This is a genomic window from Paenibacillus cellulosilyticus (genome assembly GCF_003182255.1).
Taxonomy (GTDB): Bacteria; Bacillota; Bacilli; order Paenibacillales; family Paenibacillaceae; genus Paenibacillus_T; species Paenibacillus_T cellulosilyticus.
On sequence record NZ_QGTQ01000006.1, the window covers coordinates 142,325 to 199,995 of the forward strand.

The following is a 57,671-nucleotide window of genomic DNA, read 5'->3' on the forward strand; positions in this document are numbered from 1 at the left end:
CACTGGCGCTGATGGGGCACCGGGAGCTACGGGTGCGACCGGCGCTGAAGGTGCGACAGGAGCTGCCGGAGCGACTGGGGCCACTGGCGCTGATGGGGCGCCGGGGGTTGCCGGAGCTACGGGCGCGACCGGTGCTGATGGGGCGCCGGGGGCTGCTGGAGCGACGGGCGCGACTGGCGCTGATGGGGCGACAGGAGCTGCCGGAGCTACCGGGGCCACTGGCGCTGATGGGGCGCCGGGGGCTGATGGGGCGACGGGCGCGACCGGCGCTGATGGCGCTACGGGGGCTGATGGGGCGACGGGCGCGACCGGCGCTGATGGTGCGCCGGGGGCTGCTGGAGCGACGGGCGCGACCGGCGCTGATGGTGCGCCGGGGGCTGCTGGAGCGACGGGCGCGACCGGCGCTGATGGCGCGCCGGGGGTTGCTGGAGCGACGGGCGCGACCGGCGCTGATGGTGCGCCGGGAGCTGCTGGAGCGACTGGGGCCAGTGGCGCAGATGGTGCGCCGGGGGCTGCCGGAGCGACTGGAGCCACTGGCGCTGATGGTGCGCCGGGGGCTGCTGGAGCTACGGGCGCGACTGGCGCTGATGGTGCGCCGGGTACGGCTGGAGCGACTGGCGCAACAGGTACCACGGGTGTGACTGGTGCTACAGGCACCACAGGTGTAACCGGCACAACGGGGGCGACCGGAGCTACAGGCAGCGCTTTCACCGATGTGCATGCCTTTGCCGCTAATACATCTGGCTCTGCGATCTCCGTCGTGCTTGGCGGTACAAATGTACCTCTTCCGAATGCACAGGTTTTCAATGGCGGTTTCACAATCAATGGTGCTAATGATACGATTACGGTTCCAACCACTGGCACCTATATGATTTCATTCCAGATTAATACGACAGCTTCGCTATTGGTTTCCGCACGCTTACTCGTCAACGGAACTGCAGTTCCTGCTGGCACGATATCGAATGCCGTGTCGGTCACTCAGTTCAACAACGTCGTCGTCCTCAATTTGACCGCAGGCAATACCGTCACGATTCAGCTATTCGGTTTACTTGGAACTGCAACACTCATTACAGGAGCAGGCGCGGCAGTCACTATCGTCTTGTTGTCTTAATCTTATATGAAACGAAACAAGCACGAACTGGATTCCATATGGAATCTCGTTCGTGCTGTTTTTCTATCTATTCAATTTGATCTCGCCCTATCAACCTTCAACCCATCCATAATGAACTGGATTGCTGTTTGTTTGATCTGCTCGATCTCTTCTTGCGATCTTACTGGTGCGCTCGTGTTCATCTTTAGATCGATTTTGGCAGAAAGGCTGATTCCTCGAATGATGAGCAATGTATTCGCTAATGACTCAAAATGAAATACGCCCTGTTCCTTTCCACGCTGTAAGAGCTCCTCGAGTTTCGCCCACACGGGCTGCACATACGACATTACAATCTCGCTGCGCGAAGAGTGCATGAGCAGCTCTTGGTCTATCATCAAGCTTAGATGGAAGTCATCGAAGCTCATAGACATCACTTGATCCATCAGGAATTGCAGTCCGGTGAACGGATCCCGAAACATTGCTTCTGCCTGATCGAGCTTTGTGCCCGGGAAGTACGTCTCGAAGATATGCTGGAACACCTTCTCCTTCCCGCCAAAATAATAGGACACAAGCGAAATATTCGCATTTGCTTTATCGCATATTTGCCGAATCGTCGTTCCGTCAAACCCTTGTACCGCGAACAGTTCCTTAGCCGCTAGTAAAATGCGCTGCTTGACATCCTGCTCCATTCGTTACACGACTCCCTCTGCCTGATTTTATATATGGAAAAGTCTATCATGCTGTAATCTGTTGATCAAACGTTTGTTTTACTTCGGATACTAGTTGGCAACTACTTCATTAGATGCAGGCTGTTGAGATCCCACAGAAGCTGGCTGCTTCTTCACCCTCACCTGCAAGAGCACGAATCCAAGTCCTGAGCTAATCGCAACAATGAGGAACAGAATGCCCACATCATGCCCCGTCTGAATACCGCCAAAGCCGAGATTGAACAATCCATCTACTGCATACGTTGCAGGCAAGAAATGTCCCAACGACTTGAAGAAGCCGCTCAGCACCTCGCGTGGAACGATCGTTCCCGATGTAACCAGCTGCAGCGACAGCATCATCATGTTGACGAACATGCCTGCCATTCCAAGCAGAAGCAGGAACAGCTGCGAGAAGAACATGAATGTGATCAACGTAAGCATCGTGAACAGCCAGAACAAGAGGAATCCACTTTCCATCTGTCCACCAAGCGCATAGATGAGCGTTGATCCAACAATCGAGATGATGAATGCAGCCGCGATATTAAGAATGACTCTTACACCAAAATGCTGTCGCGCCGACAATGCCGAGCCTATTGCCATCGTTACTTGCTGCAGATTCATTGCCATCAGCATCGAGCCAACGAAGCATCCGAGCACGAGCATCATCGGAAGCATTTGATTCTGCATGCCTTGAATCGGGTTGATCGTCTCAGTCTCCGCCTCCACTTTCGAGAGCAGCGCTTGTGCTGTCTGGCCCGCTTGTTCCTCAGGCATATTCAACTGCTCCAACACCGCTTGCGTTCCTTGCAAAATTGTATTGTCTTTCATCTGCTGTGTAATGCGTGCAACCACACTATCCATTACACTCCGCGTCATCTGAGGATTGGATTGATTGACCGTAAAATGAATCGTCGCTTTCGAATTCGGCGACGTTAAGCTGCTGCCGAACTCGCTTGGAATCGTCATGATGAGATGCACCTTGCGGCGCTCGAGCTCCGTACGTGCATCTTCTGCGCTAGGCGTTGTGATCTCGAATGGCAGGTTTCCCTTAAGCTGCTCGATCAGTTGACTGCCGAACTCCCCATCTTCATTCACAACGGCAATCTTCAATTGGTCCGTCCGGTTATTGACCCCATCATAAGCAGTCATCCAGCATACGACGAAAATCGTTAGCGCCATCAACGCGACAACCAGCGCGATAATCGTCTGGCTTTTGGACAAATAAGCTTTCAATGCATGTTTCATTTTGAACCCTCCCGTTTCAATCATTCGTTTTAAACAATTGTTTTAAATTGTTGTTTGATTGATAATTTACCACCCATTCCCTTCCAAGTCAACACTTAAAAAATGAAGAGGCATTCCTGTCATCAGTCAGTCACTGTTGCTGCACCCTGGCCGCCTTAGTTACAAAAAAAAAAGAAAAAGAGGCTGACCCAAAAGTAGGTCAGCTCATTGATAAGCTAGATCAATTATCTACTGCTCCCTTCTTGAGCAAATTATGGGCAAGCGAAAGCCACCCGACCTCAAGGCTTACTTTTTGCAAGCCTCGAAGCAGAAACCGCCGGAATCCCCGGTTATTCTTTATTTGTCCAAACACACTCTCCGGTTCGATCATTCGCCTTACTGATAATGCGTAGCCTTCAGTGCTTTATCTTTCGGCCGTTCTTGAAGCTTTGCTTCCAGACGCTCAATGGCTTCGTCGAGTTTCTCACTTGTGACGGAAGAGGCGTCGCCGCCTAGTTCAGGAAGCGCTTTTCCTTGATATTCTTGTTCTTCGGCAATCTCCGCTGCTTCGATGGCAGCAAACAATGTCTGTACTTTCTCTTGCAGTTTGGCTTTTTGCTTCACGACGGCTTTACCCCAAACGAAGGTGTACCGATTCGCATTGGCTTCGATCTCTGTACCATCGACGAAGTAATGTTCTAGCTTTATGTGAACATTTTGGGATGATAACTGTCTCGGCCACCGCCAGGATAAGCACTGGCGAAGATCTTGTCGTCCAGCCGATTTACGGCAGCCTTGACGACACGAACGAGGTGATTCGAGGGAATGTCCTCTTCGAGGTCCATTGGCAAGCAGAGTTGGTCCAGGGTATATTGGATGTACAAGAGAAACAGCTCATTTGGAATGGTTGGTGGTACTTCCATTTTACCAAAAGACTGTTTCTTTTTGTCTGTCTAAAACCAAGCCAGCAGCGGAGCAGACGAATGATTCTGAAGAAGCGTCAGAGGACGCCTTTGTCAACGGATTGCTACCTTGCAGCGATCTTGATCTTACCCATTCAAAGCAATCCGGTGACAACAGCGATCGTAAGAACATTCGCTCCGCGCAGCTGCCTTTGCAGCTCATTGAAACACAAGGGGCCGTCCCAAAGTCTAATGACTTTTGAGACAGCCCCTTTACTGTGCAATCGCTTCTCCCTGTTAAGATTTGATCATCTCTAAGAACCTTTCGGATAAATGGTCGGTCAGCAGCCTAATGCTCGAATATTGTTGGATGTCGAGCATATGAACAGGAAACCCGATATCATTAAGCTTCGCCTCCATTTGAACGGCAAGTAAGGAGTGACCGCCAAGATCAAAGAAATCATCCTCGAGAGATATCTCTGATAGGCCGAGCACCTCTTTCCATATGATGCACAACGTCTCTTCAAGCTGTTCACGACTGGTCAGAGGTTCTTCACTGCCGATTGCGTTCAATTTGCGCTGCCGTTCGCCAAGCAAATCTGTCCTAATCCTATCATCAACTCCGCTATCCGGAAGTTCGAACCAGCAGGAATACGGTTGGAACGGATAAGTTGGGAGCGGTGTCCTGCTCCGATTCTCTCCTTCATACAGCTGCTCCCAAGGAATCGTCGCTCCGTCAGCGTAGCAGGCTGCAAGCCGCTCCAATAGCTGCCGTTCCTTACGTTCGGATTTGCGCCAACTGTTGATGAGTCCGGTTACGGTGACAAATAATTCAACCGGCTTAATGCTGTCGATGATTTCTCCGTAAGCGACCCCGTCGATTTCCGCCACTTGTGCTCCCAGCGACAGCGCCGCCGCGGCGCGCTCCAGCTTCGCGATCATCTCTTCACGGCTGGAAGCGGTAATAGCTAGACGATAGTTGTAAAGACCCCTCCCGATATTGGCCGAATAGCATACATCCGCCATCGCAATATGAGGCTTGGCAACGATATAATCCAGCATATTGTTTACATATTGGGAAAGCGCATGCTTCTCCTGTGCGGACATCGTCAACAGCATCGGCTCATCCGCAGACTCAGCGGATCTATGCTTGGTAGGCGCTTCCTCCAGCACGACATGACAGTTCGTGCCGCTGAAGCCAAACGAGCTGACCCCGCATCTTAGCGGGATATCAACCGCAAGACGCTCCCAGCCGCGCAGCTCGTCGTTGACATAAAGCGGCGAATCCTCGAAACGAATGCTTCGATTCGGTCTGGAGAACGAGAGCGTTGGCGGCAGCTGCTTGTTCGTCAGGCAAAGCGCCGTTTTTATCAGGCTCGCTATACCGGAAGCGCCGTCGAGATGTCCGATGACACTTTTGACCGACCCGATGCCGCAGAACTGCTTGCGGCTCGTATAACGGCGAAAAGCGCGCGTGATTCCGTCAATTTCAATTGGGTCGCCCAGCCTCGTGCCCGTGCCGTGCGCCTCCATATATGTGATCGTCTCGGGATCTACGCCTGCACGTTCCCAAGCATCGACAAGCAGCCGCTCCTGCGCAAGTGCGTTAGGCGCGGTCAAGCCGATGGAGCTGCCGTCATGATTGATGGCGCTCCCTTTAATAACCGCATAGATATGGTCGCCGTCACGCATCGCCTGCTCCAGCGGTTTAAGCAGGATCGCCGCCGAGCCTTCACCCCAAAGCGTGCCGTCGGCTGCATCATCGAACGTTCGCGTTATCCCACTGCCGGATTCAATGCCGATTTTGAAATCCTTGTTCACTGGAAGGATATTGAGTTTTATACCGCCAGCAAGCGCGGCGTCGCATTCGCCGTTCAACAAGCTCTGACAGGCGGTATGCAGCGCAACCAACGAGGAAGAACAGGACGTATCGATAGCCATGCTTGGGCCGCGCAAGTCAAGCAGATGATTCAGCCTGCTGGCGATAATTGGCGCGATATTGCCCGGCAACGCAACCGACATCGCTTCCGGATATAACCTTGATAGGATGGTGCCATAGGTCGGCCAGGCATTGTAGCCGATAAATACGCCGGTCCGGCTGCCGGACAGCTTCTTTCCGCCATAACCCGCATTTTCCAGGGCCGACCAAGCGGTCTGCAGAAAAATCCGCTGCGCCGGATCCAGCAGCCTGGCCTCGCCTAGCGACATGCGGAAGAATGGATAGTCGAAGCCGTCGATCTCGCTTAAATAACCGGCTTTATCGTAATGACCGCCCTTTCCAAGCAATTGGTCAGCCATCTGCCTGCGTCTCTCTGGCAGCTCACGGATGCAGGATGTACGTGATATAAGATGGTTCCAGAACATGTCGTAATGATCGGCCATCGGCAGCTTCAGCGACATGCCGATAATCGCGATGCTGTCTCCCGAGCGGCGTGCGTCAGCTTTCGGCTCCGCTGTCTGTGCGCGCAGCCGCTTGACCAGTTGTATGCCGATCTTCGTATCGATGGTGCCGCTGGCGATTTGCTCTAGCACGAATTTCAGCGTATCACTCATTGCCCTCACCTGCCCCGCTGCCGTTTAACGTAGACATCAATCCAGATACAGACAATTCGCCTTTAGCCAGCTGTTCGATCAGCAGCTCGATATCCTCGTATTCTTCATCAGCTGATTTGGGTTCTCCCGATGCGTTCTCTTCCGTTGTTGCTGCAGCGTAACCGACTTGATGATGCCCTTGCGTCTGCATATCGATATATTCCGCCAGCTTCGCAATAGTAGGGAATGCAAACAAATCTGGCAGCTGAACGATGCCCGGCCGCTCTTTATCGATGTACGCATGTATCTTGAGAATCATAATCGAGTTGCCGCCAATATCGAAGAAATTATCGTCCATACGGAATGCCGCATAACCAAGCACCTCCGACCAGGCCGTGCCGACAAGCAGCTCTGTCTCCGTAGCGCTGCCTCCCTTTCCTATCAGCTGGATCGCCGACTTGGAAGCTTCCGCGCTCTTCTGCGCTGCTGCTTTCGGCTGCTTAAACGCCTCTGCATCCTGATCGTGATCCGCATAATAATCCAACATGCTTAACCGACCGGCAACGAGTTCTGAGAATTGCTCTGCAGTCCGCTTAGGCTGGCCAATGATCGCCTGTGTCAATTCCGAACGAAGGACCTTCACGAGCGCCTCCATCGCTTCACCGTTGGAAACCGATTGCAGGACGCCACCATTCAAATCCGCTCCGTATGCTACCGCCATCCCCGTCTCGAACCAGCTCGGCCAATTCACGCACTTTGTTCCCGAACGTCTCGTGCTTCTTTCTTCACAGAGCGCGTCGAGAAGCGAATTCCCTAGGCTGTAATCAAGTTCGCCAGGAATGCCGACAAACGCGGAAATGCTGGAGCTGCACAGGAAGAAATCAAGCGGGTCTTCATTTGTCAGTTCATCCAACAGCAGCGCACCGATTGCTTTCCCTTCCAGCTGATTCATAATGACGCTGCGCTCCTTCCGAAGCAGCGTACCTTGCGCCGCAAGAGAGCCGGCGCAATGAACGATGCCGCGTATCGCGCCATAATCGCCGCGAATGCTAGCAAGCGCATCACGAAGGCTGTCTCTGCATGCAACGTCCGCATAATGAACGGAAACGGTTGATCCGCAGCTGCGAATATCCGCCAATGTATGTTCATCTGGCGGCGTAGTCCGCGTAATGATCGCCACATGCAGAGGTTTCACATCCGCTATAAATTTGGCGATCTCCTGCCCGATGCCACCGCCTCCACCGCTGATGACATAGACACCGCCTGCACGCAGCGGAAGCTCATTTTCGCGCAAAATATCGTTTGGTTCACCCGAGAATAAAGGTCCGTTCTTAACCGAAGCAATTCGGCATACGCGTGCATATTTGTTCCCGCCTCGCAACGCCGAGACTTTGACGCTATTTCGGCTGATAGCCGGATTCGGAAGGCTATTAGTTCCTGCCGAATTCTCCGCTGTGGATTGATCGTGTTTGCTGCTACAGCAGCAGATCTCCGCAGCCACGCGTTCAGCCGACGTCGCTGAATCGATATCGATCGACCGAATCCGAAGATTCGGCGATTCGAGAGGAAGCGTTTCGCACAGTGAATGGAGTAGTCTGCTATCCGGCGATAGACCGACTTCCGTCCCCATAACGGAATAAGCATCGGTGGTGACAATAACGAGCTCTGGCTGTCGGCTAATCTTGTTAGTGAGCGCTTTGCACAGTTCGATCAGACGGAAGAATCCTTCGTCAAGCCCTTTTCGGAGCTGCGCTTCGTCCAATGTGCAGTTTTCTCCCGACGAGGCAGCCGTGTAGATAAACACAATCCGTTCAAGTCGGCTTGGATCATGAATCTCGAACAAACGCTCATAATCGGAATCGTTGTCATGAAGCAGCTCGATTATTTCATGATTTTGCGAGCCGGCTTCCCCGCTCAAATCATCAATCAGAGATCTGCCGACATGTTTAGCTTCTTGCAGCGCGTTAACAATTTCCACAGCCCGCACATCTCCGCTATGAAGAATAAGCGTGCGTCTACTAAGCTTGCCATCGACAATATTAGCCGTATGCATGCTGTTCTGCGAACTCGCTTGCGTACTTGCGATCGAGCTGCCATGTTCGCTAACTCCCGTCATTACGCCGTCTTCTTCAACCGAAACCTCCCATCCCATCTCCCATAACGGAATCGGCTGCGAATCAGGGCAATCCATCCAGCAGCGCACCGGTTCAAACGGATACAAAGGCAAGCGCACCTGACGATGCTTATGAACAGGATAAACGATGGACCAATCTGTATGCTCCCCCTTAACGAAAGCAGCCGCTAGATCCTTTAAAACCCCTTCGCCCTCAAGCATCGTACCTACGATAAGGCCCGCTCCAAGCGTAATTTGGTTATAGTCAGCATCTTCGACCGCCGAGAGCCGCGCAGCAAGCTCCTCCGCATTGGCACCTACAACAAGCAAACGATACGGGAAAGCGCTTCGCTCCACATTGGCGGTATAGCAAATATCTTCCATTCGCTCTGTGCTTTGCGAGAGCCACTCGGCAAGCCGATCCGCTTTCTGACGAAGCGACCACACACTGTGAGCCGATATAGCAAGAGCATAGAGCGGAGTCGTCATCGCGCCGCCTCCTTCGGCTACGCCTGTCATGTCACAAACAGGCGCCTCCTCTAGCACGATATGGCAGTTCGTGCCGCTGAAACCGAATGAACTGACGCCGCATCTTCGCGGCTGATCGTCCGACAGCCACGGCTTTGCCGTATCGTTCACATAAACAGCAGATTGAATGAACGAGATATTCCGGTTCGGCCGGGCAAAATGTAACGTAGGCGGCAATGTCTTCCGATTCATCGCCATAACCGCACGAACGAACCCGGCTAGGCCGGCCGCTCCGATCAGATGCCCGATATTCGGCTTTGCCGAACTAATGGCGCAGAACTGCTTGCGCTCCGTAAACCTCGCGAACGCCTTGTTGACCGCATCGATTTCAATCGGATCGCCCAGCTTCGTACCGGTGCCATGCGCTTCCAAATAACCGATCGTGTCGGGTGAAATTTCCGCATCTCGCCATGCCGATACGAGCACTTCCTCCTGCGCGAGTGCATTCGGCGCGGTAAGCCCGATCGAATGTCCGTCTTGATTGGTGGCGCTGCCTTTGACGACCGCATAAATCGGGTCATTATCCTTTAAGGCTTGGCGAAGCGGCTTCAGCATGACGGCACATACCCCTTCGCCGGTTACCGTGCCGTCCGCCTTATCATCGAACGTTCTCGTCTTGCCATGCGCCGATTCGATGCCGACTTTGCCGATCAGATCAATCGGCAGAACGTCGAGACGTATGCCCCCTGCCAGGGCGGCATCGCATTCGCCGCTTCGAATCGCTCGAACCGCCGTATGAATGGCGACAAGCGAGGACGAACATGAAGTGTTGACGAGCATGCACGGCCCCTTCAAGTCAAAATAGTACGAAACCCGCCCAGGAATCATCGACACAAGGTTGCCGACATGCGCCTCTTTATAGGAGGACGGGTCAACCTCCAGCACCCGTCCCGTATAATTGTACGCCTCATGGTCGTAGCCGATGAATACGCCTGTCCGGCTCCCTTTCAGCTTATCGAAGGTGTATCCCGCATCCTCGAAGGTATGCCAAGCCGTCTGCATAAACAACCGCTGATGAGGGTCCGTCAGCTCTGCCTCGCGGGGAGACATGCCGAAGAACCGATGATCGAAGCGATCGATTCTGTTCAAATAGCCTTGTCGGATGAAGCTCCAGTCGGATCGCTTCATCCCTTTGAACCGGGTATAGCGGTCCGCCTCTATTTTACGTGAATAGGGAAGCTCTCTGGTTGCACATTCGCCTTCGGAAGCTTGCGTCCAATACGCATTCGCATCACTCGCAAGCGGGAAATCGAGTCCGATGCCGATCACAGCGATCTCCTTGCCCGTTTCCGCTCTTGAGGCGTTCTCAGACGACAGCTTCATGATGTCCAGCAATCTTTGGGCCATAAGCGGAGCCTCCTTCCATTATCGTTGTTCCGCCAAAATATGAAGCAAGCGACCATAGTTCGCGAGCAGCATTTGTGCGGCTTCGACGCTGTCGTCGTTCTCTTGCTGTCTGTACATGACATGGATCTGCTTGTCGTCCGAAATATAGATTGTCGCAACAGCATCGACCCCGGTACCGGCATCCATGCTAGCAACCGCCGCATCGAAATCCAGAGCGAAGGCAAGCGGGCGGCGGCCCATACGTCCATAAGGCGCTTCGGCAGCGATATACGAAGACGCATCCAAGCGTTTGTACTGAAGCTCTGCAATAAATTGCGATACGCTTGTAATTTGGTCTAGTTGAAGCGATTGAGCTTGCACCAGACCGCTTCGATCCGCTGCTGCAAGCGAAATTTCAGATTCGCCCACAGCGTCAGCAATCAGATAGACGAACGCGAGTGAACATACAGCGTATGTCTCCACTCCGCTTCGCTCAGCAAGCAGCGAAAGCGCCAGCGCCGTTGCTTCATTAAGGAATGAACTTGTCCGGACGTACTCCACTGGCTGCAGCCTGCGCTCCATCAGCCCTGCGAAACTTTCCACTGTCGGATAAGCGAATAAATCTGTGATGCTCGCTTTGCCCGGATAGTGCGCTTCAAGCTGCGCGTGCACGTTCATCAGACGGATCGAATCGCCGCCGATATCAAAGAAATGCTCTTTCGTCCCAACGTCGTCCCTATCCAGCGCCAGGTTCCACATACCGAGAACGAGATGTTCCATCTCAGACTTCGCCTTACCATGTGTGTCTGCAGAACGAATCTCTTCTTGCGGTTCAGGCAGCGCCTTCCGATCCAGCTTGCCGTTTGGCGACAGCGGAATCCGATCCATGAATGTGTAGCGCGACGGAATCATATACGAAGGCAATTGCTCCTCGAGATACGCAATCAGTGCTTCCTTATTAAGTGTCTCTCCGCCCGCTTCAGCAACAACATAGGCCGCCAGATAGGTTTGGCCAGCTTTGTCCTTGAAATTGACGACCACAGCTTCCTTGACCGCATTCCAGCGCAGCAGGCAGTTTTCGATTTCACCTAGCTCGACGCGGTAGCCGCGAATCTTGATTTGCGTATCGCGCCTGCCGAGAAACTCGATGAAGCCGTCTCTTCGCATCACACCGAAATCGCCCGTCCGGTAAAGTCTGCCGAACGTCGGATGCTGAACAAAGGCTTGAGCCGTCTTCTTCTCGTCCTTCCAATAGCAAGAGGCTAGACCCACTCCGCCGATATGAAGCTCACCTGCTACACCGACCGGACAAAGATTCGCCGATTCATCAAGGACATACCAGCTTTGATTGGCAAGCGGCATGCCGTAAGGCACGGATTTCCATTCCTCATGAACGGAGGCAACCGGATAATAAATCGACCAGATAGCCGCTTCCGTCGCGCCCCCTAGGCTCATGAATGAAGCGTCAGGGAATCTGGACAACACGCTGCGTGCCAGCGGCAGCGGTATCCAGTCGCCGCTTAACATAATGATGCGCAGCGGCGGGAGAACGGCTCCTTGCAGCGTGGAGTGCTCAAGCAACGCGCCCATCAGCGCCGGCACCGTGTTCCACACCGTTACGCCGCAGCTTGACGACGTTCTCAATACAGCGGGCATATCGCGCGGATCGTCGATGATGATGACGGCTGCTCCTGCAGCCCATGCGCCGAACCAGTCGTAGACCGACAAATCGAAGCATAGTGAGGATACAGCAGCAATGCGATCGTGTTCGCTAATGCCAAACTTGGCATTGATATCGGCGATCGTGTTCGCTGCGGCTTTATGGGTAACCGCGACCCCCTTAGGCGTCCCCGTGCTTCCCGATGTATAGATCACATAGGCCAAATCATCCGGTCTGCTTGCCGGCTCTGCCGGTTGGTGGATGACGCGTGCAGCAGACGGGAATGCTTCGTCTTCCTGCAGAACATGCGCATCGAGCAGCATTGTGCAGCCGCTGTGCCTGATGATGTAACTTCGCCGCTCTTCCGGATAATCCGGATCGATCGGTACATAGGCGGCTCCGACGGATAACACAGCAAGAAGGAGAGCTCCCGTCTCTACAGAACGGTTACCCATGACGCCGATCAGATCGCCACGCGCCACACCATGGTCAAGAAGAAAGGCAGCGTAGCGCTGCGACAGCTCCAGCACACCTCCGTAATCGATTTGTCGGTCGCCTGCGACTGCTGCTATCCGGCTTGGATTGAGATGGGCTTGCCGCGCAAACATCCGATCCAACGTCATTTCTCCATCCATTGGTATCGCAGTAGCATTGAATGACGCATAAAGCAGCTGCTCCTGTTCAGGCAGAGGAAGTTGTCCTGGCTCCACTTCTTCCGTCAGTCTTGCGACCGAACGAAGAAAAGCATCAAACATGCTTCGAATCATGTCCTCTTCGAACAGCTCCGTCACATAGTCCCAGCTGATCTCCGGCACTCCGCCGCGCTCGGTAAGCTGGAAATCGAGATAAGCCTGCGACGTTTGGCTTATGCGCATCTTGACATCGCCGGGCGGCTGCTCGATTTGCGCCGTGCCTTGAAAGTCCTGCGACAGCAGGCTGGTGAAGACGTAAGGCATCACGGCTGCATTTTGTTTTTGACGCGATCTGGCGATTTCACGAATCATCTCGACACCGTCAAAATGGCGATGCTCCAGTGCCTCGGCAATCGTCCGATTGACGAGCCTCGTTTTGTTCCAGAACGCATCTGTACTCTTGAAGTCGAGTCCGAGAAGCATGAGCGAGGTGAAATCGCCAACCAGCTCAGGGATGTCCGGATGGAACGGATAACGGTTAAATACGGTTAGGTTGACCGCAAGCTGCCGTTGATTGGACCAGCGTGACAAAATATCCGCGTAGATCGTGCAAAATACGGCGGATGGCGTGACCCGATTGTGCGCGGCAAGGCGCTTGACGGTCTGCCACTCTGCGGTCGTGAGCGATTCGGTTAATCTATTAAACGTAGGCTTTGCGACTCGTCTCGGATCGCAGCGCAGCGGTATGGACGGAGGCTCCGGGAACGAATCTAGCTTGCCGAGCCAATACGATTTACTCTCTTCATACACCTCTGAATGACGGAAAGACTCATAGGCTTGCATATAATCGCGGAATGAACAGTCAAGCGGCGGCAGCTCGTCTTCTGGATGATGATATGCATGCATGACATCGCGTTCGATAATTTGCATGCTGAGACCATCTGCAATCAACACATCAAAGCCGATGCATAAGTAATGCGTATCGTCGGTCATTCGAAACGCTTTAATTTCGAATAGCGGCCAGCGGTCCGTGCGGAATACGTCATGCGACATCCGCTTTCTCTCCCGCTCAATTCGCTCTTGTCTAGCAGCTTCGTCTTGTCTACGAATATCCGTAGTTTCGATGCGATATTCAGGCGTACGCTCCAAGATCCTCTGCTTGCCGTCTGGCATAATGACGCATCGGAGCATCGGATGCCGACGGATCACCACATTAAGTGCCGCGGACAGTCTCTCCATATCGAGCTTCGTCTCAAGCTCCGAATACGCATGAGTCGAAACGCCGCCAAGCTCAAAATAATCGTTGCGGCCGATAAAGTAGGCGCGCTGAACCTCCGTCAGTCCGAACGGCTCGCCCAGCTTGTCCGGTTCTGGGACTGCTTGTGGGAATATAGGTGCCTGACTGCCTGGCTTTGCGTCCTGCTGGCGCTCGTCCAGCCAGCCGGCCAGCGACTCGATTGTGAGCCGCTCCATAAATTCCGTCGGCTTGATATCATAGCTGAATTGCTGGCTAATACCGGAGATCACTTTCATCATCGAAATCGAATCTCCGCCAAGCTCATAGAAGTTATCCTTCACGTTCAACTGCCGGTAGCCGAGTACGCTGCTCCATATTCCGCCAATACGCCGTTCGGTGGACGTATAGCTGTTCGGTTCGGCGCGTCCCGTCAATTCCGACTCAACTGCTTCGGTCGCGGTTGAAGCCGCAGCAGCCAATCCGTACAAGGCCGCACCGGGATCGGGCACAATGCGGCTATTCATGAGCTGTTCGAGCGTATGCGGATCGAACCGGAAGGCGAATGTGTCCAGCAGTTGAAAAATAGCTCCGTCCTTGTTCGCCTGTCCTACAATCAGTCGCGAACGGTTCGAGGCTAACGCCTCGGCCAAATAAGCGGCAGCATGCTCGTTCGTCATGACTTTGAAGAGCGTATACTGCCCGTAATTTCTTACATATTCCGGGTTATCAAGCGATACGACGCTGGCGTAGAACGTCTCCTCCCACGTAGACCAATTGATGGCAACGGTTCGTTTCCCCCTCGCACTCCTCTCCTCTGCAAAAGAATCAAGAAATGCGTTGGCGGCGACATATCCGCCGACATTGCTTCCACCGGTTAATGTCATAACCGACGAGCAGAGCAGGAAGAAATCGATAGGATCATCCTCCGTCAATCGGTCCAGCAGCAGCGTCCCGTCCATCTTCGGCCGCAAATCTTCGCACAGCTCCTCGAAAGTCGGCGCCTTCTGCACCTCTTCGAAGCCTCGCATAACGCCGGCCGCATGCACAATGCCATGGATCTGGCCGTACTGTCCGCGGATAGAAGCCAGCGCTTCACTCAGAGAGGCCTCGTCCGCTATGTCCGCCTGCATGCAGACCACTTCCGAGCCTGCTGCAATAATCTGTTCCATGAGAACGATCCGCTTGTACAACAGCTCATTCTCCCGATTCATTTCGTAGTTGTAGCGGATACGCTTCCATTCATGGCGGGCAGGAAAAGCGCTCCGGTTCAGCAGCACAATTGTGACATTAGCCTTGCTTGCCAGTTCGAGCGAAAGCTGAAGTCCAACGATCCCGACTCCGCCTGTTACGATGTAGGTTCCACCGGAGAGGATGCTCACTCCCTCGTCTGTCCGCTTCTCACTCCGTCTGGAGATGCGTTCCAGGTAACGAGCTTCGCCCCGCAGCGCGATCACATATTCGTTAGTCGTTCTGCCAAGCTCTTCAAAGAGCTGCTGCTCCGAGGCAGTGCCGTTCCAGTCTATACATCGGCATTGGGAACCCGGCAGCTCGTATTGAATCACTTTGCCGTAGCCGAACATAGCCGCATGCTCCGGCCGAACCTCCGATTGGTCTTCCGTAACGCGGTATGCATTCGGAGCGACAATCTTCACTTGGAGCGGACTTTTCCAACCGTTCAGGCGAAGAGCAGTTACGAATCGGAATAAACTGTATATGCCGCCGCCGCTATGTCGGTTCTCTTTATGCTGATCGCCTTCGAAGCAGCTTGTATCTGCACCCGCACCGCAAGCTGCAGAACCAGCTGCATCAATAGAAGCAAAATGAACGATATCCGTGATGCCGAGCTGCCTGATCGCCTCAACTAGCTGTGCATAGTCGGCAGCGGAAGGACCAACTTCAAACGTACGGTCATCAATTTGAGCGAAACGTTCGCCAATAGCAACAATAACCGCGCTCTCGCCGATGGATTCTTTCGATTGAGCGTAACGCTTCGCGACGCCGCCACGATCCGTAAACAGAAGCGTACACGCCTGCTCCTGAAGCGATACTTTCAGCTTCGTTGCTTCCAATTCTGGATCCGCTTCTACCCGCTTCCATTCCGGCACATAAAGCTCTGCCTCCGTAGAGAAATACGGACGGTACAGCTCTCTGTCTGCTACATCTAGCCAGCAGCGCTTGCGCTGGAACGGATAGACAGGAAGTCTCGCTTTATTCCGCCTAGCAGAAGGATACATCGCATCCCACTCAATCTCTCCGCCTGCTGCATAACGCACGGCAGTAAGACGAGCTTCACTAGCGCCCTTCGCTCTGAATTCAGACTCGGCCATACTTGCTGCTTCATCGGCAGACCGGTCGCCTGGAACCTTTCCCGCATGGCATTCTGTCGAATTGTCTGCCAATGTTCGGCTGCCTGCCGCAATCTCTGCCAACAGGTCAGCGCCAACGAATACATCCTGCGCAGCCAAGGCTGTTTGCATGGTCTGCACGTTCCATCGAACGTCTCTGTCGCCGATAAGCTCGCCATGAAGCGTTGACTTCGCAAGACGCAACCGTTCTATCAACTCTGTCATCCGCCCCGCTGCAATGGCGAGACGGAACTTGTAATGTCCCCGACCCACGCATGACGTGCGGCAGTAGTCTGCAAATTCGGCATCCGCCACTTCGCCAAGCCATTCGAGATGGCGATCTACCAGCTTGAGCAGAGAATGAACGGACTTTGCCGATACCGTAAACAATCTCAGCTCATCGGTCGTTTCCGCTTGGGCTCCGCGGTCTGCCTCGACAGGATGAACGGTATTCATCGGCGACTCTTCGAGCACGACATGAGCGTTCGTGCCGCTAATGCCGAATGAACTGACGCCGCAGCGGCGAGGAGTTCTGGCAGTGTCCCAACGGCGAAGTTTGGCATTCACATAAAACGGAGACAAATGAAACCGGATCTTCCGGTTCGGCCGATGGAAATAAATGCTCGGCGGCAGCTCGCGATGACTAAGCGCAAGCGCCGCCTTGATCAAGCCAGCCATACCCGCAGCACTGTCCAGATGGCCAAGGTTTGATTTGGCCGAACCGATTGCGCAGAACTGCTTTTTGTTCGTATAGCGGCTGAATGCCTTCATCAAGCCTTCCATTTCTACCGGATCGCCAAGCTTCGTTCCCGTTCCATGCGCTTCAATATAGGAGATCGTCTCCGGATGAACGCCTGCAGCCTTCCACGCTTTCTCGATCACGGCTGCATGTGCGTCCGGGTTCGGAGCCGTAATCCCGTTGGAGCGTCCGTCCTGATTGACGGCCGAGCCTTTAACGACCGCATACACGGTGTCGCCATCCTTGAGCGCGCTGGACAACGGCTTGATGACGACGGCGCCGACGCCTTCGCTCAGTGTCGAGCCGTCCGAATATTCATCGAATGTGCGCGTTCGGCCGTCCGACGATTCAATGCCAAGCTTTTCTTTTCTGCGAACCGGTACGAGGCTCAATCGGATACCACCGACAATGGCCATCGAGCAATCTCCGCTGCGGATCGACTTGCAAGCTTCGTGCAGCGCAACGAGCGAAGACGAACACGCCGTATCAATCATCATGCTCGGACCGTTAAGATCCATCCAATACGCGACGCGGCTAGCCATCATCGAAATAATATTGCCCGCAGCTGCGAGGTTCGCAGCATCCGGCTCCAGCTCCCCAATCAGCCTTTTATAGTCGTATAGATCGCTGGCTGAATAGCCGAGGAATACGCCCGTATCCGTGCCGGACAGACGCCCATCTCCGAAGCCTGCATCCTCTACCGCCTGCCAAGCGCATTGCAGGAACAGCTTGTGACCGGGGTCCATTAAGCTGGCTTCCTTCGGAGACAGACCAAAAAACTCATAATCGAACGTATCGATCTCGTCCAAATAGCCGATTTCCTCATATTGCGCATCAAGAAAATCCTGCCTTAAGCAGCGCTGTACGTACGCTTGCGCATCGCGTTTGCGGCTGCTCGGCATTGTAGTAACGCTATCGCGTCCAGCTTTTAAATTGTTCCAATACTGACGCACATCGCTTGCCGTCGGAAATTTGAGCGCCATTCCGATAATGGCCATCTCATTCGTATTGACCTCTGTAACCTCGATCTTGGCTTCAACATGTTCGAGCAGTTCGTTCAAACTCAGGTTCCGCATCCAAGACCTCCTTGAAAAGGGATGAAGTCCGCGTCATATCGAACAGCTCCCTATAATAATCGCTGCATTCGTCCTGCGGAACGCACTTCGTGTTCATCAAGAGCATAAGCAGCTCCATCGCTTCACTCATCTGCTCTCCGGTCGGAATTCCACCCTCCGAATCTACCAAGTCAGCAAGCTGTTCAAGACGTTCATAGGCCGGAACGACGATCCCTTCATACTGCCCTAGATCCGGATTCGCATTGCGCGTCCCAACTGCGATGCCCAAGCACAGCTCGATAAAATGATAAGGTTTACCCTCTACCATGCAGCGTCCAACCGATTCCTGCTCTGTCCGGCCAAGCAGTTCGCTGACAAGCTTGCGGTCTTCCGCCGCGCCGAACGAGAAGCCGCGATACGACTTGCCGTTATCTTTCACCAGCGCGCACAGAACGGATTGTGGACCCATCTCGATCACTGCATCGATTTCTCTACTGTCAGCGTAATCCAGCACGTTTCGCCACTGGATTGGTCGAACAAGCTGTTCGCTCAGCCCTTTGGCAATGTCGCGCTCGGAGGCATACGGCTGCGCTGTCACGCCTGACAGCACCGGAAACTGGAACGGCTTGACACGTCGCAGCAACAGCTCCGCCTCTAGAATCTTCGCCGCCTCCGCCATAAGCGGAGAATGAAATGGAGCGCTGCTCAGCAGCGGAGTCGTAACGATATCCCGCTTCCATAGTTCGTCTTCCAATCTAGCCAGTGCCTGTGGCGTCCCCGACACTACGGTTTGCACGCGAGAATTGAAGCAGGCGGGGACGACAACGTCCTCGCTCGTCGAGCATTCCGCGCAAAGCCTTAGCAGCTGCTCTTGTCCGGCATTTTGCACGACCATCATATAACCGGCTTCCTGTTCAGACAGCTTCAGCGACAACTCGCCTCGCAGCTTGACTACCTGTAGCGCATCACTGAACGAAAGAGCGCCGGAGCACACAAGCGCACTGTATTCTCCAAGGCTATGACCAGCTGCAAAATCCGGCAGTTGACCGAATTGCTCCATATAGACGGCGAACGCCGCCCGACTGACCGTAAGCAGCGCAAGCTGCATGTTGTCGACGCGGGCAAGCTGCCTTAACGGACCCGAGAAGCAAAGCGTCTGCATATCGATCGACAGCGTATCCGACGCTTCCTCGAAAACGGCCCGCGCAGCTGCCGACAACTCATAGAGTGAGCGGCCCATTCCAATATGCTGCGAACCCTGTCCCGGGAACAAAAATGCGATTTTCCGCCCCGTTGTACCCGTACTTGCTCCTGTTCCTAGACTGTATGCCTTCGTATTTGCATCGTCGGCCGCAATCGTTATTCGGCTCAAGCAGACACCTCCCGCACGTCCACCTGCACATAGGACGGTTGAGTCGGTGCTTTATCCAACGCGTAGTCGAACAGAACAAAATCGCCGTCTCTTGATTTCTCTATGAAACCTGCAAACTTGAAGGTCATATACATCATTCTGTTCCGGTCCGTCGACTTGAATTCGGCTTGCAAAGCCGCATTCCGATCCATCGCGGATTGAATGATTTGCTGGAGCAGTACGCCGCCAACGCCACGCGACATAACCCGGCATGACATCAGCAGCAGCATGAGCGTCCAGACTTCGGCGTTTACCTCGACGAGCGCCAAACCGATTTTTCCATATGTACCGTAGATGTCGGTTAATTCCGCAACAAGCAGCAGATGATTCTCGGAGCGCGACAGCTGCGCAAGCTCTTCATACGAATAGGTGTATCCGGTTGAGTTGAGCTGATGCGTACGAACCGTAAGCTCCTCCGCTCGCTGCAAATCTTCTTCTTTCGCACGATGTATGGTCAACTGGAGCTGAAGCGATGACAGAAACTGCTCCTGCGGGCCTTGGAACGATTCCTCTGCGATTTTGCGCCGTTCATCTGCTTTCATCATCGACCGCCGATTTCGGGAGTCTTGCGTAATGAACCGCGGCTTCATTTGCGGCAGCTCAAGAATGGTGTCTATATTGCTTGCATCGATACAAAGCACATCGGGCATCACCGAAGCGACCTCATCGCGCTCAAAAGGCTGATCATCTACAAATGCCAGCGAATCGGTGCCGATATTGAGCTCCTTCGCAATCGTTTGAACCGACGAAGATTTGGCTCCCCAGTTGATTTGAGGATAGAGAAAATAATGATCAATACCGAAATCACGCAGCATTTGCATAGCATGACCATTATCGTTTCTGCTCGCAATCGACTGGAGAATGCCGCGCTGATCCAGTTGATCGAAAACCTCCAGAATGCCCGGTCGCAGCTGGACCGATTCATTTTCAAGCAATATGCCGTTCCATACCGTTTCATCCAGATCCCAAATGACGCATTTCACCGTTTTGTTCATGCCGGTTACTCCTGCTTCACGCTGCAAGCCGATTTCTTCGCAATAAAGCTGCAAATCGCATCAACCGATTTGAAGTTGTCGATCTCCAGGTCTTCATTGTCCACTTCAATCTCGTATGCCTTCTCCAAATGAGTGACCAGTTGCATCGCAAATAAAGAATTAACGAGGCCTCGCTCGAACAAATGGTCCTGATCCTCGAATTGCTGCCTGATATATTTTCCAAGAAACGCCCTTATTTTTATTTTCATTTCGTCCAAGGCAATCGCTCCTAATCGTTATAGTTGTAAAAGCCTTCGCCGCTCTTCATCCCATGCAATCCGGCGTCTACCATTTTCTTAAGCAGCGGACATGGACGGTACTTGCTGTCTCCGAATTCCTGATACAGGTTGTCGATGGAATAATAAATCGTATCAAGCCCGATCAAATCCGCCGTTTCCAGCGGACCCATCGTATGTCCGAAGCATTCTCTGAACAGCCTGTCGATATCGGCGGCAGTCGAGACCTGCTCCATCAGCAGAAAAATGGCTTCATTAATCGTAAGCATCAATACACGGTTCGATACGAAGCCCGGCGAATCTTGAACAAGCACATACGACTTGCCCATACTTCGCAGCATCTCGTCCGTCCGCTGAATCGTCTCTTCCGAAGTATGATAGCCACGAATGACCTCGACGGTCGGCTTTAGCGGAACCGGATTCATAAAATGAATGCCGATCACCCGGTCGGCGCGTTTCGTAACCGAAGCAGCCTTCGTAATCGGGATAACGGAAGTATTGACCGCGAATATACAGCTGTCCTTGCAAATCGAGTCTATCACCTCGTAGACAGGCTTCTTGATTTCCCACCTCTCCGTGACATTCTCAATCAAATAGTCCACCTCGGCGAGCGCCGCATAATCGGAAACGAAACGAATTCGCTCTATCGCATCCAGTGCGGCCGTTCCGCCGCTTTGTCCTTTGCGGTGGAACGAACCAAGCTTGCGCGCACGCTCAATTTTCTTCCGAGCGCTATCAAGTGCTTTTACTGAATGATCCATCAATATCACGTCATGCGAGCAGGACGCCAAATTTTGCGCAACATCCGACCCCATAACGCCAGCACCAACAACCCCAACGATCATCCTTGCACCTCCTACAAGCTTTGCGAAGCAAGCTGCTCAGCGATGAATGCAGTCAGCTTCGAGTGAGCACCGACCCACTGCTTCACCAGATCGCGAGGGAATGCGCTGTGCTCCAGCCTCCACGAAAGTACAGCAGAGTCGTTGCCTTGCTCATGCCATTCCACATGCAGATTGAACAGATTGGACAACTCTGGTGAAACCTTGCGGTCATCGCTCCGCACGGACATGACGGGCCGAATCGCTTCAGTTCCTGTCTCATTCGTCGGCAGCAGGAACGCCCCCGACTCAAGCCATTGCTCCTTGTCTGTCGCCAACGTCGCTGCTAGCTCTGGAATGCCGTCAATGAACTCAAAATTATAATGAATTGGCTTGATCCTGCCGTCTTCCGGTCGATACGCGTATACGTTTACTTCGTTTTGTCCCGAAATCTTGTTTAGCAGCAACCCGAGTGCGGCAAACGCCGCCTCACTCGCCTGAATAGCCTTCGCCTTGTCCACCTTCATTAAAGACTTCCAAACTTCAGAAGGGACCTGCACTTCGAAGGTAAGCGTATCCCCGTGTGCGGTTGAAGCGGATAACTCGGCGCTTTCAGGTAGTCTCACGGACCGGACAGCTATGGAAGAAGCCAGCTCCTTCGCTGTCAGCATTCGAATACGCTCCGCTTGCTTGCGGATCGTCGCATGCGTGAACAGCTCCGCGACTGTCAGTTGGACACCGAATCTAGCGTTCAATTGTGCCGTAAGCTGCAAGATTAGTAGAGAATTGCCGCCTGCATCAAAGAAAGTATCGCTGATGTTCAGCCTGTCCTTGCGCAGCACATCCTGCCAGATCGCCGAAATTTGACGCTCAATCTCACTTGCGGGCGCAGCCTCTGCGTTGCCGATCGGCAGCGAATCCGCTTCGATTGATCGCAGCGCACCCCGGTTGATTTTGCCGTTGGGCATAAGCGGCATCGCTTCCAACTGCACGAGCTGTTCGGGCATCATGTAAGAAGGAAGCAAATCTTGAAGGAACAACCGAATCTCCTTAACCGTAAGCGGCCTATCCGCCGTAAAAAATGCCCATAGCGCTTCTTCCTCTCGCTGGTTGGATCTGAGAATAACGGCAACCTCGCGGATTGCATTCATCCGGGCGATACCATTCTCTATCTCGCTCAGCTCGATTCGGTTTCCGCGAATTTTCACCTGATGATCGACACGTCCCAAATAGCGGATGGTTCCGTCGGGCAGCCACGTGGCCAAATCGCCGGTTCGGTACATCACCGTCCCGGGTTCAAGCGGATGCTCGATAAACTTCTCTTCGTTCAACTCCGGACGGTTCCAATAGCCGCTGGATACGCCCGCACCTGCGACGATCAGCTCGCCAACCATTCCCATGGGCTGCAGGGCGCCATTGAAGTCGACGATGTACGGACGCGTATTCAATACGGGACGACCAATCGGGACCCGCTCCGTCCACGTCGACATTGGAATCCGGTAATGCAGCGTATCGTCGCAGCATTCCGTCTGGCCATAAGCATTCACAAGTTGAATGTTGTAGCGGTTATAGAACCGGTTCACAAGACCCGGCTTCGTCTCCTCGCTGGTTAACGCAATTACCTTCAGACTGTTGAGCGGGATCGATGGATGACCGGATTCCAGCAGCCGGACATAGGCATTAAGAACCGAAGGTATGACCTCGATAACCGATACACCGTCCGCTTCGATAAGCTTAAACTGCTCAAGCGGATCTCTTTCAACTTCCGCGGAATAGACGATCAGCTCCGCACCGGCGAATAAAGGCGCTAGTATTTGCCAGATCGATGCGACGACGTTGATACTGAAGCTGTTACCGACCTTATCGTTGCTATCAATGCCCAAATCGTTTATTTTGGCAAAGGCATGGTTAACGATACCCCGGTGGTGCAGCATTGCTCCCTTCGGCTTTCCAGTCGAGCCCGATGTATAAATCATGCAGGCAACCGTTGACGAATCCGCTTTCCGGCGTTCGCCGGCATCAGATGCAGACTTGGCAGCCGAACCTGCCGATGACAGCTTTTCTTTAGGGATGGTCACAATCAACCCTTCAAAGCCAGCTGCAGCTGTTGCATCCTCGACGATCATGGCGGCCGCTCCGCAATCTTCCACGATCGCTTGGGTCCGTTCCGCAGGATGCGAGGGGTCCAGCGGCACACAGATGCAGTCCGCCTCAAGAATACCGAGAAAGGCTGCAACCATCATCGCGGAGCGCGGAACCGAAAGCGCCACTCTCGCCGTCGGTTCAATGCCATTCCTCTTCAGCAGCTCCGCGATTCTAACGGCTTCCTGCTTTAGCCCAGCATACGTAAGCGATTGCTCCTCGAATCGCACAGCCGTTTGATCTGGCAGCTTGACAGCCTGCTCCCAGATAAGATCCTCAATCCGGTCGTTGGTAATTTCGGCAGCTGTCGCGTGGAATAGCCTGCCCAGCTCTTCCCGCTCAGTCGGTGTGACTAACTGCAGCTCTGCAAGCGGACGGTTTCCAAGCTCGATGAGAGCTGCGACCGTCAGCCGATATCGTGCGGCTAGCTGTTCAATCGTCGAACGATCGTAAATTTCCGTATTATAATGAAAATCGATTGCAATTCCGTCATGTACCGTAACTTGCAGCGTCAAATCGAAATTGGTTTCTTCATTTCCATATGATTTCTTGAAGCGCAGCCCTTCCGCATCGAAGGATAAACCTTGATCGAGCGGATAATTTTTGATGACCATGACCGTATCGAACGGCAGGACGCCTTCTCCTGTATCCGTAAACGACGAGAACTCCCTCACAGGAAGCGCAGCATTAGCCTCTTTGCCTGATAGATCGGCTGCCGTGCGCAGCACAAAGTCCAGCGCAGCTTGTCCTGGCGAAGAAGTCATCCGAAGCGGAACGGTCTGAATGAACAGTCCGGTCATATGCTCAATGCCAGGAATCTCCGGCGGCCTGCCGGAAACGGTAACGCCAAAGCAAACGTCGTTCGAATTGTTGTATTTTTGCAGCAGTACGCCCCATGCCCCGTACAGCAGGCTTGCGATGGATATGCCCTTGCCGAGGCTGTATTGCTTGGCGCGATCGACCAGCGTATCCTCAAAAACACATCTGACGACAGCAGGATCGATGACTGCGCCAAGCTGCGGACGGTCGCCTGGAATAAGGGTGCGCTGGCGCAAGCCGGATAAATACTTTCGCCAATAGGCCTCTTGTGCGGGTCTATCCTGCTCTTTCAACCATTGAATATAACTGCTGTAGGACGTTTTCCGCTGCAGTTGTATCGTTGTGCCGCGAACCATCGCCCCATAGCTCGTAACGAATTCCTGCAATAAGACGCCGAGGCTCCAACCGTCCAAGATCATATGATGGAAATCGATCAACAGCTCGAACTTCGCTTCGGACAGCTTGCAGAGCATCATTCGGAATGGCGCTTCACGAACGTCAATCCGGTCGGCGAGACGGCTCTCTCGCAGCTCCTGCATCTTCTCTGCGAGCTGCTCGGGTGCAACATAAGTCAAATCCGTCTCGATGATCGGAATCTCATGCCTGCGCTTAATGATTTGAACAGCCTTATGCTGCTCGTTCCAACGGATCACGGCCCGCAGCGGTTCATTCGCAGCTGTTACGGCCCGCCAGGCGGAGATAAAGGCATCAATATTGATATCACCCTCAATCTCAATACCGATCTGCTCGCAATAAAGAAGTGATTGCTCACTGCTCAAATAATGAAACAGCATGCTTTCCTGCATCGGAGTCAGCATTAGAATATCTTCAACCAGCTCTTTAGCAATCGGGGCGGCAATCGCCATCTCGATCCCCTCCCTTATTCAACAATTTCGATTAATCCGAGATTCATGTCATACACGAAAGCGACGTTTCGTCCGTCGATCGCAGGCGCCGGACTTTTACCGCTTACAACAAGACAGCCTCTGGACGTCATCTTCCCGATCTCCGCATCGATATCCTCGACCTGCATACAAATGTGATAGACGGTCGCTCCCGATCTTCCGAGCAAATCAGCAACCGGCGATTGCCCGGAATCAGGCTGGATCAGCTCGAACGCGCATGATCCTTCGCTTGTAAGAAAACAGACAAACACCTGCCGTATGCGGTCATGCACAATTTCGCCGACCGTATAATTCGGCCCGAGCAGTTCAAGTGCGGAAGGAATGGCCGCTTTGATATCCTTTACTACCCAACCTACATGATGTACGCCTCGCATGCAGCCTTCCCCCTCGTGATGTGATTTGGATTAACGATTACGCTTGAAAGAACGACACAAGCCTGTCGATGCCTGCCTTATATTTCTTACTGGAAAATGAAAGCCTTAGCGTTGTCGGCAGTCCGAAGTCAGAGCCCGGCACGGTAGCCACATAAGTCGCTTCCATTAATCGCTCCGCCAGCTCCAGACTCGTCTCGATGCCTTTCGCCTTCATATATGCCGCACATTCCAGAACGATATAGAAACCGCCCTTGGAATACAGCGCCTCGACAAGCGGAACCTCCTCGAACATCTCCATCGTGTAATCACGATGAACGCGGAACATATCCTCCAGCTCCTTCACATCCTCCTGATGGCGAAGCGCCTCGATCGCTCCGAATTGTACGACCGGATCAAGCGTCAACAAGGTATGATGCTGAATGACCGTTAGCGGTGTAACGAGCTCATCTGGAACGATGCAGTAGCCGACGCGTCTGCTGTACATCCGGTAACCTTTCGAGAACGCATTCGTTGTAATAAAAGTTGACTTCGTGTTCTCAAGCTGCATGACAGATTCGCCAGGCTCGTCAAAGCAAATGTTGGCATAGATTTCATCATTGATGACGACCGCTCGTCCGCCGACGATCTCATCGACTTTGTATAATTCCTCCCGTGTCAGTATATTGCCGAGCGGATTGCCAGGAGAATTGATAACGACCACCTTCGTCCGGTCTGAGAAATTGCGCTTGAAGGAATCGATATCCAGCCCCATGTTGTTCGTGTCAATGTTGTAATATTTGATCGTTGCGCCTACGAGCAGCGCACAGAAGTGATAGAGCGAATAATAAGGGAAGGGCAGCAGCACCTCGTCTCCTTCTTTAAGAAGTACATGGAACAGATTACGGAACAAGGTGCTTGTACCAACGCTGATTACAAAATTGTTCGGGGAAATTTGCAGGTTGTACCGTTCCTCATAATGCTTGGAGAGCTCTTCCTTCAGCTCGGGAAGTCCTCCTGGGAAAACAAGCGCGCTCTTGGAGAAGTCCCGCAGCGCATCCGCCATCGATTCCGTTATTTCCTCTCGGACAGGCAGCTCCGATTTGCCAAGCGTCATCCGTACGACATCCTTGCCTTCACGCTCGTACTCATTGGCTACTTGATCCATAACGAACATCAGGAAACGCTCATCGTGATACTGGATATTGTCTTTCACTTGCAACATCATCTATCAGCCCCTTGTCATAAAATAACGATTCTGTGCCTGTTTCCTTCATCAGTTGTTCATAGCGCCGACGCTGCTCCGCCGGAGGCGTCCGCTTCGTCTCGAACACGGATACCAGCATCTCAAGTGCTCTCGCCATCTCTTCGTCTGTCGGCGCGCGTCCTTCCTCATCCAGCTTCAACTGCAGCTGGTGGATATCTTTATACGGCTTGGCTGCGCCTTCCTCATACTCAGAAGCATTCCAATTCGTGTTAGGCGTACACACCGCGATAGCCAAACATCTGGATACAAACGCGAGCGTCGAAGGAGCAGCGGGCCGCATATGCCTGAATAGCCGATGGACCCTATCCTGTTCCACTGTCTTGTCATATGCGAACAGCTTCATGGTCGGGCTTGTTGATCGCATCAAGTTGAGAGCGATGGAGGATGGCCCCGTGTCAATGCAAATCGCCATTTTGTGCTGCGCGATATAGGCCGCCGTTTGCGCCCACATGACAGGTGCTGTTAACTGCCTCGTCAGCAGCTCGGCAATGCCAGATTCGTTATGATGCGGCAATGCCGTCACATTGGAGATGACCTGATAGCGCAGCGGCTTGTAATCCAGCTTCAGAAGCTCTTCTCTTAGCGATTCGGAAGCTTCCTCCATCAGCGGACTATGAAACGGTGCGCTTACATTGAGCTTTACCGTCTTCGCCCCCTCTTCCTGAAGCAATTCCCCGCATCGCTCTACCGCATCGGAATGGCCGGAAATGACTGTCTGCTCCGGGGAGTTGTAATTCGAGATAACGACAACGCTGCCGGGCATCGTCGCTTCCGCACACGCGCATTCGACTCGTTCTGCGCTAGGGCCGATAATCGACATCATGGCACCGATTCCCGGGGCAACTGCCTGCTGCATAAGTTGACCGCGGTACCTTACGATTCGCACTGCGTCATAGAACGATAAGCCGCCTGCGCAGGCAAGCGCTGTATATTCGCCCAAGCTATGACCTGCAAGCATCGTGGGCTCAAGTCCGGTTTCTTGCTGCAGCGCTTCGAATGCAATATAGCTGGCTGCCAGTACCGCCGGCTGCGCGTTTGCCGTCAGGGTCAACCGATCAAGCGGCCCCTCTGCGCATAACTTAAGCAGATCGATTCCCGCCGCATCGGAGGCTTCGGCGAATCTTGTCCTGGCAAATGCATATTTGTCTGTCAATTCCTTGGCCATACCGACATACTGCGCCCCCTGCCCGGGGAAAATGACTGCTGCTCTCATCATCAATATCCACTCCTCCTGCAAACGTTATTTCAGTCGTGAGACCATCGTCCTGGTCAAACTCGCTTCTTCGTCATGAATGAAGAAATGGCCTCCAGCATAAGCCTCAATCTGGAAATTCATGCTTGTATATAGGCTCCAGCCCCCCATATCGCCTTCCGTGAGCGGATCCTGCCTGCCATAGAAAACCGTCATATCGCAAGGAACAGGGCCAGCTTGAGTCCGAAACGTGTGCTCGTCATTATGAGCCTGCAGATCGGAACGAATGATGGGCAGCATCAGCTTCAGCAGCTCCGGATGATCAAGAACCTCGGAGGTCAGCCCTCCCAATCGCTGAAGCTCATTCTTCAGCTCGATGTCCGGAAGCGTGTGGTCGATCATGTATGGTCTTGTTGCATGCGGGGGAAGTACGCCTGAAATAAATAAATGCCTAGGTGCAGGCAAACCTGCTTGCCCGATTCTCTCAACCAGCCTGTAAGCGAGCATGCCGCCGAGGCTGTGTCCGAACAATCCGTATGGTTCGCCGGATTCGAGTCTTCCCTTCAACTCCTCGAATACATGCTCGATCATTTGTTCCATGCTGTTCAAACGCATTTTCCCAAACTTGCGTCCTCTTCCAGGCAATTCAATCGACTGGATTCGCAGCTCGCCTCCCAACGGCTTCTCCCACTTCTTGTAAACCGCCGAACTTGCTCCTGCATAGGGCAAACAATATAAGTCCATGTGTCTCTCCTTTTATAGAGCTAGTTGCTCGGTGCGAACGACTTGTCCGAATTCAAGCTTCACGACATGATCGGCTAAATGGAAGTAACGATCGTCATGCGTAATCGCAATGACGCCTTTGCCGCTGCGCTTCATCTCCTTCATCAGATAGGTGTAGAAGAACTCGCGGTATTCGGGATCTTGGTCGGCAGCCCATTCGTCAAACAAATAAAAAGGTCTATCGTCCAAATAGCAAAGCAGCAGCGCCAGCCGTTTCCGCTGACCGGTCGACAGCTTCGTTGTGCTGAACGAGCCATCCTTGATCGTTACTTTGTCTTCCAATTGAAGCAACTTCAAATAATCGTCAATCTCCCGATCTCTTCCAGCCGTCTCGATTCCATATATTCGGTCGAACAAGTGGAATTCACTGAACACGGCAGAGAACAGTTCGCCAAGCTCCCTCGTATCCGCCGGACGCCCGTTAATGGAGATGACGCCTTCATCCGGCAGACAAAGTCCGGTAAAAACTTTGGCAAACGTTGACTTGCCGCTTCCGTTCCCGCCGGTGATGAAGACGATATTGCCCGTACGGAACGTATAATCAATCGGTCCGAGCGTAAATGCCGAGCTTTGTTCGCCGCCGTAATGATAAGCGACTTTCTCAAGCGACAACGCTACAACGTTCTGGCCGCTGCCCTGATCTTCCATTGAAGCCGATGCTTCTGACGCTGGCAGCGTCTCATTGTGGTCAAGCTCGCCAATCAGTCCCTTAATTCGGTTCCAACTAATGCGGATGTTGAGAATTTGAGGGATCGCATTCAACACGCCGTTGATTGGACCTGTCATGTACAGAAAGACAAACACATAATTTCGCAAATGATCGGCGCCCATTTGCTTGAACAGTAACGGGAAAATGAAGGCAACCGCTCCGATGACGATCGTAAATAGCAGTTCGCCGATCACATAGACATTGGCGAACATCAAATCTCCCTCGGACCTTTTGTCTTTGTACAACCTGCCGTTGTTCGCCATGTCGATACGAAATTCGCGCCGTTTCACGCTGTGCAGCGACAGCTCCTTGAACCCTTTGGTCAGATCGCCTGCAAATCGGAAAAACGTATTCTGAATATCACGCGTAAACTCCCACAGCTTATTGACCTTCGAAGCGGCGATATAATAAATGCCGCCAGCGGCCAGAATGATGCCGATCGATATCAGCAAACCGTAGAAGTTGAGAAAACCGAGATAAATGAAGCAGAACAGCAGCGTAATCAAGCTTGTCGCCCCGGATATCGCTAAATTGATCGAATTGGAGATCGTCTCGGTGTCGCTGATCAATGCGGAATTGACGACGCTGGGGTCGATCTTCTCAAGTCGTGAATAGCGGCTCGCCAGAATCCGGTCCACGATGTTCATTCTTTTCTCGAACAGCACTTCGTTTGTATACCGGACCATCCTCGAACGGACAACCTTCTGCGCATAAACGTAGAACACGATCCCCAGTAAGAAGTACATGAACAATTCGGTCTCGAAACGGTCGCCGGAGCGCCGGAACGATTCGTTGATCATGAAGACGATAAACGCATTGCCGAAGCCGCTGAGCAAGCTCACCAGGACGATCGTAACTACGGCTCTCTCCTTCGGCCGCGGATAAATTCGGCAAAAGACCGAATAAGCGGCATATAGAACGGTAAGACCCGCAGCGGCATAAACCGCGAACATCACGGACGACGACGCCCATACCTCGACGAAGCGCCATGGCAGCTCCCAGAACAGCAGATCGGGGAGAAAATATATTCCCGTCAAACATACTGCCGCTGAGAGAATCGTCATCGCCACAGCGGCAGCTGTTCTTCTCCCGAAGCCGCTAAATGTTCTCTTCCTATTGACCGAATCGACAACCGCTCTGCCAAAAGCGTAGATTAGAACAGCCCCCGCCAGCAGCGTGAAGAGCAGCATGCACATCGCGACGCTATCGATTTGCGAGTAATAGTCGGAAGAGTTGTTGATCACCTTGACGCCGAGCATTTTATCCATGATTCCTTGCCCGATTCGGGCGGTAAATTCCGAATTCATATTCGCAAGAACGATTACACCGACCTGCTCCTCCGGGCGAATAACGATGTAGGAGGAAAAGGTTGGATTTGTCCCTTCATGGCTCCATTCGCCGCTGCCCTTCTGGAAAATTGCCCAACCCGCTCCATAAGAGGAGCCGTCATAATTCGGCGAGACCGTGCGGTCTGGCTGATGCGATTGGTTGATCAGCTCCTGGTCGAACTGAGCATCCTGTGCGGTTCCCATCTGGATCTGAATCCACCGTGCCATATCTTGCACATTGGTCAGCACATATGCAGCTGGCGTATTGCCGTCATAAGCGGGCGCATCATACGGTCTGGAACTCAAAAAGCTGCGTTTAAACCCCTGAGAAACGACGGCGCCAGCCTTCAATTTACCGTAGCCGGCATACGTTGAGTTGAGACCGAGTGGCGTTAAAACCTGCCGCTGCAAATAATCGTCATAAGGCTCGCCAGTCACTTTCTCCACGATCAAGCCGAGCACGGCGTAATTAATCGTCGCATACAAAAACTGTGTACCCGGCTTATGATCGAGCTCGGTATCGATCAATGTGCGAACGGTGCTTTCCAGCATCGTATCGCCTGTTCCCTCCGGAATGAAGCCGATCGATTTGAACGGGATTCCCCCCGTCTGGTAGAGCAGCTCGCCTACCGTAATCGTTGGCGACGTCCCTTTGTACCGAACATGAAACCAGGGTAGATATTGGCTCACCGGGTCGCTCAGCTTGAGCTTGCCTTCCTGCTCCAGCTTAAGCACCGCCAGTCCGGTAAACGCTTTCGACAAGGAAGCAAGCTCAAAATTTGTTTCCGATGTCACTTGTTGTGTTCGGTCACGGTCCGCGTACCCGTAATTGCGGCTGAATATAATGCCGTTACGATCGACGACGGCAACAGACATGCCCGGAATTCCGCTCTCTTTCCATTTATCAGCGATCCACTCGCTGATCTGATCGTCAGGCGGTGACCAGTCTTGGGCAGAAGCAGCGCTTGAAAGGGTTATGAAAACGAGCAGCATCGCCCCGATCAGTATAATAATAAGCACACGGATAGCCTTCGAAATTCTCATGGTTCCTCCTCGGTATTCCAGCGATCTCTCAGCCCGCTCTATCCAAACAACCCATCCAGCTCATCTTGACTGAGTCCTGACCATGCAAAGTCTGACACAGTCAAATCAACCGCCCGCTGCTCTGTGCAGTGCCGTAGCATTGCCTCAAGCTGCTCCTTCCATTGTCTGACGAGCCCAGAGATGGTGTCGTCATAGAAGGAATTGCGGCTATATGCGATGAAAGCCCGCAGTCTGCCGTCGTAAACGAATACATTCACATCAAGCAAACAGCCAAGTCTGTTCTCAGGAGAAACATCCTTTCCATAAGATTCATCCGTCAGGGCAAACCAATCGCTATCCAATCCGGCATCGAGCTCGCCAAGATAGTTGAACCGCACACGCACCGACTCGTCCAACGGCTCCAGCTCTCGCATCAGATAGACAAGCATCCCGTAGCCCTTTCCCCCGTCAGGAACAGCGCGCAGTTTTTCTTTCACGGAAGTGATCCGCTTTGTTATGTCCAGCCCGTCCAGCATCACGTTAACCGGATAAATCGAGGTAAACCAACCCACTGTGCCGTCGACCGGCAGTATGTCGGAGCCTCCGTCTCTTCCGTGGCCTTCCACCATGAAGCCGAGAACTCCACTGCGTCCTGTGACATGCTGAACAGCGAGTGAGAAACTGGCCAGAAGCAGCTCCTGCGTGCGTGTACGGTACGAATCATTCGCAGATCCCATGAGCTGTTCGGTATGCGCTCGATCAAGCGTCAGCCCGACCGTTGCACAATACTTGAGCAAATCAGGGCCGCGGTCACAATCAGTTGGGAGACTTATCGGAATTGCAGTCGTTTCACGGAGCCAATAGCTCAGCTCTTTCATAGCACGATCCTTCGCCGGCCCAGCGTGCAGCTGCTCCGCATATGCGCCAAATGCGACGCTGCTCGATCTCATGCCCTCGCTTCCTTCCAATATTGCCGACAGCCTATCGATAATTAGCCGCCACGATACGCCGTCCACGATAAGATGATGTGCGGTTAGCAGCAGACGACTCTCCCCGTCCGGCAGCCGAACGATCGCTGCTTTAAATAGCGGCCCGTCATTCCAATCGATACTCGACTTCCAATGATCCGCCCATGCCTCAAACGATGCGTGTATTTGATGTGTATCCTGCTCGGACAGATCAACTGTCTCGATGCGGAAAGTGTTACGCTCTCCAGTGCGGTAGTACAGCGCCTTGTTATCTGGATGAACGATTAGCGCGAAAGCGTCCCATGACTGAAGAAGCTCCTCCAGCGCTTGTTCCAGAGCAGCCGAATCCACAGCCCTGATGAGTCTGAGCACAACGCTTTGATTGAAATGCTTCGGTTCGGCAAGTTCCTTTGACCAGAACCATTCAGTAATCGGTGTCGGATTTACAGCTCCGGCAGGCACGTATTCACTCTTGGCGGTATGTTGTGTCAATGCTGATGCCGCCTCACGCAGAACCGGCTTCTCCAATAGTTGTTGAGCCTGAAGCGCTATTCCCTGCTCATGAAGCTTGGCAGCTATCTGTATCGCTTTAATCGAATCACCGCCAACATGGAAGAAGTTGTTGGACCAGCCGATCCCATCGTTCCCGAGCACCGTTCTCACGATTTGCAAGAAGAGCTTATGCCGCTCGTCCCCAAGATCATCATCCTCAGTAATAGACATGATGACAGGCGGATCTGGCAGCGACTTGCGGTCAATCTTGCCATGCGTCGTGAGCGGCAGCCGCTCCATAAAGACGAAACGCGCCGGCACCATATAGATCGGAAGTGTGGCAAGCAAATGCTCTCGCAGCATCTCTATCGTTACTGGCTCGGACGTCGCAACGTATGCACAAAGAAATTTCTCTCCGGCTGCGTCTGTTCGTGCTATGACAGCCGCTTCCTCCACTTGAGGACAACCGAGAAGCTGCTGCTCGATCTCGCCCGGTTCGATCCGGTAACCGCGTATTTTCACCTGCTGGTCGATCCGCCCCAAATAAGCAAGTTTCCCATCCGGAAGCCATTTGGCGGCATCCCCTGTTCGGTATATACGTTCTCCGGTCAACGGCAACCGAACAAATCTCGCTTCGGTTAGGAGGTCATCCCCCACATAACCTCTGGCCAGTCCGACACCTGCGATGCATAGCTCGCCCTCGGCACCGTCCGGGACAAGCTGCAGCGATTCATCCACGATATACAAACGGATATTAGCGATCGGTCTTCCGATTGAAACCGAACAATCGCTATTGTCGGGCGGCAGACAATCAAAGTAAGTGACATCAATCGCCGCTTCCGTCGGCCCATACAAATTATGTAGCGAAGCCTTCAGTAACGAATAGAACCGCCTGACATAATCGGCTGGCAGCGCTTCTCCGCTGGCGAACAGCCTTCTTACCGTCCGCAGTTGATCGACATGGATGATCCCTGCTTCCAGAGCGGTCAGAAATGCCCCGAGCATCGACGGAACGAAATGAACAGCCGTAACTTGGGAGGCTTCCATCGTTTCCGCAATCAGCTTCGGATCCTTCTCTGCTCCATGAGGAAGCACGCAGCATTCTGCGCCCGAAATCGTCCACCAAAGAAGCTCCCAGACGGACACATCAAATGTGAACGGCGTTTTATGCAGCACGACATCTCCCGGTTCAAGCGGGTACTGCCGCTGCATCCACATGAGTCGGTTCATCAAGGCGGCATGCTCGACCACAACGCCCTTCGGCTGCCCAGTTGAACCGGATGTGAAAATAACATAAGCAGGAGATTGCGCACTTCTGCTGCTCAGCGCAGAAAAATAGTGACGACCCTCCGTACTCCGCTGTTCCGGCTTGATCAGTTCTTCGGCACGAAGCGCCTTCGGATGCAAGCTCGACACAATCCCGAATTGACGATCCTCTGCAATGACCGCGGCTGCTCCGCATTTATCCAACATCAGCCTGATCCGTTCCGACGGATAAGCGGGGTCAAGCGGCAAGTAAGCCGCTCCCGCTCTCAATATGCCGAAAACGATTTCGACTATTTCATGCGAGCGCGCTGCACACAAGCCTACAATATCGCCTTCTTGAATCCCTGATGCGGATAACCTGGACGCAATTCGATCGACTGATTCGTTCAATTGCTTGTAGGTGAACCGCTTATGACCAAACCTTAATGCGGGCAGATCCGCATTCTCCCTGGCCTGGTGAGCAAGCCATTCATCGATGAAAAGATAAGGACCGCTGTCGGCAACCGGGCCGGCGCCCTTATTCAACAATTGTTCGCTTTCCTCATCCCCTATCAGTTGAAGCGAATCGACTTGGATATCCGGCTCCGTACAGATCCGAACGATCAGCCGTTCCAAGCGAACTGCCATAGCATCGATCTCAGCTTCCGAGTATAGTCCGGTCTTGTATTCGATATCGATCCGAATTCGCTCTTCGTCGCCCCAATCCTTAATCAGCAAATGAAGATCATAGGTCTGATAGCCTGGGAAAAAATCGACGTTGCGAATGGGCAATCCCCCATACTCCTGCAGCAGTGCAGCATTGCTGTAATTCACACAGACATCGACCAACTGACCCTGCAGAGCGCAGCTCTGCTGCAAATTGCGAACGAGAAAATTATAAGGATACCGCTGATGAAAAAATCCGCTCTTCAGCTCGCGCCCCACCTCGGCAGCAAGCTGCTTGAACGTGTGATCCTTGTCCAGCCGGACGCGAAGAGGCATAAGGCTTGCGAACATGCCCATTGTCTGACGCTCCGTTCTGCCCGACCGATTCAGTACAGGAATACCCAGCACAAGATCGTGTTTGCGCTTCCATTTGCTCAAATACAATCCGGCCAGCGTCGTAAAAAACACATTCTCGCTGAGTCCCGTCCGTGCTGTCCACTGTCTGATCAAGCTGGTCGTGTGCGAATTTAGACGAAAGGTGCTGCGCCTTGCTTCATAATCGGCGAACACAGGTAGATCGGCATCGTCTTCTGGAAGCTCTGCGAACTTCTCAAGCCAATACGCTTTGTTTTTACGAAATCGATCCGATTCCAGGTAACGCCGCTCGTCCTCGACCGCGTGAATAAATGAGGGAGCCGGCGGCAATACGGCTTCTTCTCCTGACAGCAGCTGTTCATAGAGGGCCATGATGTCTTCCGTTACAATCTTCATTGCCCAACCGTCCGCAACCAAATGGTGAAATTTCAACAAATATCCCGATTCCCGATCGCTCACTCGAACAAGCACGAACTGATACAGTCCGCTGCCGTAAAGCTGAAATGGCGTTTCTGAAGCTTCCTTGAGCCAGGTTTGGAACGCTTGCTCAGGATCGGGCTCTGTGCTGAAGTCCACTTTCTCCAAACTTTGCGGCACATGATCCGTTATATACTGGCGCGGTTCCCCGTTCTCTAATGCAAGCTGCATGCGAAGTCCGTCATGTCTCGCGACAGCTTGTACAATAGCCTGTTCAAGCCGTTCCTCGCAGATTTCCGCCTGAAACAGTACTGCTCCTCCAATGTTGTAAATTGGACTTGATTGGAATATCTCTTCAATGAACCAAATCCGCATTTGAGATTGCAGCAGCTCAAGCTTCGGATTTTCCTGCGTCATCATTTCCCTCCACTCTATTCTGAAAGGTATAGATTACACGCGAACAAATGAATGTTCGGACAAATCGGCAGCTCGATACTCGATACTTTCTTTCTCGGTTCAAATACGAGTGCACGCTGGTACAGCTTGCGTCCTTCACCGAAATAATCATTCGTTCTGAAATATCTAGCCGTTCTGCCCTGCCATATGATTCGTTCGCCGTACGCTGGTGTTTCGGCTTGCCAATCCGTAAAGGCTATAGAAGCCTGCTGCGAAGAGCCATCTTGATAGTGAATCGTTAACGTTTCCTCGAAGCTCCCCCATTCGGAACAGCCAATAAACACAGCTCCCGCATAGAAGTCGGGTTCAAACTCGATTCGCTGGCCGAAGCAGGAAACATTGTCGTCTTTACCGCGTGAAGGCTCATTCATCAGGAATTCCCGAAAAGCTTCATCCGACCAGAATCTTCCTTCCTGTCCTTCCTCGAGCAGGAAATGCTCGCTGTCATCCATGCAAGTGAGCGAGGCAGAAGAGCGTAAATAGCCGACTCCATTGTTATTGCACCATTCGGCAAGTTGTACTGGCAGCGCTTTCAACCGAAGCCAATCATCGAGCACATCTGACTGTGCGGCCGGAATTAATTCATAGCTTAACGGCATGCTCATCACGCGCTCTTCATCCGACTCCGATACATTCTCACCGAGGATATCCTTTATTAAGGCTGCGGCCATCGAACGCTCGTCCTCTGCTAGCTGTCTGAGCTGGTCGACGATTTTCTCCTTGAACCCTTTAGGAATTACTTTCATATAGTTGAGTTTGAGCAGCGACGCACGTATGGAGTCCCATTCCTGCGCAGCAGCTTCCAATTGATTCGACAGTTGCTTGAATCGAGGTTGAGCGAAGCGTTCCCCGATGTAAGAAGCGGCAATTCCGATCGATTTGCGTCCGCTGCTCACATTGATAAGTCCCCATACCAACGGACTCATCCAGATACCTTCTCCAGCCGACAAAGCAACTTCAGCCCTCATATCGAACTTGTCATCTGCGATGGCGTCTGCAAATCTATGAATGGCATCGAAAATATTTTCTCTGCCAGATGGCCACAACTTGTCGCGAAGACGGCTCGTCCAGGCAATCGCATCGAATTCCTGTATATTCGAATGGAAGCGGAAACTTGCGAAAGTTCCATCATTCCCTTCCAGAAAATCGGTTATTGGCAAAAGCTCCGTCTTCTTGCTTACCGGCGGGTCAACGCAGTATAACACGTTGGCCTCCCTGTCGATTCCTACGACCAGCACGTAATGGTCATGATGATTCACACGCGACGAGCCAAGATAAGTCGTCCAGAAACTGTCCAAATAGATGATGACAGGAGTGCCGTCTTGCAGATTCTTCTCGATGTGCGTAAGAACAGCTGCGGAACTCTCCGCCTTCTGGCTAAGAACCTCAATGCCTTGATAACGGTCAAGGTCGTGTAAACAAGTCTCGTAATCCGGCTCCAGTCCATAGCCAATTATGTAGGCGGCATCTGGCTCCGGCAATCGAAAGGAGAAGCCCCACGCTTCCGAATACATCAGTTCATTGCTTAAATTTCGATGCCCGGAGGCAGTAGCAATCAAATCTTGCAGACAAGCTCCCCGACTATGCAGAGGCTTAATATCGAGCAACAACAAACAAAAACCTCCATTCTGGATTGGTTTTTCTTCTTGTTCATCGGCAGTAGAAAACGATTGCGATTAAGATTTGAAAGAGGCGTAACGAGCTAGTAAATGCGAGAAGTTGAATTGGAAGTTTGAAAGGCGCGTGATAAGAAAACTTCTTTCATGATACTAATGGCGAATGAAAATATAAGAGGATGGGTAATTACTGGTTCAAATTCCGACTAAATCTATCGTTTTGTGTACCACCACCTAAAATTTAAGTAGGGTTGTGGAATAATGTGTAGAATCGTATACTCTTCTAATAATATACACCAATTCAGGAAATGCAACCAAAAATAACTAAGTGAAAGTGAGGTTTCTGCCATGTCTGCTATTCGTCCCTATGATGCGAAGGAAATAACACGTTTCGTCGACTCCGTGATTCGGCCAGCGGCGGTGCTTTGCGATGAGGAAGGATTGATGCCGCCCGAAACGATTGCGTCTCTCGCCTCGAACGGTTACTTAAGTGCAACATTTCCCCGCCAATACGGCGGTCTCGAATGGGACGCATTGGAATATGGCATGCTGACCGAGCAGATCGGCAAAGCATGCAGTTCGGCGCGAACGCTTCTTACGATCCAGACTTCTCTCGTCGGCGAAAGTTTGCTTCGGTTCGGCAGTTCCCAACAGAAGGAGCAATGGCTCCCCGCCATTGCCAAAGGGAAATCCCTTGGCGCATTCGCGCTGTCCGAGCCTGGAGCCGGAACGAATCCTCAGGAGCTGACTACTACATACAGGCTGAATCAGGATAGCTATATCCTTACAGGCGTGAAGAAATGGATATCCTTCGGCGATATTGCCGATTTTTTCATCGTTATCGCCAAGGATGCAAACGGGAAAATGTCGGCCTTTATCGTTGAACGTGGACGGAAAGGGCTCAGTACCTGTCCGATCGGGAATATGATCGGTGCCAGAGGCACGCATATCGCTGAAGTCAGGCTGGAGGATGTCGTTGTACCGAAGGAGAATTTGCTTGCTAAAGAAGGCGCTGGCTTCAGCTACGTGGTGAATACGGCGCTTGATCATGGCCGTTATAGTGTCGCTTGGTCTGCACTTGCTATCGCGCAAGAAGCACTGGACGTGATGAGCGCTTACGCTAAGGAACGTAAACAGCTCGGCGGTGAGCTTGGACAGACTCCCTCGGTAAAGGCAATCATCGGCGATACGGTGACGCAGGTACATGCAGCCCGTGCGCTTTGCCTGCGGGCAGGTCAGCTTCGGCAGGCTCGTGACGAACAGGCGCTCATCGAAACTGCGATCGCCAAATATTTTGCATCAAAAACGGCGGTCCAAGCTGCACTCGATGCCATCCAAGTGCTCGGCGCCAACGGCTGCCGTTCCGGCAGCACGGCCGAACGACTGCTGCGAGAGGCGAAAATATTGGAAATTATTGAAGGCACCTCGCAGGTGCAGCAGCAGCTTATAGGCGATTTCGGCCTGAACACATACGGTCTGGAGTCGCAGCAAATATCCCAATATTGCTAATTCCCCCCTACTCTCCAGTAATGGGACGAGAGCAATCGAACATATTCATTTAGTTAGAAGATCGATTGCTTTCATCCTATTGAATTGGGGGATCATGATGCCATTTCCAAGCAATGCGCAATATGTCCCTGTCAGGCTCAGTGGCGCACCAGTCACCGATCCTGTGCGGGATGTATCGCCTGACGAGACGGACATCGTGGGAAGCACTGCTTTCCCAGCAGCTTATTACGGGTATGACGGAACGAACATTTACTTTCGAATTCGCCTGAATGCCGATCCTCGATTTAAGACTGGCTTCCGCAATTTTGCCTGGGGCGTCCTGTTCGATACAGACGGCGTCCCCGCCACCTATGAGTGGGTGCTGGCGGTTAACGGATTGAATAACTCCGTGGATCTGATCCAGAACACGGTTAAAGTTCCGGACAGCTTTAACGACCAAGCCGAAGGAACCGACGGCAGAGGGAACCCGAACTTCACGCAGCCGATCGTCAATTATGACATTGCTCGAGCAGCACCTACTGGTGATGGCTCCGCTTTTGGTGGAGGAACGAACTATTTTCTCGACTTTTTCGTACCAAAGGCAACCCTCTTTCCCCTGCTCGGCATAACGGAGCAATCTTCGCTCCGGTTTTTATTTTTCACATCGACCAACAACAATAATTTCAACAAAGACTTCATCGGAACAGGACAAACGTTAAGCTCGGCATTCAGCGATCCCGTTACCATTGCAGGCGGTGACGTACGCGCACAGCTGTCCGTAACCCAATCGGTTGACGGCAGCCCACTCACGCTTACCGCTGGACAATCCAATATCATTAACGGAACGATCGTCATATCCAACACAGGCCGCGGCAGTGCTTCCGCTCTATTCATCAACGCCCTTTATCGGTTTGATAAGCTCATATCGCTGCAAGTCGTTTCAGCCTCCAGCGGGTCAGCCGTCATAAGTTTGACGAATGCGACGTTGACCTGGAATATCGGCACCTTAAACGCCGGTTCATCCGCGACATTGCAATACACTGCACAAGGTACATTTGTACAATCCCCCACAGGTACAATCGATATCAAGACGACCAAAGGCGTTGATTTGTTCACCGGACAATCGATTACAGCTCCGCAAAGCACCGCCACAGCCACCATCGTAACGACCGGCGGGGTTAGCGGAACGATCATTGATAAGTCTACCGGCCTTCCACTGACTGGCGTTACCGTTCAGTCGACTAGCTTGCCTTCAGGAAATCCGATTGGTTCTGCCGTCAGCGGTACGGGAGGCGTCTATTCGATTACGAATCTGCTGCCGGGCAATGTTCAGCTGCAATTCGCTTTGCCGAATTATCAAACATTAACGGTTAGCGCGTCTGTGACCTCCAGCGCTGTAACGACTGTTAACGTTATTCTGCTGCCTCAACCCGCTTCTGTTCAGGGAACTGTAACGAGTCAGGCGGATGGAAGCCCGATCGCAGGAGCGGCCATCCATATAACAGATTCCATCGGTGCACTTCTCGCGCAAAGTTCCACTAATGCGGCAGGTCAATATGCGGTATCCAACTTGCTGCCGAATTACTACCGGATCAGCTTAGCTGCGACTGGTTTTCAACAGCAGGACCTCCCTCTTACATTAGCCTCAGGTGAAAATCAGATCGTAAACGCGGCACTTGCAGGCAGCCCTGGTTCTGTCACAGGTACGGTAACTTCCACTGCCGGTGCGCCCATTGCAGGAGCGAAAGTGGAAGTACTCGATAATCGCAACAATGTACTTGCAACGGTCGCAACCGATCAACTCGGCGTATTCCATGTGAACAGCCTCGCACCTGACTTGAATGATCGACTGCGAGTCTCCGATCCTGGTTTTGTTACACAGGTTATTGGGTTTCAAGTCGCTCCGGGTCAAACGACAACCGTTCATTTAGTTCTATCGCACGAAGCCGGCAGTATTGCTGGAACCATCACCGACGCGGAGTCCGGTCAGCCGCTTCCCGGCACAAGCATTCATGTCGTAAACGCTGAAGGAATTACACTGCAGACCGCTGTGAGCGGTCCAGACGGATCTTATTCGGTTCCCTCACTATCTCCAGGAGGCTATACCGTCAATTTCTTAGAAGAAGGCTATGCGGCACAAACAGTAGGCGCCATCGTCACTTCGGGCACTTCAACACCTATTAATGTCTCGCTTGAGAAACTAGCCGGTGCGCTCGCAGGAACGGTCACGGACCTGAATGGAAACCCGCTTTCAGATGTCGTTATCCGTGCATATCGGAATAATATCATCATTGCTCGCGTCTCAACAGCGGAAGATGGAACGTACCTAATTGGCAATCTTGCTCCAGATGTGTATACGGTGTCTGCGCGAACGGACGGGTTCGGCGGGGATACTTTCGGGGCAATCATCGAATCAGCTCTTACAACAACCGTCAATTTCCATCTCATCCCCGACGCTGGAATGGTAGTTGGAAGCATTACCGACACGTCAGGAAATCCAGTTGTTGGTGCAGCAGTCGCTGTACAAAACAATGTAGATGGCGGGCCTGTCCTGCTTACCCGTATTCTCTCGGAAACGAACGGGGCCTATGTTATAGCCGACCTTGCTCCTGGCAACTACATCGTCAATGTATCCGCTGCAAATTTTCAAAATCAATATGCAAGCGTTGTGGTCCAGTCCGATGCGCAAACGCAGCTTAATTTCACGCTATTGCCGAACCCCGGATTCATTAGCGGCGTTGTTGTTGATACGATAGGAAATCCCATTGTTGGTGCAGGCATTCAAATTCGCGTTACAAGCGCTAACGGGATTACGATCTTCAGTCTGTTTACAGACCCGATCGGACAATTTCAATCCAGCAGTTTAACACCAGGCATATATACGGTCTTCGCTTCGGCCGACAATTACCAAACCGCTTCCGCTACGGTCAATGTGACGCCTGGATCTGCTGCACAGCTTAGACTTGTTCTGATACCCGAACCAGGCTCGATTCAAGGAACGGTCTATGACGTCATCACAGGAATTGGACTTTCCGGCACTGTGCTGAACATCATGGATCAGAACAACTTCCTAATCGGCATCACCGTTACAGACAGCAATGGCCGCTTTGATGCGACAGGTATTGCAGCTGGCAACTATACGATTGTCGCGCAAACGTCCGGCTATCAGAGCAATACGTTCGGCGTCATTGTAAATGCGAATGCGATTACGCCGGCCGCCATTCCTTTGGCTCCAAATCCGGGTACCATTACCGGTGTGCTACGGCCCGCGCTTGGCGGCGCAGTCGTGCAGCTCAGTAATTTGAACAACATTCAAATTGCTACGACGGTAACGGAGGCGGATGGCAGCTTCACATTCAATACCGTACAAGAAGGCTCGTATCTGCTGACAGCCGTTGCTTCCGGGTACTCCTCTGGTGTCATAGGAGCCAACATCGTTCCTGGTGGAGTCGATGACGTTGTGATCGATCTGACACCGAGCCCTGGAACAATCGCTGGACTCGTCCAAGATGCGGCTGGCAATCCAATCCCCGAAGCATCTGTCAAAATTTTGAACGGCAATGAGTCCATTCGAGGAACTGGCCAAGCGCAGGCGGATGGCAGCTATATCGTCGGCAATTTACCTTCAGGTACGTTAACTGCCATCGCTTCTGCCCCAGGCTTCAGCAACGTCATTCGTGGTGTCAAGCTGGATCCGGGCGAGGATGTAACAGGCTTTAATTACGAGTTGATACCAAATCCGGGCAATGTGAATGGGCAAATTACAGATGCCACGACTGGGGAACCACTAGGTGGAGCCGATGTGGAAATTCGTATTTTAGGCGCTTCTGGCTTATCTGTCACATCCGTTTCAGCCAGCATGTTCGGCAATTATCAAATCTCTGGCCTTCAGCCAGGACCCTATCTTGTCGTTGCAAGATCAGAAGGCTATACAACGGGCACTGCCGGGGCAATTGTAATCAGCGGACAGAGCACAATTGCATCCATTGGGTTAACGCCAGCCTTCGGAAGTCTTGTTGGCACAGTTGGGGATCTATCTGGAAACCCAATAACATCAGTCAATACGCAGCTTAGACTGTTCTCGCAAGAAGGCGTTCTTATTAACACATTCTTCGCTGGAATCGATGGTACATTCTTTGGCGGTAATCTTCAGCCCGGCGAATATACACTGAACGTTTCGTCGCCTGGATTCGAGAGCGAAACGATCGGCGTTTTCATTCGAGCGGGACTGAGCACAACCCTTACCATCAAGCTGACTGCGCCGATTGCATCGGTATCCGGCCGCGTCATAGACAGTTCGAGAAGCTTAGGTGTTTCTGGGGCATTAATCAACGTCAATGATATTTATGGGCATCCCATTATCCCGACTTTCTCGGATGAGAATGGAAATTTCTTGTTATCCGGTATACCCGCCGGCAATTTGATCGTTACTGCATCGTCTCCCGGATTTGGATCAGACTCGGCCGGAATCGTAACTTCAGCAGGACAGACTGCTACTGTTCAACTCACGTTAACCCCAAATCCGGGCAATGTATTTGGGTTTGTCAGCGACTCTGCTGATGGCACAGATCTATCAGGTGCAACTGTTCGGATATATGATGGCGTGAGCGGTGCACTGATCGCAACTGTCGTAACCGATAACGGAGGTGTCTATACGTATCCGAACCTGCCTACTGGATCATACACCGCGAGCGCTGGCGCAAATGGCTACGCTTCGGAGCTCGGCGGCTTTTCCATCCTCTCCGGCGAGACGACCCGTTTCAGCTTTGCGCTCGACAAGCTTCCGGGCAGAATTAGTGGTTTCGTAACGGCTAATTCGAATGGTGCAGGAATTCAAGGTGCAGCGATCGTTTTACGGCAGTATAACAACTTCGGTCCCGTTGTTGCATCGATATTGAGTGATTCAGACGGGAGATATGATCTTGGTGAAGTTGCAGCAGCCAACTATGTTGTGACTGCATCGCAGACCGGTTTCGTGACGCTTCAAACTTCCACTTCCGTTCTGCCCGGTCAAAATTCGATCGTCAATTTCTCATTACTTACAGCTCCACTATCGGTTAGCGGTACGGTACGAGATGTCGGAACAGGCGCTCCCTTGGCTGGCGGTTCGGTCACCATTGTTGATGATAATGGAGTTATCGTTGGAAATGGGGTTACGAACAGTGCCGGGCAGTATACCGCAAGTGTTCCTTCTGGCAATCTCACAGTCATTGCGAGTGCCCCTGATTATCAAACCGGCAGCAATTCCGTCATGCAGCCTATACAGCAGACGACACTGACAGCTGATCTTTCTTTGGATAATAATCCAACTGCAATTGTCGGAACGGTCACTGATGATGTCGTTGGATCTCCTGTCTCTGGTGCGATTGTGACTGTTCTGGATCCGGTGAGCAGTACACCACTCGGGAGTACAGTAACAGACGGATCGGGCAGCTATCAGGTAGGCGGCCTCGCCCCTGGCGGCTCGTATACTGTAACCGTCTCTTCGCCTGACTTCGGCTCAGTCGCACACAGCTCACAAGCTGGAGCTGCAGCTAGCCCTGCTGCGAGGACAGATCTATCACTCAGCTCCACCTTCGGTACATTGACAGGTTCCATTCGAGACGCTGAGGGCAGACCGCTGAATTATGCCTTAGCCGAGATTCGGACCGATGACCGGATTCTTGTGCGAAGCATCATAAGCAACGCAGCAGGTCGGTACACCTTAAGCAATGTAGCCGCAGGTATTCCGCCCGCCCAGTTTTCGTTCCCAGGGAAACAGAGTGTAATTGCGAAGCCAATCATTATCGATCAGCAGACGACTATATTGGATATCATCCTTCTTGATGAGGAGGAAGAGTGACCGAATAATTCTATCCAGTCAAAGGGAGCATACTGCTGCGGCAGCTGCTCCCTTTTGTTTTATTTACCTTAATGGTTCTGTTCGTTCTCATTGTTAAGCCTCGTGGTCTCCTCATCAATTCGGGCCGTATCAATCCTCTCAAACAACAGCTCCACCTGACCGATCGCTCTACCTGGCTCAACAGATACAAATTTCCACTCCGCCTGCTCCAGTGCTAGAAGCTCCCGCACCTTACCACTTGAGAATGGGATGAATGGTTGAAGCAAGTTAGCTAAGTTCGCGATAATCTGCACACACGTATACAACGTGTTCTTACAAGCTGCTGGGTTATCTTTCACTGTCACCCAAGGCTGTTCTTCGTCAAAATGCTTATTCGCCTGCCGCACGTATGCGAATATCGTATCCAACGCTTCCTTCAAGCGAGCTTCTTCGATCAGCCTGCCAGCCTGATCGTAACAATCCTGCAGCTTGCCTTGCCATATCTCTGCCAACTCCCCTTCTGGCACTTGACTGCCGAACGATTTCGCAATAAAAGCAAGCGTGCGATTAACGAAATTGCCGTACGCACCAAGCAGCTCGCCGTTGTGGCTGTGGATGAACTCCCGCCACGAGAAATCGGCCTCCTTCTTCTCCGGCCCATTCGCGATCAGGAAGTAACGAATCGAATCCGGATCATAACGGCTAAGCAGATCCGGCACCCATACCGCCCAATTTCGGCTAGTAGAGAACTTCTGGCCTTCCAATGTTAGATGCTCGCAGGACACGATTCGATCCGGCAGATGAAGTCCGCCTGCACCAAGAAGAATGGCTGGCCAGATGAGCGTATGAAAAGGGATGTTGTCTTTGCCATGAACGTAATAAGCGGTTATTGATGATCTGGCATCCGAAGCAGATTCATCGTTGTGCCAGAATGGCTCCCAGCTCTTGCCTTGATCAACTGCCCATTGCTGACTTGCAGACAAATAACCGCTGACCGCCTCGATCCACACATAGATTTTCTTCCCCTCAAAGCCTTCGATCGGGACATCGACACCCCAAGTTAAATCTCGTGTGACGGCACGATCCTGCAGTCCCTTTCTTCAAGTAACGGCTCGTCAGCTGAACCGCATTATCCCGCCAACTCCCCTTCCTCGCTTTCGAAACATAACGCTCCATTTCAGCTTGGAACTTAGACAATGCAAGATAATAGTGAACAGTCGGCCGTTCAATAGGTGGGTTGCCGCATAGTTTGCACGTCCGATCGGTCAAGTCTGATGGATCGAGCAGCGTCGAGCAATAATCGCATTGATCACCTCTCGCCCGCATCCTGCATACCGGACATGTCCCCTCGACATACCGATCAGGCAGAAACCGTTCATCGGTCTCGCAATACGTCTGTTGGACGGTTCTCGTGTACAGATGACCATTATCCAGCAGCTTCAAGAATAACTGCTGCACAACCTCGTGATGGAACGGTTGATCCGTGCGTGTGTAGTTGTCGTACGTGAAACCAAGACTAGCGAAACATTCCTTAAACTCTTCATGATACCGAGTGGCAAACGCACTTGGTTCTATTCCCTCCTGTGCTGCTTGCACAGCGACAGGCGTTCCGTGACAATCGCTGCCTGATACATACAGCACTTGATCCCCTTTGGCGCGATGATACCGTGCCAGCACATCACCGGGCAGCAGGCTAGCCAGCCTGCCCAGATGCAAGGAGCCGTTGGCGTACGGCCAGGCTCCGCCAATGAATACGTTAGTCGTCATTTGTCATGACCTCCTTTTGTAAGGTAAACGCAAAAAAGCCCTCATCCCAATAGGGACGAGAGCTGTGCTCACGCGGTACCACCCAATTTCATAAACACCTCACGGTGCTCACCTCTTCAGGTACGCCGCATGATAGATGCGGTTATACCCTAGCACGTTAACGGATGCGGGTTCCGGCGCAGCCTACACCCTTATGCAGGGTTCGATGCGCAGCTCAGAGACCATGTTCCCGCTCGTATTCTTTACCCCTTCTCAGCAACCGGGGCTCTCTGTAAAGACGTCTTAGCGGTACTCTTTCTCTTCTTCGCTTTTGGTAATGATATGAATTTACTGGATATATTACGCAATTATTGAAGTTTCGTCAACCAAAAAACAGATCCAGAATGTTCGAGGCAGCCGATGATTTCTTATTATAAAACTCAGAGTAACCGCAGTTCGTACAATAAACGACGACAAATTGGTTGTGCTGAATATCAAACATTTTGGACAGCCCCGTTCCGGTCATTGCGACCTCTTTGGTATTGGCGTCTTTGCCGCCGCATTTGATACATCCTTTATCACTCATCACGCTTTCCCTCCTTGTTTTCGATACGATGATCGCCGCTCCCTGTCTATCTATATTACTGATCATCCTCTTCTAAGCCCTGCTGACCCAATTCGGGATATGATGCTTGAAATACTTCCCTACTTTCTCAAGCTCTTGCATGAGGAAATCGATATTTTTCTTGAGCTGTGATTATTTGATTAAACCGCCCAAAGTCCAATAAGGATTTTGGGTGGTTTTAAACTATCGTATCAGTTAGCGGAATAGCGTGAATAAGGTACTCGTTAAAGGGGACTGCCCCTACTCTAATCCGATTGCCTCCAATTTATCACTCTTCCACCCTTTTCTTCCATTCGTCAATACTCCTATTTGATAATGATTACTAAGATCCTTAATGGTTTTGTTTATCATCACATTAGGCTTCATATGTCTTTTACTTATTGATTGGTAGAACATTTCTAAGTTAATTGCCGTTTCTACATCCGTTGTTTTCCCCAATGATCCATATTTCCTGATACAAAATCGGCTTTGTTTTTTCTTACTCATTTACCAAAAAAAAGCCGCAACTGCGCGGCATCGTTTTTGTTATCCTACACTGGCTGTTATATCAATATCTGATAGAACTTGTATCGTTAAAAATGAAAAAATGCCGCAGCTATGCGGCATTCGATCGATATATGATTCGTTCGTCTCTCAGTGCTATCCACTTTATTGTATAACGCTATCTACAACAGTAAAGAATCCATTACGAGCGAATCCGATTATGCGACTAGCGGAAATTCCGGTATCCGTTGCAATAGTCATAATTATTGTTCCAGGGTGACTAATCACGTAATCTCTAATTTTCTCGTAGTCATTACGGCAATCCATGCATATGCCAGAATATGTACTTTTTACCAAGTTGTTACACATCTTACATATTGCATTTGACATTAAATATGCCTACCTCTCATGTTAAGCCGAGTAAATGTTGTGTACCATTCGTGAGTGTCGTAAAATACTACTATACAAGACCTATTCAATTATGTAAATGAATAAGGTTCTCTCTCTACTTGTTGGTTCGAGTTTTAACTGTAATTGACATAATGGCACTTCGATTGCCGAGCTCATTAACCGACCAAATTCCGATGCGAGAAGCACCGGTGTTTATCAAGGAAAGGCAGACAGCAAAGGAGCCTTTGCAGTAAAGGTACCAGCTCTTAAAGCCGGAGAAAGTACAAGTTCTCATTGCCCAAGGTGCATGATGGCATCTATACAGCTCGAATTCTAAGTAACAATAGACAACAAACATTAGCCACGGCCACCTATTCAGTCGGTAATTATTTGCCGCCTAAAGCACCAAGTGTCTGGGCACCTGTTGAAGGTGCTACTCTTGTGCAGGGCAGGGCTGAGCCGAATAATATTGTAAAAGTGTCGTATTCTTTGCTTGCTATTCCCAATTCGGGCAAGCGATTTCAACTCCGCGTTCAAAATCGATAAATCAGTGCCGTGCTTCGTCCTAATCATCATACTCGATAAGTGTTTACTCCCATGGTTCTTCAAGTACTAATGCAGCCTTAAACATAGTCAAGTTGTCTTTGCTGCTTAATGAACTCCAAATGTCGCATAACACCCTATTAATAATCTTACTGGGCAGTATTGACCATTTGTCTATTAGGCAGATATTAGGCATTATTGTAGCGAGGAAGCCACTTTTGTCCGGTATGTATAAGCTAGCTTGAAAGCTGTAACAACACAGTAAATAACCATCAAGGTCTTGTACCAAAAACTCTTTAAGTCGGAAGCTTGTATTGCATCACGCAAATCGTTCCGTCGGCCTGACTCTCGGTGGATATCACCCAAATTAACCAAAATGATATAAATACAAATCTTCTAGATTAGGCCGCACCGGTTCAGACGTAAAACCTGCAGGTAAAGTCTCGCTCACAACTCGCACTTTGATCCCTTGGCTATCGGTGTAGATGTTGCTGACGCGACACTGCCGCTGCAACATACCAAGCTCCTGTTCACCCGCGAGTCTCACCTCGAACACATGACCCTCCATCGTCTGCAGCAAACGGGCTGGCTCATCCATCATCAACAGCTTCCCTTGCCGTAGCAGGATCACTTGCTTGGCAATAAATTCAATATCGGTCACCACATGTGTAGCGACAATGACAATCTTGTTAAGCGCGATCGTCGAGATGAAATTGCGAATATTAATCCGTTCTTTCGGATCAAGTCCCGCTGTTGGCTCATCCAAGATAAGCACGGCGGGATCATTAAGCAGCGCCTGTGCTATCAGAATGCGCTGCTTCATCCCGCCTGAATAGGCTGACAAGCGCTTATGTGCGTGATCGGACAGATTCACCACTTCCAATAGCTCTGGAATGACCACCTTCGCGCGTTTCCTGCTCAATCCTTTCATCGCAGCCATATACCATAAGAAACGATGACCCGTAAACTGGTCATACATCTGCTGCTGCTGGGGCATATAGCCCAGCACTTCGCGATATCGCTGCCCCAGCTCATCAATATTGCGATCGTTATAGAGAATCGCTCCGCAATCCGCCCGCAAGTTACCAACAATTAGATTCAATAAGGTTGATTTCCCCGCTCCATTCGGGCCTAATAGACCATAAACCCCGCTGCGCAGTTCTAATTCAATGCCGTCAAGCGCTTTTACCCGCCCACCGTGATAACGCTTGCCTACTCCCGCAATATGTAACTTCAATCGACTTCAGCTCCTTTCACGGCATAGTCTGGCATACTACGCGCGCGCAAGTGTCCAGCTCCCCATAACCCTGCTCTCCCGGTTAGGTAATAACGCCAAGCTAGTCCAACACAGACAACCAGCAGTAAAACAAGCGACGCGAAATAACCAACAATTTCGGCAATGGACTGTGTACTAAACATGCGAAAGCCCAGTTGCGCGTAATGCAGGGTATACTTAGTCAACACATCATAACCAAGCCATGTCAAGAAGGTCGGACAACATACAAGCACGATTCCGGCTAGCAAGGTTAACGACAACCTCTTCAGCACTTGCGAGAGCAGGAGCATAACCGCACTCATCGCTGCCGCGCCAAGCCATTGACCGAGAATGGTGAGAACGACCAACCCTCGCAGCGTAAGATGAAAGGAGAGCTGCTCATAGGATTCCAAATTTTGTATCGGAGCTTGCCAATCCAGCGCGGGATAAAGACGGGCAGCATTCACATACTGGGCGGTATAAATTATCCCCAATAGAAGCGTGATGATCGCTAGTCCATACAACCATGTGGTTAGAAATAATCGCCTTCTTCCACAACGTGTAGTCTTAAGCAAGGCCAACATCTGATTGCGTGTATCGAGCGTATAGCTGCTGGCAAGCAGCAAAGTCAACAGAAACACCACAATCATGGTATTAATCGTATCCCGATTCTTATTCTGAAATAAGTAATCGGCAGCATACTGATTGACCATATAAGCCGTGATGCCGCGTGTTTGCTCGTTCGCCTGAACAGCTTGATATTGATTGTAAAGTTTGTTAAAGGCATTATTACTGCGCGTTAGTTGATTCGCATCATCCTGAGCCAGTCGTGTATCGTCCGAGTTGCTCTCATCTATCCCTTGCATTGGCACATCGAGCGTTTGCAGATCACTCAAAGCACCATTACGCCGTACCATCTCTTTCTCAATGTAAGCCGCCTTATCCGTTGTAAGCAAACCGCCTACCTGTTTCATATAATCATTGTAATAATATTGATCATTATCCATGACCAAATGCGCATTGTGGATATCTTGCCAGCCGATCAGCAATGCGACCAGCACAATCAGCCATCCCTTGGCTGTCCCCCATTGCTTCAACGACTCATGCCACCAGATCGAGCTGCTCTGATGGAGAGGAGTGAGTACCCGTATTATTAGCTGCTGGGAACGATACCACCACTGGAAACCGCCAATCCGCTGCTTGCCGAAAGATCGATCTAACGCGATTCCGCTTCCTACGAGTAGCACAACCATCAGCAGGCCGATCACAACGACGGACACCCAGAGATTCGTAAACGGGTACCCAAACAGATTCAGATTGACATAGTTCGTTAAGAGGTGAGCAATATCGAAGAAGGCAACGAGATTAATATACTTGAACAGATTCCAATACGAAGCAGGATGGATGAACGTATACCCCAAATAACTCGCAGCCAGAACCAACGCCAGCGCCAGCAATGATTTCCCTGGATGTTGAAACAAGATGATGAGCAAAGCAATCAATAAGGCAAGTACAACACTCACAACCATCTTCCCTACAAGAAAAGCGACTATATATTCATACACAGTAAGCGGCAGATTCGCAAACTTGAACGCATCCATCGCTTGAATATAGCGTGATCCGTCGCCTAGACCATACAGTTGATTAGCTACTAGCAGTATGCTTCCGTAGAAGATCATGGCAATGACAAGCGCTGACCCAGTAAGCATCAATAACTTAGCGATGATCAATCTGGCATGACCGTATTTCATTGTGCGAAATAATAGCAATTGCCCTTGTTCACGTTCTGTATTAAAGATGAACAACCCTAATAAGATAAGGATCGTCAATAGCATTATATCGGTCAAACGATAATGCGTTGCGGTAACAACACCATAATCAAGACTTAGCTGCAAATTAACACCCTTGACGCGTTCGAAGTCCTGTGGCGTCTTCATAATATTCCGATACGTGAAACTATGCGGATCATTGAAAATCGAATATTTCAGCATGTTCTGCGCTTGTGCTTCAATCTGGTTGACATAATCCGGATAAGCTCGTAATGCTTCAAGTTGCTCCAGAATCGTCTGATTAAACACAATATGATGCATCAATAACATAATGTTGTTAGCATACTTACTTGATGGATATTGCGCACCATAACGTTGATAATTGTCATCACTCGCAAAGATACGCGTCGCTTCATTGTCAGGCTCTCGCTCTATGTTGTATGCAATGAGATATGCGGATAGCTGATCACGGCTCACCAACGCTAACTCATAAGCTGCTTCACCAGATAACTCGCGGAATCTAGCTTCATAATCTATGTATTGAGCATGATATTGGATAATCTCCCTATGCTGCTGTAACTGCTGCTGAATATATATCCAACCGTTAACCACCAACAGTAAGGAAATGAGAATTATCAAAATCTTCCTCTTACTTAATTTCACGAACTCATACAGAAGTATCTTCATTTGGTTCCCCTATCATTTCGCCAATCCTCCCATTCAAACTTCGGATTCATCCCAACTAACTTGATCAATTTGTTGCATAAACTGCTGTTTCCATCAGCAACTTCAATTCAGCGCCTCCACGAACATTTAACTGCGATTTATCTAACACATAGGTTCTCTGTGTATCTGAATCACCCGTTTCCGTAGCTTGGAAGAACATATAGCGATCATCTCCAACTAGCCCTTTGCTATAATTGGTCAGCATCGATATGTCAACGCGATTGACTTCCTTATAATTTAAGTCATATACAACCATCTCTTGCGCAACATCAGCGTAATCTGGACTCTTAATAAGCCAACTTACTGGATTGAGATAGAAGTAACGCTGATCCGCATACGCCCAAGATACAAGCGGCAAGTTCACGGGTACGATAGATACATCCTGACCACCCAAATCAGAGTTATAGATCCGCCATGATGCTGGATCTGTCTGGTCGCCTGGAAAAATGTTTGAGTATAGCCTGCTGCCGTAAATCCCATATATAGCGACCCCTCCTTTAAATTGATGAGACAGCCCAATTTCAGGTATACCAGAAATAGATAGATTTCCTTTATCATCAGTGAACAAAACAGTCGTTTCATGCGTGTTGATGTCATACCCTATCGTTCTAAACATATTGTTGCCATAGTCCATGACATAAAGCATATTCCCATATGCGATAAGGTCATTGACACTATCATCAGGGCCTAACGTGTACAAAATAACCGGTTCTTTGTCGGGGTTCGCCAAAGGCACTGATACAACAGACGGTTTTGCCACCTGATCAACAGTCATTAGATTATTCACATAGTAGATTTGATCACGATGGATAACAACAGGATACGGCGGAGCATCAAACTTTCGTAAAACCTTTCGATTCGTCCCGTCTTTATCCATACGAATCAGCGCATATTGTTTATTCATAAGTGCGTCTTTATCCGTCCGCTCAATTCTCTCAACCAAATAGAGATTATTCTTGTAATAAGTTATTGTAGCAGTAGCAACTAACTCAGCATCCGTTTGCACAAATGCGTTACAGTTACGAGGTACATGTGCAGCACTGTTCGGTGTGCAGTCATTATTAGGGTTGTTATCCAACAAAATAGGCTCCATATTCTGTTTGTCCATGTAATATAAATAAGAACCATTGAGTATATAGTAACCATCAGCACTCGCTGCAATTCCCTGCCCTCTGCCCTGCGAATGAAAAAAGTATTGATAGTCAGTGTCTGAATGATAGGGTGATTGAGCCGTATCTTGGCTCATAACGGATGATATATCCCCGTTGTCATTTGAACGACATCCAACAATAGATATCACAAAGCAGATACTTATCAAACATTTTGCGAATTTACGGATGATAATCAAAAACATGACCCCCACTTATTAAAGTTGGTACAAGTGCCTACTTGGACACTTCGCTAGGTACTCCGCTAATGGGAACTAGTAGTGTCCGGTCGGTTCGATACCGAAAACGGTTTCAGTTTTGGCCGCATGAATCTTCTTGGAGGTGTCCGCACCTACAACGCCTCCTAATGAGGGTGTAGAATTCGCGGACAAAACCACATTCTATTACTATCATGGTCATCTACATTTATAAGACAGCAAGATGAATTTAGATTAACGAAGTTCACCCATATTTTGTTATTTATATTAATCCATTTCCTATTATCTATCAAGCAATCAAACACAGATTTTTTTATCGATACCGTAGATCTTCCAGTCCCCATTAATCTTCTTCAGGCATCTTCCATATAAAATTCAGATGAATGACTCTGATTATCAGTAATAACAAAAAGACCTGACTCGCGTCAGGTCTACTCCCTATGTGTAAGTACCGTGCAATTAGCTGCTGCTTTGCACGCTGTATTTTAACGATTTTACCCAGAAATACATCCCCATGCCGAATAACGTGATCATGCCGCCTATGAATTGAAATATGGAAATTGTTTCGCCCAAAAACAGGAAGGCCATTATAATCGCAAGCACGGGTTCGCCGATAATGCCTACTGAAACCGTCGTTGCCCCAATTGACTTCAGTAGGATATTAAAAATCGTTTGCCCGAAAATCGTTGGGATAATCGCGAGCAGCAAGAAATAAGTCCAATCGGATGAATCATATCCCACAAGCGGACGGTGACTTGCCAAGTTGTAGATGAGCAGGACCGTAGCGGCAATAAAAAATACGAAAATGCTGTACACATTCGCATCAATTTTATGACTCACCTTTTGCCCCGCCAGCAGATAACACGAAACAGAGATCGTTCCGATTAACGATAATAAGTCACCAAACAGCGCTTCTCTCGAAATGCCGATATCTCCCCAAGCGATAAAGAGGGAGCCGATAAGAGCAGCAATCAAGCAAGATACAGTTAGCAGATTCGCTTGTTCTTTGAACCATAAGTATGACCCAACCATTACAAACAACGGCTGTAAGGACAGGATGACCATCGAGCTTGCGACTGAAGTATGGACTAATGATTCCATCCAGAACAGAAAATGCAGCCCGAGGAATAGACCGGCCAAACTAATGATCGCCCAGTCTTTTATGTGTAGTTGCAAGGATGTGCGAATTCGTTTCCAAGGTACAAATACAAGCATAATGATCACCGAAATATACAGTCGGTACATACCAGCTATCGAAGTTGATGTATCTGAAAAAATCTTGATCATGATCGAAGAGACGGAAACGGACAAAATGCTAATAAATAACAAAATAAACGGATGAGTCGGTAATGTCGATTTAGTAGGTTTAACCATGCTTCCTCCAGACGAATAGACAATTACCTGTGCACAGTATTGTAAGGATAACCCGAGGCTGGATATAATAATATCATCGCCAGTCATTATTTTGTGCAATAATATCTCTCATTTATATCGAAATATCGTCAAACAGAGGAGCTTGTTGATTGAAAAAGCAATTACACGAGACGATTCAATTCCCCGATGAGGCATTCCCCTACATTATGTACACGCATACGATTCATAAATCAATTCCCGAAGGCAGAGGATTTAACGATCTCCATTGGCACGAAGAATTGCAAATTACTTTAGTGACCAAGGGGAAATTAACGATACAGATTAACGGGATTGATTATGATTTGGACACGGGCCAGGCTATTTTTCTAAATAAAAGTGTTCTTCATATCGTGACCCATCTCACGCCTGAAGGGGAATATGTGAGCTTTAACTTCCCTGAGAAGCTGCTTGCTTTCTATCCCGATAGCGCGATGGAGCGAAGCTATGTCCATCCTTTTACGAATTCCTACTTGCTTTCACTAGAGATTAGAGGAGACGAGGAGTGGCATAATCGCATTCTGCAAATCCTTTGGGATATGAAACGAGATTTCGAAAGGAACAAATCGTGGGGCTGGCAATATGAGATTTCGATCAAAACCGTTCAATTATGGTTAATTCTAATCTCCAACATCTCCTTGCCTTCTGAAGAGAACTCCAAACAAAATAGACTCCACCAAGAGAGACTGCAATTAATGCTCAGCTATATTCACCAGCACTATGCAGACAACTTAACGTTGAAGGAAATAGCGGATGCCGCCCATTTGAGTGTATCGGAGTGCACGCGCAGCTTTAAGAAAAGCATCCATATGACGCCTTACAACTACCTGGTTAAGTATCGGATTAATAAGAGCTGCGAGCTGCTGCAGTCAACTGAACATACGATTACGGAGATTGCCCGGAGAGTTGGGTTCAGTCATGTCAATCATTTCATCCAATCCTTCAAGAAGCATCGAGACACTACGCCGAAGGAGTTCCGTAAGAACCGAAATGTGATGTAAATGGGGTTATTTCATAAAATAATAACAACACAAATAGACCTGACTCCCGTCAGGTCTATTCCTCATCCTCACTGCAGCTACGACTACGACTACGTCATGATGCTCAGCCGATGTGCGGCCGCATCCCAATTCGCTCCAATCTCAAGTGATGCAAGCAGCTCATACGGAATCGTGATACTTCCTGCCGAGCTGCCGATGCTGCTCTTCAGCTCCAGTGGCTTTCCGTTCAGATACACCTTTACATCTCCGGCATTTCGATGAATCGTAACGATTGACTTGCCTCGAGCTAATGTTATCGTTCCGTCACTATCAGCTGAGAACCGAATACCGAGCTCAGCCGCAAGCAGTTTAATCGGAATTTGCACGGTTGAATCACTCTCGTAAGCTGGTACAATCGTATCGATTCGGTTATCGTTCAACACGATATCGACTCCGGACTGGAGCTGTGCCGGTGTATACACCATGCCGCCCTCCGCAGAGGTTGGACTGCCGGTCTCGAACCATTTGTTCGCACCCCAGCCCCATACATGTCCTTGCTTATCGATCGCAAGCTGATGATAACCACCACGGCTGATTGCTGACACAGCAGGAAGTCCACTCACTTTGTTCAGCTTTCCATTCACGACGTTATACACAACACCAGCATCACTTAGCAGCAGATTCGAATTGAAACTGCGCACCTTTATGCTGGAGAAAATACGTG

29 protein-coding genes, 3 pseudogenes and 1 other annotated feature (1 of these 33 cut by a window edge) are annotated in these 57,671 nt (G+C 51.0%); of the genes and pseudogenes, 5 read left to right on the plus strand and 27 right to left on the minus strand.

Annotated features, from left to right (window positions below; translation table 11 throughout):
- Positions 1-1,111, plus strand: a 1,111-nt coding sequence (locus tag DFQ01_RS31885) for a BclA C-terminal domain-containing protein (RefSeq protein ID WP_281272000.1), incomplete at its 5' end; no start/stop codon positions are given.
- A gap of 71 nt (positions 1,112-1,182) precedes the next feature.
- Here DFQ01_RS31885 and DFQ01_RS11025 read toward each other — a convergent pair.
- The 4 genes and pseudogenes from DFQ01_RS11025 to DFQ01_RS32120 all read right to left on the minus strand — a co-directional run.
- Complete coding sequence (locus tag DFQ01_RS11025) at positions 1,183-1,779, minus strand: TetR/AcrR family transcriptional regulator (RefSeq protein WP_110043952.1); 597 nt, start codon at positions 1,777-1,779, stop codon at positions 1,183-1,185.
- 90 nt (positions 1,780-1,869) lie between these two features.
- The gene (locus DFQ01_RS11030; RefSeq protein ID WP_174812694.1) at positions 1,870-3,042 is read right to left on the minus strand and encodes a YhgE/Pip domain-containing protein; all 1,173 of its coding nucleotides are present in this window, start codon (positions 3,040-3,042) and stop codon (positions 1,870-1,872) included.
- 220 nt (positions 3,043-3,262) lie between these two features.
- Positions 3,263-3,418: pseudogene (locus DFQ01_RS31575) on the minus strand (transposase); the annotation flags it as partial.
- 173 nt (positions 3,419-3,591) lie between these two features.
- Positions 3,592-3,905 (minus strand): annotated as a pseudogene (locus DFQ01_RS32120) (transposase); the annotation flags it as partial.
- Positions 3,906-3,919: 14 nt separating this feature from the next.
- On the opposite strand from DFQ01_RS32120, the gene DFQ01_RS11040 reads away from it, so the two are divergent.
- On the plus strand, positions 3,920-4,186 hold the full coding sequence (locus tag DFQ01_RS11040) for a hypothetical protein (RefSeq protein ID WP_110043954.1): 267 nt from the start codon (positions 3,920-3,922) through the stop codon (positions 4,184-4,186).
- A 34-nt stretch (positions 4,187-4,220) separates the two neighbouring features.
- On the opposite strand, the gene DFQ01_RS11045 is transcribed toward DFQ01_RS11040, so the two are convergent.
- From DFQ01_RS11045 to DFQ01_RS11115, 15 genes are read right to left on the minus strand one after another with little or no spacing between them, the layout of a single operon-like run.
- Positions 4,221-6,476 (minus strand): type I polyketide synthase, encoded by a 2,256-nt coding sequence (locus DFQ01_RS11045; RefSeq protein WP_110043955.1) that lies wholly within the window; start codon positions 6,474-6,476, stop codon positions 4,221-4,223.
- Positions 6,469-10,443 carry a type I polyketide synthase gene (locus tag DFQ01_RS11050; protein ID WP_110043956.1) on the minus strand — a complete coding sequence of 1,325 codons (3,975 nt, stop codon included), beginning with the start codon at positions 10,441-10,443 and terminating at the stop codon, positions 6,469-6,471. Before DFQ01_RS11050 ends, DFQ01_RS11045 begins: the two co-directional genes overlap by 8 nt.
- 18 nt (positions 10,444-10,461) lie before the next feature.
- Positions 10,462-18,111 carry a non-ribosomal peptide synthetase gene (locus DFQ01_RS11055; RefSeq protein ID WP_110043957.1) on the minus strand — a complete coding sequence of 2,550 codons (7,650 nt, stop codon included), beginning with the start codon at positions 18,109-18,111 and terminating at the stop codon, positions 10,462-10,464.
- Positions 18,071-19,462, minus strand: coding sequence for an ACP S-malonyltransferase (locus DFQ01_RS11060; RefSeq protein ID WP_110043958.1), 1,392 nt, complete (start codon positions 19,460-19,462; stop codon positions 18,071-18,073). Before DFQ01_RS11060 ends, DFQ01_RS11055 begins: the two co-directional genes overlap by 41 nt.
- Positions 19,459-20,496, minus strand: coding sequence for an HAD-IIIC family phosphatase (locus DFQ01_RS11065; protein ID WP_110043959.1), 1,038 nt, complete (start codon positions 20,494-20,496; stop codon positions 19,459-19,461). Before DFQ01_RS11065 ends, DFQ01_RS11060 begins: the two co-directional genes overlap by 4 nt.
- Positions 20,497-20,501: 5 nt before the next feature.
- Positions 20,502-20,744: a phosphopantetheine-binding protein gene (locus tag DFQ01_RS11070; protein ID WP_174812755.1), complete on the minus strand. Its 243-nt coding sequence runs from the start codon at positions 20,742-20,744 to the stop codon at positions 20,502-20,504.
- Between the two features lie 20 nt (positions 20,745-20,764).
- Entirely contained in the window at positions 20,765-21,616 is an 852-nt protein-coding gene (locus DFQ01_RS11075) for a 3-hydroxyacyl-CoA dehydrogenase family protein (RefSeq protein WP_110043961.1), read from the minus strand.
- 11 nt (positions 21,617-21,627) lie between these two features.
- A complete protein-coding gene (locus DFQ01_RS11080) occupies positions 21,628-25,419 on the minus strand; it encodes a non-ribosomal peptide synthetase (RefSeq protein WP_110043962.1) in 3,792 nt (1,263 codons plus the stop codon).
- Positions 25,420-25,433: 14 nt separating this feature from the next.
- Positions 25,434-25,832: a VOC family protein gene (locus DFQ01_RS11085; RefSeq protein WP_110043963.1), complete on the minus strand. Its 399-nt coding sequence runs from the start codon at positions 25,830-25,832 to the stop codon at positions 25,434-25,436.
- A 37-nt stretch (positions 25,833-25,869) separates the two neighbouring features.
- The gene (locus DFQ01_RS11090) at positions 25,870-27,036 is read right to left on the minus strand and encodes a pyridoxal phosphate-dependent aminotransferase (protein WP_245946625.1); all 1,167 of its coding nucleotides are present in this window, start codon (positions 27,034-27,036) and stop codon (positions 25,870-25,872) included.
- A complete protein-coding gene (gene fabD / locus DFQ01_RS11095) occupies positions 26,996-28,291 on the minus strand; it encodes an ACP S-malonyltransferase (RefSeq protein ID WP_110043964.1) in 1,296 nt (431 codons plus the stop codon). Before fabD ends, DFQ01_RS11090 begins: the two co-directional genes overlap by 41 nt.
- Before the next feature lie 24 nt (positions 28,292-28,315).
- Positions 28,316-29,011 (minus strand): thioesterase II family protein, encoded by a 696-nt coding sequence (locus DFQ01_RS11100; RefSeq protein WP_110043965.1) that lies wholly within the window; start codon positions 29,009-29,011, stop codon positions 28,316-28,318.
- Positions 29,012-29,023: 12 nt separating this feature from the next.
- Complete coding sequence (locus DFQ01_RS11105; protein ID WP_110043966.1) at positions 29,024-32,131, minus strand: cyclic peptide export ABC transporter; 3,108 nt, start codon at positions 32,129-32,131, stop codon at positions 29,024-29,026.
- Between the two features lie 38 nt (positions 32,132-32,169).
- Positions 32,170-36,693: a non-ribosomal peptide synthetase gene (locus DFQ01_RS11110; RefSeq protein WP_110043967.1), complete on the minus strand. Its 4,524-nt coding sequence runs from the start codon at positions 36,691-36,693 to the stop codon at positions 32,170-32,172.
- Between the two features lie 11 nt (positions 36,694-36,704).
- Complete coding sequence (locus DFQ01_RS11115) at positions 36,705-38,342, minus strand: BtrH N-terminal domain-containing protein (RefSeq protein WP_174812695.1); 1,638 nt, start codon at positions 38,340-38,342, stop codon at positions 36,705-36,707.
- A gap of 351 nt (positions 38,343-38,693) precedes the next feature.
- On the opposite strand from DFQ01_RS11115, the gene DFQ01_RS11120 reads away from it, so the two are divergent.
- Both DFQ01_RS11120 and DFQ01_RS11125 read left to right on the plus strand, forming a co-directional pair.
- Positions 38,694-39,854: an acyl-CoA dehydrogenase family protein gene (locus DFQ01_RS11120; RefSeq protein ID WP_110043969.1), complete on the plus strand. Its 1,161-nt coding sequence runs from the start codon at positions 38,694-38,696 to the stop codon at positions 39,852-39,854.
- 94 nt (positions 39,855-39,948) lie between these two features.
- A complete protein-coding gene (locus DFQ01_RS11125; RefSeq protein WP_110043970.1) occupies positions 39,949-45,675 on the plus strand; it encodes a beta strand repeat-containing protein in 5,727 nt (1,908 codons plus the stop codon).
- Positions 45,676-45,743: 68 nt separating this feature from the next.
- Here the strand turns inward: DFQ01_RS11125 and metG are convergent.
- The 7 genes and pseudogenes from metG to DFQ01_RS11160 form a co-directional block, all read right to left on the minus strand.
- A pseudogene (metG, locus tag DFQ01_RS11130) lies at positions 45,744-47,421 on the minus strand (methionine--tRNA ligase).
- Positions 47,422-47,469: 48 nt separating this feature from the next.
- Positions 47,470-47,735 (minus strand) — a binding site (T-box leader).
- 47 nt (positions 47,736-47,782) lie between these two features.
- Positions 47,783-47,986 carry a zinc ribbon domain-containing protein gene (locus tag DFQ01_RS11135; RefSeq protein WP_110043971.1) on the minus strand — a complete coding sequence of 68 codons (204 nt, stop codon included), beginning with the start codon at positions 47,984-47,986 and terminating at the stop codon, positions 47,783-47,785.
- Positions 47,987-48,265: 279 nt separating this feature from the next.
- Complete coding sequence (locus tag DFQ01_RS11140; protein WP_110043972.1) at positions 48,266-48,463, minus strand: hypothetical protein; 198 nt, start codon at positions 48,461-48,463, stop codon at positions 48,266-48,268.
- A 1,345-nt stretch (positions 48,464-49,808) separates the two neighbouring features.
- The gene (locus tag DFQ01_RS11145; protein ID WP_110043973.1) at positions 49,809-50,678 is read right to left on the minus strand and encodes an ATP-binding cassette domain-containing protein; all 870 of its coding nucleotides are present in this window, start codon (positions 50,676-50,678) and stop codon (positions 49,809-49,811) included.
- On the minus strand, positions 50,675-52,942 hold the full coding sequence (locus tag DFQ01_RS11150) for a hypothetical protein (protein WP_146216858.1): 2,268 nt from the start codon (positions 52,940-52,942) through the stop codon (positions 50,675-50,677). The genes DFQ01_RS11145 and DFQ01_RS11150 overlap by 4 nt, the downstream gene beginning before the upstream one ends.
- A 274-nt stretch (positions 52,943-53,216) precedes the next feature.
- Positions 53,217-54,437, minus strand: coding sequence for a hypothetical protein (locus tag DFQ01_RS11155; protein ID WP_146216859.1), 1,221 nt, complete (start codon positions 54,435-54,437; stop codon positions 53,217-53,219).
- 579 nt (positions 54,438-55,016) lie between these two features.
- Positions 55,017-55,931 (minus strand): DMT family transporter, encoded by a 915-nt coding sequence (locus DFQ01_RS11160; protein ID WP_110043976.1) that lies wholly within the window; start codon positions 55,929-55,931, stop codon positions 55,017-55,019.
- A gap of 149 nt (positions 55,932-56,080) precedes the next feature.
- On the opposite strand from DFQ01_RS11160, the gene DFQ01_RS11165 reads away from it, so the two are divergent.
- Positions 56,081-56,968 (plus strand): helix-turn-helix transcriptional regulator, encoded by an 888-nt coding sequence (locus DFQ01_RS11165; protein ID WP_110043977.1) that lies wholly within the window; start codon positions 56,081-56,083, stop codon positions 56,966-56,968.
- A gap of 89 nt (positions 56,969-57,057) precedes the next feature.
- Here DFQ01_RS11165 and DFQ01_RS11170 read toward each other — a convergent pair whose 3' ends face one another.
- Positions 57,058-57,671 carry the 3' portion of an RCC1 domain-containing protein gene (locus tag DFQ01_RS11170; protein WP_110043978.1) on the minus strand. Its footprint extends 838 nt past the window's final position, so only the last 614 of its 1,452 coding nucleotides appear in the window; the start codon falls outside the window, past its right edge; it ends in the stop codon at positions 57,058-57,060.

Coding starts and splice junctions, on each gene's coding strand:
- DFQ01_RS11025 (WP_110043952.1), bottom strand. CDS start 1,779: ATGGAGCAGGATGTCAAGCAGCGCATTTTACTAGCGGCTAAGGAACTG.
- DFQ01_RS11030 (WP_174812694.1), bottom strand. CDS start 3,042: ATGAAACATGCATTGAAAGCTTATTTGTCCAAAAGCCAGACGATTATC.
- DFQ01_RS11045 (WP_110043955.1), bottom strand. CDS start 6,476: ATGAGTGATACGCTGAAATTCGTGCTAGAGCAAATCGCCAGCGGCACC.
- DFQ01_RS11050 (WP_110043956.1), bottom strand. CDS start 10,443: ATGGCCCAAAGATTGCTGGACATCATGAAGCTGTCGTCTGAGAACGCC.
- DFQ01_RS11055 (WP_110043957.1), bottom strand. CDS start 18,111: ATGCGGAACCTGAGTTTGAACGAACTGCTCGAACATGTTGAAGCCAAG.
- DFQ01_RS11065 (WP_110043959.1), bottom strand. CDS start 20,496: ATGAACAAAACGGTGAAATGCGTCATTTGGGATCTGGATGAAACGGTA.
- DFQ01_RS11070 (WP_174812755.1), bottom strand. CDS start 20,744: ATGAAAATAAAAATAAGGGCGTTTCTTGGAAAATATATCAGGCAGCAA.
- DFQ01_RS11075 (WP_110043961.1), bottom strand. CDS start 21,616: ATGATCGTTGGGGTTGTTGGTGCTGGCGTTATGGGGTCGGATGTTGCG.
- DFQ01_RS11080 (WP_110043962.1), bottom strand. CDS start 25,419: ATGGCGATTGCCGCCCCGATTGCTAAAGAGCTGGTTGAAGATATTCTA.
- DFQ01_RS11085 (WP_110043963.1), bottom strand. CDS start 25,832: ATGCGAGGCGTACATCATGTAGGTTGGGTAGTAAAGGATATCAAAGCG.
- DFQ01_RS11090 (WP_245946625.1), bottom strand. CDS start 27,036: ATGATGTTGCAAGTGAAAGACAATATCCAGTATCACGATGAGCGTTTC.
- fabD (WP_110043964.1), bottom strand. CDS start 28,291: ATGATGAGAGCAGCAGTCATTTTCCCCGGGCAGGGGGCGCAGTATGTC.
- DFQ01_RS11100 (WP_110043965.1), bottom strand. CDS start 29,011: ATGGACTTATATTGTTTGCCCTATGCAGGAGCAAGTTCGGCGGTTTAC.
- DFQ01_RS11105 (WP_110043966.1), bottom strand. CDS start 32,131: ATGAGAATTTCGAAGGCTATCCGTGTGCTTATTATTATACTGATCGGG.
- DFQ01_RS11110 (WP_110043967.1), bottom strand. CDS start 36,693: ATGATGACGCAGGAAAATCCGAAGCTTGAGCTGCTGCAATCTCAAATG.
- DFQ01_RS11120 (WP_110043969.1), top strand. CDS start 38,694: ATGTCTGCTATTCGTCCCTATGATGCGAAGGAAATAACACGTTTCGTC.
- DFQ01_RS11125 (WP_110043970.1), top strand. CDS start 39,949: ATGATGCCATTTCCAAGCAATGCGCAATATGTCCCTGTCAGGCTCAGT.
- DFQ01_RS11135 (WP_110043971.1), bottom strand. CDS start 47,986: ATGAGTGATAAAGGATGTATCAAATGCGGCGGCAAAGACGCCAATACC.
- DFQ01_RS11155 (WP_146216859.1), bottom strand. CDS start 54,437: ATGAGCCAAGATACGGCTCAATCACCCTATCATTCAGACACTGACTAT.
- DFQ01_RS11160 (WP_110043976.1), bottom strand. CDS start 55,931: ATGGTTAAACCTACTAAATCGACATTACCGACTCATCCGTTTATTTTG.